Origin of the sequence: Mesorhizobium sp. M7A.F.Ca.US.011.01.1.1, from assembly GCF_003998295.1 — a bacterium.
GTDB lineage: Bacteria > Pseudomonadota > Alphaproteobacteria > Rhizobiales > Rhizobiaceae > Mesorhizobium.
In genome coordinates, this window is the sequence record NZ_RZRT01000006.1 from 1 (window position 1) to 55,091 (window position 55,091).

Annotated in this window: 60 protein-coding genes and 2 pseudogenes (1 of these 62 running past the window's edge); 29 read left to right on the forward strand and 33 right to left on the reverse strand. The window is 58.2% G+C overall.

Annotation, left to right across the window (positions count from 1 at the left end):
• Positions 1–136: 136 nt before the first annotated feature.
• Positions 137–1,195: a fasciclin domain-containing protein gene (locus tag EOA13_RS09925; protein WP_127291938.1), complete on the reverse strand. Its 1,059-nt coding sequence runs from the start codon at positions 1,193–1,195 to the stop codon at positions 137–139.
• A gap of 663 nt (positions 1,196–1,858) precedes the next feature.
• Between EOA13_RS09925 and xth the strand changes: the two genes are divergently transcribed.
• Positions 1,859–2,656 carry an exodeoxyribonuclease III gene (gene xth, locus EOA13_RS09930; RefSeq protein WP_023809627.1) on the forward strand — a complete coding sequence of 266 codons (798 nt, stop codon included), beginning with the start codon at positions 1,859–1,861 and terminating at the stop codon, positions 2,654–2,656.
• Positions 2,657–2,706: 50 nt separating this feature from the next.
• On the opposite strand, the gene ligD is transcribed toward xth, so the two are convergent.
• Both ligD and EOA13_RS09940 read right to left on the reverse strand, forming a co-directional pair.
• Entirely contained in the window at positions 2,707–4,479 is a 1,773-nt protein-coding gene (ligD, locus tag EOA13_RS09935; RefSeq protein WP_023809626.1) for a DNA ligase D, read from the reverse strand.
• A 424-nt stretch (positions 4,480–4,903) separates the two neighbouring features.
• Complete coding sequence (locus tag EOA13_RS09940; RefSeq protein WP_031212655.1) at positions 4,904–5,278, reverse strand: hypothetical protein; 375 nt, start codon at positions 5,276–5,278, stop codon at positions 4,904–4,906.
• Positions 5,279–5,470: 192 nt separating this feature from the next.
• Between EOA13_RS09940 and EOA13_RS09945 the strand changes: the two genes are divergently transcribed.
• Positions 5,471–6,913, forward strand: a complete 1,443-nt coding sequence (locus EOA13_RS09945; protein WP_031212654.1) for a LuxR C-terminal-related transcriptional regulator — start codon at positions 5,471–5,473, stop codon at positions 6,911–6,913.
• 561 nt (positions 6,914–7,474) lie between these two features.
• Positions 7,475–8,197: a Crp/Fnr family transcriptional regulator gene (locus tag EOA13_RS09950; RefSeq protein ID WP_127291940.1), complete on the forward strand. Its 723-nt coding sequence runs from the start codon at positions 7,475–7,477 to the stop codon at positions 8,195–8,197.
• Between the two features lie 322 nt (positions 8,198–8,519).
• Here the strand turns inward: EOA13_RS09950 and EOA13_RS09955 are convergent, their stop codons facing one another.
• A complete protein-coding gene (locus EOA13_RS09955; protein ID WP_023809622.1) occupies positions 8,520–8,807 on the reverse strand; it encodes a hypothetical protein in 288 nt (95 codons plus the stop codon).
• On the reverse strand, positions 8,804–8,989 hold the full coding sequence (locus EOA13_RS38605) for a hypothetical protein (protein WP_245273113.1): 186 nt from the start codon (positions 8,987–8,989) through the stop codon (positions 8,804–8,806). Before EOA13_RS38605 ends, EOA13_RS09955 begins: the two co-directional genes overlap by 4 nt.
• A gap of 167 nt (positions 8,990–9,156) precedes the next feature.
• Between EOA13_RS38605 and EOA13_RS09965 the strand changes: the two genes are divergently transcribed.
• A complete protein-coding gene (locus EOA13_RS09965) occupies positions 9,157–9,345 on the forward strand; it encodes a hypothetical protein (RefSeq protein WP_023809620.1) in 189 nt (62 codons plus the stop codon).
• On the opposite strand, the gene EOA13_RS09970 is transcribed toward EOA13_RS09965, so the two are convergent.
• Positions 9,342–10,061: an SOS response-associated peptidase gene (locus tag EOA13_RS09970; RefSeq protein WP_127291943.1), complete on the reverse strand. Its 720-nt coding sequence runs from the start codon at positions 10,059–10,061 to the stop codon at positions 9,342–9,344. The genes EOA13_RS09965 and EOA13_RS09970 overlap by 4 nt on opposite strands.
• A gap of 80 nt (positions 10,062–10,141) precedes the next feature.
• Between EOA13_RS09970 and EOA13_RS09975 the strand changes: the two genes are divergently transcribed.
• Together EOA13_RS09975 and EOA13_RS09980 are read left to right on the forward strand one after the other, a co-directional pair.
• A complete protein-coding gene (locus EOA13_RS09975) occupies positions 10,142–10,375 on the forward strand; it encodes a hypothetical protein (protein ID WP_023809618.1) in 234 nt (77 codons plus the stop codon).
• Between the two features lie 11 nt (positions 10,376–10,386).
• A complete protein-coding gene (locus EOA13_RS09980; RefSeq protein WP_127291946.1) occupies positions 10,387–10,632 on the forward strand; it encodes a hypothetical protein in 246 nt (81 codons plus the stop codon).
• Here the strand turns inward: EOA13_RS09980 and EOA13_RS09985 are convergent.
• Together EOA13_RS09985 and EOA13_RS09990 are read right to left on the reverse strand one after the other, a co-directional pair.
• Positions 10,629–10,856: a hypothetical protein gene (locus EOA13_RS09985; RefSeq protein WP_127291949.1), complete on the reverse strand. Its 228-nt coding sequence runs from the start codon at positions 10,854–10,856 to the stop codon at positions 10,629–10,631. The genes EOA13_RS09980 and EOA13_RS09985 overlap by 4 nt on opposite strands.
• Entirely contained in the window at positions 10,856–11,719 is an 864-nt protein-coding gene (locus EOA13_RS09990; protein ID WP_127291952.1) for an RNA ligase family protein, read from the reverse strand. The genes EOA13_RS09985 and EOA13_RS09990 overlap by 1 nt, the downstream gene beginning before the upstream one ends.
• Before the next feature lie 111 nt (positions 11,720–11,830).
• On the opposite strand from EOA13_RS09990, the gene EOA13_RS09995 reads away from it, so the two are divergent.
• Positions 11,831–12,019 (forward strand): DUF3606 domain-containing protein, encoded by a 189-nt coding sequence (locus EOA13_RS09995; protein WP_023809615.1) that lies wholly within the window; start codon positions 11,831–11,833, stop codon positions 12,017–12,019.
• Positions 12,020–12,508: 489 nt separating this feature from the next.
• Here the strand turns inward: EOA13_RS09995 and EOA13_RS10005 are convergent, their stop codons facing one another.
• Complete coding sequence (locus EOA13_RS10005) at positions 12,509–12,682, reverse strand: hypothetical protein (RefSeq protein WP_127291955.1); 174 nt, start codon at positions 12,680–12,682, stop codon at positions 12,509–12,511.
• 407 nt (positions 12,683–13,089) lie between these two features.
• Positions 13,090–13,389 carry a hypothetical protein gene (locus EOA13_RS10010; RefSeq protein ID WP_127291957.1) on the reverse strand — a complete coding sequence of 100 codons (300 nt, stop codon included), beginning with the start codon at positions 13,387–13,389 and terminating at the stop codon, positions 13,090–13,092.
• A gap of 1,457 nt (positions 13,390–14,846) precedes the next feature.
• Here EOA13_RS10010 and EOA13_RS10025 point away from each other — a divergent pair.
• Both EOA13_RS10025 and EOA13_RS10030 read left to right on the forward strand, forming a co-directional pair.
• The gene (locus EOA13_RS10025; RefSeq protein WP_023809610.1) at positions 14,847–15,077 is read left to right on the forward strand and encodes a hypothetical protein; all 231 of its coding nucleotides are present in this window, start codon (positions 14,847–14,849) and stop codon (positions 15,075–15,077) included.
• A complete protein-coding gene (locus EOA13_RS10030) occupies positions 15,077–15,319 on the forward strand; it encodes a DUF982 domain-containing protein (protein ID WP_023809609.1) in 243 nt (80 codons plus the stop codon). The genes EOA13_RS10025 and EOA13_RS10030 overlap by 1 nt, the downstream gene beginning before the upstream one ends.
• Before the next feature lie 460 nt (positions 15,320–15,779).
• On the opposite strand, the gene EOA13_RS10040 is transcribed toward EOA13_RS10030, so the two are convergent.
• Positions 15,780–16,526 carry a Crp/Fnr family transcriptional regulator gene (locus EOA13_RS10040; RefSeq protein WP_023809607.1) on the reverse strand — a complete coding sequence of 249 codons (747 nt, stop codon included), beginning with the start codon at positions 16,524–16,526 and terminating at the stop codon, positions 15,780–15,782.
• Positions 16,527–17,016: 490 nt separating this feature from the next.
• Between EOA13_RS10040 and EOA13_RS10045 the strand changes: the two genes are divergently transcribed.
• On the forward strand, positions 17,017–17,367 hold the full coding sequence (locus EOA13_RS10045) for a response regulator (protein WP_245273111.1): 351 nt from the start codon (positions 17,017–17,019) through the stop codon (positions 17,365–17,367).
• A 95-nt stretch (positions 17,368–17,462) separates the two neighbouring features.
• Here the strand turns inward: EOA13_RS10045 and EOA13_RS10050 are convergent, their stop codons facing one another.
• The 6 genes from EOA13_RS10050 to EOA13_RS10075 all read right to left on the reverse strand — a co-directional run bounded on the left by EOA13_RS10050 (position 17,463) and on the right by EOA13_RS10075 (position 23,087).
• Positions 17,463–17,762: a hypothetical protein gene (locus EOA13_RS10050; protein ID WP_127291960.1), complete on the reverse strand. Its 300-nt coding sequence runs from the start codon at positions 17,760–17,762 to the stop codon at positions 17,463–17,465.
• Between the two features lie 452 nt (positions 17,763–18,214).
• Positions 18,215–19,669 (reverse strand): phage terminase large subunit, encoded by a 1,455-nt coding sequence (gene terL, locus EOA13_RS10055; protein WP_127291963.1) that lies wholly within the window; start codon positions 19,667–19,669, stop codon positions 18,215–18,217.
• Positions 19,666–20,112, reverse strand: a complete 447-nt coding sequence (locus tag EOA13_RS10060; protein ID WP_127291965.1) for a DUF5681 domain-containing protein — start codon at positions 20,110–20,112, stop codon at positions 19,666–19,668. Before EOA13_RS10060 ends, terL begins: the two co-directional genes overlap by 4 nt.
• Positions 20,109–21,488: a DNA methyltransferase gene (locus EOA13_RS10065; protein WP_127291967.1), complete on the reverse strand. Its 1,380-nt coding sequence runs from the start codon at positions 21,486–21,488 to the stop codon at positions 20,109–20,111. Before EOA13_RS10065 ends, EOA13_RS10060 begins: the two co-directional genes overlap by 4 nt.
• Positions 21,489–21,789: 301 nt before the next feature.
• Complete coding sequence (locus EOA13_RS10070; protein ID WP_127291969.1) at positions 21,790–22,167, reverse strand: hypothetical protein; 378 nt, start codon at positions 22,165–22,167, stop codon at positions 21,790–21,792.
• On the reverse strand, positions 22,164–23,087 hold the full coding sequence (locus EOA13_RS10075; protein WP_127291972.1) for a hypothetical protein: 924 nt from the start codon (positions 23,085–23,087) through the stop codon (positions 22,164–22,166). The genes EOA13_RS10070 and EOA13_RS10075 overlap by 4 nt, the downstream gene beginning before the upstream one ends.
• Positions 23,088–23,525: 438 nt before the next feature.
• Here EOA13_RS10075 and EOA13_RS10080 point away from each other — a divergent pair, with 438 nt between their 5' ends.
• The gene (locus EOA13_RS10080; RefSeq protein WP_023809600.1) at positions 23,526–23,936 is read left to right on the forward strand and encodes a helix-turn-helix transcriptional regulator; all 411 of its coding nucleotides are present in this window, start codon (positions 23,526–23,528) and stop codon (positions 23,934–23,936) included.
• A gap of 487 nt (positions 23,937–24,423) precedes the next feature.
• Here EOA13_RS10080 and EOA13_RS10085 read toward each other — a convergent pair whose 3' ends face one another.
• From EOA13_RS10085 to EOA13_RS10120, 8 genes are all read right to left on the reverse strand, one after another.
• Complete coding sequence (locus EOA13_RS10085) at positions 24,424–25,116, reverse strand: ABC transporter permease subunit (RefSeq protein WP_023809599.1); 693 nt, start codon at positions 25,114–25,116, stop codon at positions 24,424–24,426.
• Between the two features lie 17 nt (positions 25,117–25,133).
• Complete coding sequence (locus tag EOA13_RS10090) at positions 25,134–25,850, reverse strand: amino acid ABC transporter permease (protein ID WP_023809598.1); 717 nt, start codon at positions 25,848–25,850, stop codon at positions 25,134–25,136.
• Positions 25,851–25,916: 66 nt separating this feature from the next.
• The gene (locus tag EOA13_RS10095; protein ID WP_023809597.1) at positions 25,917–26,744 is read right to left on the reverse strand and encodes a transporter substrate-binding domain-containing protein; all 828 of its coding nucleotides are present in this window, start codon (positions 26,742–26,744) and stop codon (positions 25,917–25,919) included.
• A 24-nt stretch (positions 26,745–26,768) separates the two neighbouring features.
• Positions 26,769–27,509: an amino acid ABC transporter ATP-binding protein gene (locus EOA13_RS10100; protein WP_023809596.1), complete on the reverse strand. Its 741-nt coding sequence runs from the start codon at positions 27,507–27,509 to the stop codon at positions 26,769–26,771.
• Positions 27,510–27,565: 56 nt separating this feature from the next.
• The gene (locus EOA13_RS10105; protein ID WP_023809595.1) at positions 27,566–28,129 is read right to left on the reverse strand and encodes a peroxidase-related enzyme; all 564 of its coding nucleotides are present in this window, start codon (positions 28,127–28,129) and stop codon (positions 27,566–27,568) included.
• Complete coding sequence (locus tag EOA13_RS10110; RefSeq protein ID WP_206535270.1) at positions 28,126–28,596, reverse strand: hypothetical protein; 471 nt, start codon at positions 28,594–28,596, stop codon at positions 28,126–28,128. Before EOA13_RS10110 ends, EOA13_RS10105 begins: the two co-directional genes overlap by 4 nt.
• Before the next feature lie 8 nt (positions 28,597–28,604).
• The gene (locus EOA13_RS10115; protein WP_127291975.1) at positions 28,605–30,074 is read right to left on the reverse strand and encodes an NAD(P)/FAD-dependent oxidoreductase; all 1,470 of its coding nucleotides are present in this window, start codon (positions 30,072–30,074) and stop codon (positions 28,605–28,607) included.
• Entirely contained in the window at positions 30,071–31,042 is a 972-nt protein-coding gene (locus EOA13_RS10120; RefSeq protein ID WP_127291977.1) for a LysR family transcriptional regulator, read from the reverse strand. The genes EOA13_RS10115 and EOA13_RS10120 overlap by 4 nt, the downstream gene beginning before the upstream one ends.
• A 232-nt stretch (positions 31,043–31,274) precedes the next feature.
• Here EOA13_RS10120 and EOA13_RS10125 point away from each other — a divergent pair, with 232 nt between their 5' ends.
• The gene (locus EOA13_RS10125) at positions 31,275–32,345 is read left to right on the forward strand and encodes an NAD/NADP octopine/nopaline dehydrogenase family protein (RefSeq protein ID WP_127291980.1); all 1,071 of its coding nucleotides are present in this window, start codon (positions 31,275–31,277) and stop codon (positions 32,343–32,345) included.
• A gap of 138 nt (positions 32,346–32,483) precedes the next feature.
• Here the strand turns inward: EOA13_RS10125 and EOA13_RS10130 are convergent, their stop codons facing one another.
• Complete coding sequence (locus tag EOA13_RS10130) at positions 32,484–33,176, reverse strand: flavin reductase family protein (protein ID WP_127291983.1); 693 nt, start codon at positions 33,174–33,176, stop codon at positions 32,484–32,486.
• Between the two features lie 39 nt (positions 33,177–33,215).
• Positions 33,216–33,896 (reverse strand): GntR family transcriptional regulator, encoded by a 681-nt coding sequence (locus tag EOA13_RS10135; protein WP_127291986.1) that lies wholly within the window; start codon positions 33,894–33,896, stop codon positions 33,216–33,218.
• Positions 33,897–34,066: 170 nt separating this feature from the next.
• Between EOA13_RS10135 and EOA13_RS10140 the strand changes: the two genes are divergently transcribed.
• From EOA13_RS10140 to EOA13_RS10165, 6 genes are all read left to right on the forward strand, one after another.
• Entirely contained in the window at positions 34,067–35,287 is a 1,221-nt protein-coding gene (locus EOA13_RS10140; protein ID WP_023809588.1) for an amidohydrolase family protein, read from the forward strand.
• A 122-nt stretch (positions 35,288–35,409) separates the two neighbouring features.
• On the forward strand, positions 35,410–36,987 hold the full coding sequence (locus EOA13_RS10145; protein ID WP_127291988.1) for a nickel ABC transporter substrate-binding protein: 1,578 nt from the start codon (positions 35,410–35,412) through the stop codon (positions 36,985–36,987).
• A 12-nt stretch (positions 36,988–36,999) separates the two neighbouring features.
• Entirely contained in the window at positions 37,000–37,935 is a 936-nt protein-coding gene (locus EOA13_RS10150; protein WP_023809586.1) for an ABC transporter permease, read from the forward strand.
• A complete protein-coding gene (locus EOA13_RS10155) occupies positions 37,926–38,834 on the forward strand; it encodes an ABC transporter permease (RefSeq protein WP_031212634.1) in 909 nt (302 codons plus the stop codon). The genes EOA13_RS10150 and EOA13_RS10155 overlap by 10 nt, the downstream gene beginning before the upstream one ends.
• Positions 38,827–39,822 carry an ABC transporter ATP-binding protein gene (locus EOA13_RS10160; RefSeq protein ID WP_127291991.1) on the forward strand — a complete coding sequence of 332 codons (996 nt, stop codon included), beginning with the start codon at positions 38,827–38,829 and terminating at the stop codon, positions 39,820–39,822. The genes EOA13_RS10155 and EOA13_RS10160 overlap by 8 nt, the downstream gene beginning before the upstream one ends.
• Complete coding sequence (locus tag EOA13_RS10165) at positions 39,819–40,835, forward strand: ABC transporter ATP-binding protein (RefSeq protein WP_127291993.1); 1,017 nt, start codon at positions 39,819–39,821, stop codon at positions 40,833–40,835. The genes EOA13_RS10160 and EOA13_RS10165 overlap by 4 nt, the downstream gene beginning before the upstream one ends.
• A 157-nt stretch (positions 40,836–40,992) precedes the next feature.
• On the opposite strand, the gene EOA13_RS10170 is transcribed toward EOA13_RS10165, so the two are convergent.
• The 3 genes from EOA13_RS10170 to EOA13_RS10180 all read right to left on the reverse strand — a co-directional run bounded on the left by EOA13_RS10170 (position 40,993) and on the right by EOA13_RS10180 (position 42,744).
• The gene (locus tag EOA13_RS10170; RefSeq protein ID WP_023809583.1) at positions 40,993–41,640 is read right to left on the reverse strand and encodes a hypothetical protein; all 648 of its coding nucleotides are present in this window, start codon (positions 41,638–41,640) and stop codon (positions 40,993–40,995) included.
• A 36-nt stretch (positions 41,641–41,676) separates the two neighbouring features.
• On the reverse strand, positions 41,677–42,345 hold the full coding sequence (locus EOA13_RS10175) for a HupE/UreJ family protein (protein WP_245490340.1): 669 nt from the start codon (positions 42,343–42,345) through the stop codon (positions 41,677–41,679).
• 114 nt (positions 42,346–42,459) lie between these two features.
• Positions 42,460–42,744, reverse strand: a complete 285-nt coding sequence (locus EOA13_RS10180) for a hypothetical protein (RefSeq protein ID WP_127291998.1) — start codon at positions 42,742–42,744, stop codon at positions 42,460–42,462.
• A 208-nt stretch (positions 42,745–42,952) separates the two neighbouring features.
• Here EOA13_RS10180 and EOA13_RS10185 point away from each other — a divergent pair, with 208 nt between their 5' ends.
• From EOA13_RS10185 to EOA13_RS38610, 7 genes and pseudogenes are all read left to right on the forward strand, one after another.
• Complete coding sequence (locus tag EOA13_RS10185; RefSeq protein ID WP_127292000.1) at positions 42,953–43,234, forward strand: metal-sensing transcriptional repressor; 282 nt, start codon at positions 42,953–42,955, stop codon at positions 43,232–43,234.
• An 8-nt stretch (positions 43,235–43,242) separates the two neighbouring features.
• Positions 43,243–44,571: a cation diffusion facilitator family transporter gene (locus EOA13_RS10190; protein ID WP_127292003.1), complete on the forward strand. Its 1,329-nt coding sequence runs from the start codon at positions 43,243–43,245 to the stop codon at positions 44,569–44,571.
• Between the two features lie 24 nt (positions 44,572–44,595).
• Positions 44,596–45,030, forward strand: a complete 435-nt coding sequence (locus EOA13_RS10195; RefSeq protein WP_127292005.1) for a YqaA family protein — start codon at positions 44,596–44,598, stop codon at positions 45,028–45,030.
• Positions 45,031–45,138: 108 nt separating this feature from the next.
• Positions 45,139–45,756, forward strand: a complete 618-nt coding sequence (locus EOA13_RS10200; protein WP_127292364.1) for a DUF1007 family protein — start codon at positions 45,139–45,141, stop codon at positions 45,754–45,756.
• A 32-nt stretch (positions 45,757–45,788) separates the two neighbouring features.
• Complete coding sequence (locus EOA13_RS10205; protein WP_023809575.1) at positions 45,789–46,502, forward strand: sulfite exporter TauE/SafE family protein; 714 nt, start codon at positions 45,789–45,791, stop codon at positions 46,500–46,502.
• A 129-nt stretch (positions 46,503–46,631) separates the two neighbouring features.
• A pseudogene (locus tag EOA13_RS10210) lies at positions 46,632–47,343 on the forward strand (CNNM domain-containing protein); the annotation flags it as partial.
• Positions 47,317–47,646, forward strand: a complete 330-nt coding sequence (locus EOA13_RS38610) for a hypothetical protein (protein WP_245490354.1) — start codon at positions 47,317–47,319, stop codon at positions 47,644–47,646. The pseudogene EOA13_RS10210 and the gene EOA13_RS38610, both read left to right, overlap by 27 nt.
• A gap of 552 nt (positions 47,647–48,198) precedes the next feature.
• Here EOA13_RS38610 and EOA13_RS10215 read toward each other — a convergent pair.
• Positions 48,199–48,378, reverse strand: a complete 180-nt coding sequence (locus EOA13_RS10215) for a tyrosine-type recombinase/integrase (RefSeq protein WP_245490341.1) — start codon at positions 48,376–48,378, stop codon at positions 48,199–48,201.
• 52 nt (positions 48,379–48,430) lie between these two features.
• On the opposite strand from EOA13_RS10215, the gene EOA13_RS37865 reads away from it, so the two are divergent.
• Both EOA13_RS37865 and EOA13_RS10220 read left to right on the forward strand, forming a co-directional pair.
• Positions 48,431–48,574, forward strand: a complete 144-nt coding sequence (locus EOA13_RS37865) for a hypothetical protein (RefSeq protein WP_164780041.1) — start codon at positions 48,431–48,433, stop codon at positions 48,572–48,574.
• A gap of 157 nt (positions 48,575–48,731) precedes the next feature.
• The gene (locus EOA13_RS10220) at positions 48,732–49,814 is read left to right on the forward strand and encodes a RelA/SpoT domain-containing protein (RefSeq protein ID WP_127292008.1); all 1,083 of its coding nucleotides are present in this window, start codon (positions 48,732–48,734) and stop codon (positions 49,812–49,814) included.
• Here the strand turns inward: EOA13_RS10220 and EOA13_RS10225 are convergent.
• Together EOA13_RS10225 and EOA13_RS10230 are read right to left on the reverse strand one after the other, a co-directional pair.
• Positions 49,811–50,033: pseudogene (locus EOA13_RS10225) on the reverse strand (hypothetical protein); the annotation flags it as partial. The gene EOA13_RS10220 and the pseudogene EOA13_RS10225 overlap by 4 nt on opposite strands.
• A 158-nt stretch (positions 50,034–50,191) precedes the next feature.
• Entirely contained in the window at positions 50,192–53,098 is a 2,907-nt protein-coding gene (locus EOA13_RS10230; RefSeq protein ID WP_127292011.1) for a trifunctional glycosyltransferase/class I SAM-dependent methyltransferase/polysaccharide deacetylase, read from the reverse strand.
• 904 nt (positions 53,099–54,002) lie between these two features.
• Here EOA13_RS10230 and EOA13_RS10235 point away from each other — a divergent pair.
• Entirely contained in the window at positions 54,003–54,677 is a 675-nt protein-coding gene (locus EOA13_RS10235) for a hypothetical protein (RefSeq protein WP_127292014.1), read from the forward strand.
• 7 nt (positions 54,678–54,684) lie between these two features.
• Positions 54,685–55,091: the 5' portion of an OmpA family protein gene (locus tag EOA13_RS10240; protein ID WP_127292017.1), read on the forward strand. Its footprint extends 2,272 nt past the window's final position; only the first 407 of its 2,679 coding nucleotides appear in the window; it begins with the start codon at positions 54,685–54,687; the stop codon falls past the right edge of the window.

Below are 55,091 nucleotides of genomic sequence, written 5' to 3' on the forward strand. Positions count from 1 at the left end.
CAAGGTCTCATCCGATACCGGAACATGAAGAATTAATTTGCGGGCGAACGGCATAGTCAGATTGTAGGCCGACGGGTGATTGCTTTCCAGCGTCTCAATCATCCAGCATTTATGAGTTCACGACCTAGGAAGGGCGTCACTTTACACCGACGACTGAAAAGATCAGGGACCCGTAGTGATCCGCCCACTCGCGAGCTGTTGCGATCAAGCTTCTATCGAACGTTCCCGATCTCCAAAGCTCGGGCCTGTTTTCAATTTCCACTACCCACCGGTGCATGATGTCACTTGCCATCTTGTATTCGGTCACTGTTGAAAGGTCGGCTTTAAGAACCACAGCACCAGGCTTTCCGATTTGCGTCGGCGGTGCCCACGCAATCAGAAAAGGCCCGTCGCCGTCGACAGCAACGCCGCTTGCAACTGCATCGCGGACTGCCTTTTGCGAAACAGCCAGTCCATAATCCTGAAGGGCTTCGTCGCAGGTCCTGGTTATGTTCGCCTTGGTTGCGGCCTTTGCATGCTCGGCGCTGTCCATCGGCCATACCGTTACCATTTGGGCCGCTGTAGGGACGACGAGCGACGACGACGGCAGGACGGCATTCACAAACGCCTCGCACAGCATCTTTTGCCGTTCCTGGTCGTAGATGGTAACTTTCGATTTGAATGCCAGAATCCCATAAGCCGCGAAATTAGTGGGTGGATATTCGTTCGGTCCGGCAAAGATCCTAGAGGCGTGAATTTCGTGAGAGGTGTCTGGAGCGCCGGGCGAAAGTACTTTGTCGACCGCGTAGACCAAGCCGTTCGTCTGTTTCACGTCGCTGGCAACGAGACTGGCAATGTCGCCAAATTGGTCCGTTACAGAAATATTGCTTCCTGCCGCCCGAAAAGTGAGAGAGCATCCCCCGATTGTGTCGACCGAGTAGGCTCCGTTGTTCGCGGCTATCTCAGCGAGGATCGCGTCGGTACTCAGATCTCCGGAAATCACATGACACTTTAGGATTTTGGAGAGTTCGTTTTTAGCTTCGGGCGCAAGAAGAACCTGCACTGCATCTTGCTGCAATCTTGCAAATGCGGCGTCTGTCGGCGCGAGAACAGTGAACGGGCCTTTACCCTCCAACGTCTCAACCAGCCCGGCCGCTTTCACAGCTGCTATAAGGGTGGTGTAGTCCTTGGAAAGAGCGGCATATCTGGATGATATTGTTGTCGGAAGTCGTCTGGGCGCGTGCTACCGCCGTCTCAACCGTCTGGGCGTTTCCGACCGCCACCTGACTTATCAGCATGCACACTGCAAAAATCAGTCGACGCTTCATGCCAAACTCCGCCCAGAGAGAGCGAATTTATCATAACCATCAGTTTTGATAAGTGACCTTGGCTATTTGCCCAAGGCGCAGTTCTTTGGACGTTTGGCCTTACGATTGCGCCACCAATGAAACTGCGGGAGGCGGTGACATCACTACTGCAATGGCGCGCCAAGGATTTTCAACGCGAGTTTAGGGGCCGCGAACGGCCCCGTCTGAGGATCATCATACCGTAAGCTGCCTGTTCGCTCTCTGCCAGACAGGACGTTCGGCACGCCGACTCTTGATGTCGGCTTCGAGGCGCATTTCAGACATTCAGTCAGTCGAGGGCCGCATCGCACCTGCCTGAGAGTTTCGCTCGAGTTCGGCCGGACTCATCCTATCGCTGTCATCTTGAACTTTCCCCACGCTCGGCGGTTAAAAGGAGCCGAGAGGATCAACGATGTCGAAATCTGATGGCAGAGGGTCCGACGGCATGCGGTCTTCCTGTGCAGCGTAGTGAGGGATCAACTGCTGAGCCATTCACCTTGATACCGCGTGAAGAGTTTTGGAGAGAGCTCCTGATGACCCGCATCGCAACATTCAACGTCAACGGTGTGAACGGCCGCCTGCCTGTGCTCATCAAGTGGCTGGGTCAGACCGACTATGACGTCGTGTGCCTTCAGGAATTGAAGACCTCGGATGAGAAATTCCCCGCCGAAGCCATCAGGGACGCCGGCTACGGCGCAATCTGGCACGGGCAAAAGTCCTACAACGGCGTAGCCATACTCGCTCGTGGAAAAGAGCCGTTGGAGCGCCGTCGTGGGCTCCCGGGCGATCCTGACGACACGCACAGCCGATATATTGAGGCTGAGGTGGATGGGATCGTCGTCGGCTGCCTCTACCTGCCCAACGGCAATCCCGCTCCTGGCCCGAAATTCGAGTATAAGCTGCGCTGGTTCGACCGCCTGATCAGCTACGGCAAGCTGCTGCTCAGGGAAGGCGTCCCAAGCATTCTCTGCGGCGACTACAATGTCGTGCCCACCCCGATCGATGCCGTGGTGCCGCAACGTTGGTTAGGCGATGCAGTCTACTTTCCGGAGAGCCGGCAAGCCTATGCCGAAATGCTTGATGGCGGCTGGACCGATGGCGTCCGCCGCATCCACCCGGAGAAAGGCGTCTACACCTATTGGAACTTCTCCTACCAGGGTCGCTATGATCGAAGTTCCGGCCTGAGGATGGATCATCTTCTGGTCAGCCCATCCCTTTCGGACAGGTTGTGTGACGCCGGCGTTGACGCTGACGTGCGCGGTTGGGAAAAGCCGAGTGATCATGCGCCAGCCTGGATAGAACTCGGCCGGTCCGGCAAAGACACGACGTGATCTCATTCGGGATGTCTCCGGCGAGCACTCTTCATTTCCGGCGTTTGCGCTCACGCAGCTTTTCTGAGGGCCGCCCTGAACGGACGGTCGATCGTGAAGGCATCTGGACGGATGGCTGCCTCAACCTGGCTCCAGGTCACCGGATGGGCGATTGGAAAACCGCGGCGCGCCCGTGGCGAGAAGGCGCCCACCGCAGTGCTGCCCCGACCATTGCGGAGGTAATCAATGAAGATGCGGCCTGTTCGAGCCGACGGCGAGGCCGAAAGTAGATAGCGGTCCGGATGCGCTTCAGCGAGCCGATTGGCGAAGGACCTGGCCAAGAGGCGGCCGCTGTCGTGCGTGATCTTGCTCTCCAGCGGGACCATCAGGTGAATGCCTTTGCCGCCAGTAACCTTCGGCCAGCTCTCCAGCCCTTCCGCTTCCAGGATGTCGCGGAGCGCCAGTGCGGCCTCGATGACTTGCTCCCACTCCACGCCCTCGCCGGGGTCAAGGTCCAGAACAATACGGTCGGCATGTTCGATATCGTCGACGGTGGCGTTCCAGGGATGCAGCTCTACCGCATCCATCTCGACCAGTCCCAGCAAACCGGCAAGGTCGTCCACCCACACGCGCACACCTTCGCCACCCTCGCGCTTCTGCAGCCGCAATTGATGCACTGCCGCCGGGATCTGCGGCAGTGCGCCTTTGTGATAGAAGGTCGCGCCATGAGCATGGCGGACCAGCTTCAGCGGTCTGTGGCCGAGATGAACCAGGGCATGATCCGCAACCCTCTCCCAGTAACGCGCAAGCTCGTCCTTGGAGGGCGAGACAGCGTCTGGCAGCAGTTGCAGGATGTTTTCACTGGGAACGCCATGTTTCCGGGTTGGCCCGCGTCGCTTTGATGGCGCTTGAGGCTTGGCCGGGATTGGCACGAGGTCTTCGCGCAAACCCTTGAACACCGCCTCGCGCAGCACCCCGCGATCGGTGACGCCGCTGAACTGGACCTCGGCCAGCACGTGTGGTTTCACCCAAGTCGCTTTCGGCTTCACAATCGGCTCTGACAAAGGCGACTTGCTGATGATCAGCGGGTCAAGCCGCTCTCGCACAAGTTTCGCAGCGCTCAAGGTGTACCCGCTGCGAGCCTTCCCGGCATAGAGCAGTCGGTTGCCCTCGCGGCGCCCGATATAAAGCGATGCAATGCGGCGCGGGTGAGCACCGAGTTTCTCTACGAAAGCCACGATAGGGAAGGTGTCGCTCTTGATGCACTTTACCTTCAACCAACTGGTCTGAACCCCCGAGCCGTAGGTCGCATCGACGCGCTTGGATACGATCCCCTCCAACCCCATCCGGCAGGCATGTTGAAACACATCCTTGCCGCTTACCTCCAGATGTTCGGCATAGGTCAGTGTCGGCGCGGTGTTCTCCAGTAGCCTCTCCAGGGCTGCCTTGCGCTTCACCAATGGCAGTTGCCGAAGATCGCGACCGTTAAGGTGCAGCAGGTCGAACGCATAAAAGATGAGTCTCGCGGAATCTGGATTGCCCAACTCTCTTTCCAGGGCTTGGTAATCCGGAAGGCCGGTGTCGCCGAGAACGACAGCCTCCCCATCGATGATCGCGGTCCTCACCGGCAAGCCCGCCGCTGCTTCAACTATCCGGCGGTATCGATGCGACCAGTCGTAGCCACGGCGCGTGAAGGCCCGTGCTTTGCCACGCTGCATGATCAGCTCAGTGCGGTAGCCATCGTACTTGATCTCGTGAATCCATTCGCTGCCCTCGGGCGCCGTTGCGACCAGAGTCGGCGACTGAAACTCGACGAAAGAGAGCCCGTTTGCTGCCTTACTCATGCACCCTCCGAACCGCGACTCAAGGCTCAGTGCACCAATAGGTTCCAGGTTTTAGCGAAATAGCATGTTCGACTGCTTGCACCGGCAATCCTGGGCCAGCCGGCTGCAAGGGAGATCAACGACAGGAGAAATCGCACTTTCTTCGTCGGTCAGCGGGCCTAGCGGGTCTTCGTTGCAGGAAAATTGGGCTATCACTCGCCTACTAAGGGCCAACTGAGGCTAGCTCGGCTTTTGGGCCGGGAGCGGATCGGCAGCTTGCGGAGCCACGCAGCCGAAGAGCGGTCATTCCATGAAGTTGTTTACAGCCCCAGGAGGAGTGTCACTCCTCCCGGAATAACAACCTGCCATTCGTCAACGCCATCCTTCCAACCTGGGGAGAACCGCCGGAAATCAGGCTATCAGATTGCACACCGTCGCGTTGGAGTCATTCATCGCGCCAGTATGGGTGGGAACAGCTGAATTGGCGCGAGCCAACCAGACGGCGTTTGGTCCTCGATATCGTTCTTTGGACCTGCGGATCATTCGCGGTCATGTCGGGTACGACAGTGTAACCCTGATCGACAAGCTGCAGTTTCAGCTCCGCCAGGTGGCGCCTGAATCCGTTTTCAATGTAGCTGCGCGGATACCGCCATCCGTTCCTGCATGCTCGCACGAGAATGTCGGAATACAGTTCAGCGCTGGCAGCTTTCACCGTTTCTTCCGAAGTCAGTTTGCTGTCGGTTTGGGTACCTTCGGACAAGCATGGCCCCGCCGACACCAAAAGCACCAGTAGTACGGTCAAGACAGGCAACTTTGTCATGGAGCCCTCCGTGTTCTAAATCGACCAGGCCTGCCAAGCAACCTAACCTGCCCACCTGCAGAGACTAGGATGCTGACCCGTCGCATGGAATCGTGCAAATGCAGTGTTTTCGATATCGCATCTGTAGTATTTTCATCCTGATGTAAGGCCATCGGGTTCTGGCCACAGGTCGGCAGCAAGGAAAATGGAACGATGCTTCGCCCCGTAGGCAATCCTCTCGCCGGCTTATCGGATCGGGAGTTGATGGTCGCGGCAAAGTTTGCGGAGGGAATGACTTATCGCGAAATTGGCGAAACACTCTTCATAGCGCCTACCACCGTTCGGACCCATCTTTCGGCCATTTATCGGAAGCTCGATGTTCGCAGTAAAGTGGCGCTTGCTGGGTTACTTGCCGATCACCGCCAGCAGGACCGCAGCCATGCACCACCCGGAAGTCTTTCGACCGACGAGCCGGGTCCGCCGGTCCTCGCAGTTCTCCCGTTCGACAATCTAAGCGGAGAAGAACGCTGGACTCGTATCGCTGATGGTTTGTCGGCGGACCTCATAGTTGATCTCTCTCGCTACCGGGACCTTGCGGTGATCGCCCGCCAAACAATGCTTTCCTACAAGGGACGGCGTGTTGACGTGCGAGCTCTCGGACGAGAGTTGAATGCCGACTATGTGATCGAGGGAAGTTTTCAAGTGGACGGGCAGCGGGTGCGCATCCGCGTCCAACTCGTCGACGCCCACACAGGGGTCGATGTCTGGACGATGCGTTACGATCGTTCCGCGAACAACCTGTTTGCGATGCTGGACAGCGTGACCGAAAACGTCATCAATGTCCTTGCAACTTGCCACGGTCAGCTCGCCAATCTGCGACGCGATGCTGCTCGTCGGAAGGCTCCAGCAAGTTTGCAGGCCTATGACTGCTATCTGCTTGGGCTTGAGCAGAAGCACCTTTTCACCCGTGAGTCGAACAAGGAGGCGATACGGCTACTGGCGCGTGCGATCGAACTCGACCCGGGTCTAGCAAGAGCTTGGACCGCGCTGGCACTTGCGCATGCTGTGGAAGCCATCAACGGGTTTACCGACAACCTTTCCGGCTCGATCGAGAGCTGGAGCAAATGTGTCAAGCAAGCGCTGGCGCTCGATCCGGCCGACATTTACGCCCGCATAATGCTTGCCGATCTTCGGGCATTGCAGGGCGATGTCGAAGCTGCTGTCGAAGAACATGACCGAGTGTCGGTGGCTGCTCCAAATGACGCGGACTCACTTGCCTTTCTTGCGGGTAGCCTTGCTCTTGTTGGTAGCGACCCGAAGCGTGGCTACGAACTGGCCAAGCGAGCGGTCCGGCTAAATCCTTATGTTCCTTGGTATTATGGAATGCTTGCGCGATGCAGCTACGTTCTAGGCTTTTACCGTGAATCCCTGGTCGCGCTACGTCAATCTGCGCCAGATTCGCCCGCCACACTTCTGTTTGTGGCAATGGCTCATGCGATGCTCAATGAAACGCCTCAGGTCGCCAGGATCAATTCGCGACTGAAGGACGAGTTCCCGAATTTCACGGCTGAGGTGTTCATCAGAACCTATCCGGTTACCAATCCTGTCGCCACTGCTGCAATCAGAGAAGGCGCCCGTCGTGCGGGTTTGGCATAGCTTCTTCACTCCTGGTCACCTCAGAGGCGCATTGCTCCTCGGCAGCATTGGGGCCGGAAGCTGAATGGCAGCTTCAGTTCTGCAACTCCAAACAGCCGACGCTCAACGATGATCTACATCAGCTTGTAAGAGCCAAGCAACTCACCACTTGACGCGCAAGCCGAGCGAGCCGGTCAGTACATGACTGTCACCGAAGTCTTTGAGGCCCGTCCGGGCGATGGCTTCGCCGAAAGCCGAGAACCTGTCGTCGGCCCAGTTGATCGTGCCGCCAAAACCGAGGCCGCCCCAGAGTTGCTTCCTTCCCGGTGCACATCAAGCCGGCTCGTTGGCCGCTATCGCAAATTGTTGGATTCGTACGAAGCAGAGTTCTGTACGATTCCAACCCTTTAAATTTGTACACCCTGTTTTGTAATTCCGCGGCTGAGGGGACGCCGTGCATCAGTTTGCATTTCACTGTCAATCGCGCGCCAGAGGGCGTAAGTTCGCCAAATCGTCTGCACGTGTTTACGGGCGCGGACGGCAAGGAGATTGGAAAGCTCTTGCCCCAAGTGGGATTGAGCTATGACCAATCCACAGAACGATTCCTATAAAAACGAATTGCTGCGTCGGCTTAACCCTGGTGACCTGGCGCTTTTGCAGCCACATCTTGAGCCGTGTGCCCTCAAGCTGAAGATGACCTTAGAGAAAGCCGATTCAGAGATCGAGACGGTTTACTTCCTGGAGGACGGCATCGCTTCTGTGGTCGCGACGGCTTCAGGCAAGGAGGCCGAGGTTGGACTTGTCGGTTTTGAGGGAATGACCGGTGCCGCGCTCGTGATGGGCGCTGACTATGCCCCGCATGAATGTTACGTTCAGTCGCCCGGTAGCGCTTTCCGGATCGGAACCGAGCCCTTCAAGGATGCTCTTGCGAACAGCCCAACATTGCGCCTGTTCCTGTTACGCTATGTCCACTACTTCCACATTCAGACCAGCTATACGGCCCTGATCAACGCCAAATCAAACCTTGAAGAGCGTTTGGCGCGTTGGCTTCTGATGTGTGACGATCGGATCCACGGCGAACGCCTTGCGATCACCCATGAGTTTCTCGCCGTCATGCTTGGAGCAAGACGGCCAGGAGTTACCGTTGGGCTTCAAATGCTGGAAGGACGCGGGCTCATCTATTCTCGGCGGGGCGAAGTGCGTATTAGGGACCGCAGCGGCCTTGCGGCCTGCTCAAATGGCACCTACGGCAAGCCGGAGGCCGAATACGTCCGGCTCGTTAAAGCCATCGCATGCCGGACGTAAACCACTAAATAGCCATGACGAAGCTATCCGACCAGCACGGCGGCTAGCCTGCCGACGAGTCGCCGTAACACGCCTTATCCTCGAAGCCTCACGTAAGCTCTTGGAGAAAATTGCCAAGCACAATGACTCTACCCAACCGTAGGGAATGGCCGACGGACGCACACACAGGCCTTGGCTTCCGGGACCACACCTTAACTGCGCCTGGAAGAATGGCCATGTGTGTGTTAGGCGGCGGACCTGATGTCTGCTTGGCCAGCGCCGCACAGCCCAACAACTCCAAATGCTGCCGGTATGCTCCCATGCCCTGCCGCGCGGCTACCTGTTACTCACCATCGAAAGTCGGCTCCCATTCGCGATTGCGCTTCCGTTGCTGACCCTCGTAATCGGGAATACATGTGAAGAACACCGGTCGATGGTCGCGACCCGCAGCCTTGCAATCCGAGCAGCCAAAAAGCCCGACCAGGTCCCAGTGCATCGATCCGTGATCTGGCCCGAGGCGATCTATCAGCGCATGGATGTCGAGCTTGATGGACTTGCAGCACATAGCATGCCCGCAATTTACATAGAGGCATTCGCGCGCGGCCAACGTATCGGCGAGGGTCTTCGTCATCCTTTGAAGCGCTCGGTATGCCAGGTGATCTTGCCGTCGATCTTCATCGGTTTGTGGATCAGCAGACGCTTCGGCAAGTGCTCTGGATGCACCTCCAGCAGCGTGATCTTGATCTGAGGTTGGCACCGGCTGCAATTGAACTTCAGCGTCTGCGGATCGACGCCGCCGCCGTAGACCATCATCAGGTCGGCCGATCGGCAGTAGCGGACATTGCCGCAGCTGCATTCCGCTTTCACAAGCATGTTGTGCCGGGTCGCTTTGCCCAGCGTGTCGATCGGTTCGTGTGCCATGAGAACAGAAAAGGAACATTTTCCTTGCCCGTCAAGTCTGACTGTGGAATCTTTCTGCCATGAGCGACGAACCAGCGAGACTAGCCGAAGGCATGACGCCGGCACAGCGCGACCACGTGAAGGTGCTTGGCCACACATGTGAGCGTAACGGTTGTGGCAAGGTCGCCGGCTGGGGCTTTGCCCGGCCGCGCAGGGAATCACATTGGTTCTGCTATGAGCACCGCGGCGACGGCGATCAGTATCTCTAGACGTCGAACAAATCGGTCGGCCCCAAACCGATCTCGTCGATGATGTCGGGCGTGTTGTTGCTTGGTTTCCCGACCTTGCTGTCGATCGGCCACATCTTCATGAGGTCGGATGGATAGGGCTTCATGAGGTCGCGAGGATCTGTTTCCGGCCCGAGCCAGCGCATGTAATCGGCCGGCGCCAGAATAACCGGCATGCGATCATGGATCGTCGCCATCAACGTATTTGGCTCGCAGGTGGCGACAGCGAAGGTCCGGATCAACTCGCCGGTCGCCTTGTCGGCATATTCTTCCCAGATTCCAGCCATGGCAAAAGGATCGTCATCCTTCATGGCGATAGCGTAAGCCTGTTTTTTCTTGCCCGAAGGGTCGAGCTTTTGCCATTCGAAATAGCCGTCGACAGGCACCAGGCAGCGGCGCGCGGCATATGCCTTTCGGAACATGCCATTGCTGGCAATGGTCTCGTAGCGCGCATTGACAGGCGGCGGACGGCCGCCGCCATCGCGCGCCCAGCCGGGAACAAGTCCCCACTTCGCAGAAACGAAACCGGCCATGCTCGTGGAAAGCTCTTCGCGGATAATGATTGGATAGGTCAGGCTGGGCGCACCGTTCCAGATCGGGAACCCGTTGCCCAAGCGCTCGATGTCGCCGGGGTGCGCGAACTCGAAGCGCCGCACCATGTCCGGGATTGTCGATTTTACGAAAACGCGTCCACACATTTTAGGGTCGTCTCATTGACAAGGATCGAGGCCTGCCCAAAATGGGAACAGAGTGAGAACGAGTCAAGGCTGTCGTAGTGATGCCTAAGAAGCAAAAGGACGTGATGCTGCCAGGGGTATCGGGCGTCACAATCGATATCGACGACCGCGACAATCCCAAGGTCTGCCTGGTCGGGCTGTTGACTGATGAGGGGAAGCGATCCTTCACATTAAACGAAAACGGTGCGCGGATGATGGTGAAGGCGATGCACTCGTTTCTCGATCTTCTCGACGGAACTACGTCCGAGACGATGCCCAAAGGCCCCGCCAACTGAGAATGCAGCGCATGATCAATCCACCCAGGAGACAGGACGAATATCAGGACCGGGCAATTGACTGCCAGGAGGCAATGGAGCCCGGATTTCAGGCGATTGTCGATTGCATGATTGAGGCGGGATGGACGCGGGGCGAGGTTCTGAGGTCGCTGAAGCGGCTCATTGCCGCCGACAACATGACGCAGAAAGAGAACGCCAGGACGGAAACGCAGCTCGCGATTGCGCGGGCCATGTTGCGCGCCGGCAAGCCGCTCTAACGCTCGCTGGCGCCGGCCTCATCAACTTCCGCTTCCATCTGATCACTGACAGGCTTGACCTTGCCGGCGTCGGCCAAAGGAAGGTCATCAAAACCCTGCAGCCAAGCGTCGGCCTGTTCTTCCCAATACTCCGGCACTGAGCGCTCCTTACCGTCCTTGCGCGCTTGGGCGCCATACATCCAGGCATAGGTGATGCGCTCCTGATCTTTCTTGGCGACCGCCATTATTCTTCCTCCCGGTAATCGAGCAGCTTCGCGTGGCGTAGTTGCTCCTCACCTTTCAGGAACTTCACGCGGCCGACAAGACCCGGCTTCAGCCATTCCGCCTTGTCTCTCTTCAGGCCTTTCGGCACAGGGCCGCCCACCTTGCCCTGCACGCGGTCCCAGAGGCGCTTGCGTTTGTCGAACTTAAAATTGACGTTGGCGGTGCCGAGATAGCGGCCGTTGTCAGCCATAAGAACCCTTGCCGCCTGGCCCGGATCACGCTGAACGCCGATGATGTCCATCTCCTTTTCATCGTAGCACTTGATTTTGCGCCAGTTCATCGTCGGGCCGCTGCGATAGAGACTGTCCCGGCGCTTCGAGACGATGCCTTCTTGTCCAGTCTGGTCGGCAAGGTAGTAAACCGCGTCGCCCGTGCCGGGCACCGCCTCGCTGAATTGGATGCGGCCGCCGGCCTCGATCATTCCCTGCAGGATCTCGCGCCGATCCTCGAGCGGCATGCTGCGGAGGTCGTGGCCGTTTAGGTGCAGCAAATCGAAGGCGACGAGATAATAGTCCTGATAGGTCTCGCGGCTGCTGACCGCCGACTGCAGCGCATGGAAATCGGAGCGTCCAGCCTCATCAACCACGATGGCTTCACCCTCAATGATGAAGTCGTCGGCTTCAATCGCGGCGGCTTGGCCGGCAAGGATCTGGTAGCGTGCAGTCCAGTCGTACCCTCTCCTCGTCAGCACTCGGATGCCGTCTTCGTCCTTGATGATCTGCGTGCGATAGCCGTCGAACTTTATCTCGTGAATCCAGTCGTCACCCTCTGGCGGGTTATCGACAAGCTCCGGCTCCATCGGCTTGATGAACTTCAAACGCATCAACTGACCCACACCCGCGATTCAATCAGCTTTAGCTAAAATAGTTCCAAGAAGGATGAACAATGCGACCCGGTGCGCGTTGCGGATCAACAACCTCTAGGAGCAACACCAATGGCCGACGACAAGAGCAAGCGTGATTTCCGCGACCGCGACCGGGTATCAGGCGACGAAGAATATGAGGTCGGTTATCTCGCCAGCAAGTTTCAGCTTACGATCCCCGAGGTGCGTGAACTTATCAAAAAGCACGGCAACGACCGTGAGACGCTAGAACGAGAAGCAAAAGCGCTGGGCAGTAGATGACCAAGCTATCCGACCTTGGACCACCCATCCCCGGCAGGCAGCACGGCGGCGAGCCAGCCGACGAGCGGGAGAATTTCTACACCTGCCCCACGTGCGGCCAGCAGGTCGACATGCGCGACCTACGCCAAGTCGCTTGGCATGAATTGCCAGGGCACCAGCCCTTGGAACCGGCTCTTTCCACCGGCAGTAGCAGACGTCGGCAGTAGTCGGCACGATCAAGCAGCCGAAGGATCGAGTGAGTGACCGTGCCGACCATGCTGGGCACGAGGGTGGGCCTAATGACCAGGCCCCATATGATACTAGACAATGGCGTCGCTACAATTACGCCTGATGGCCTATGCCGGATAAAGCGGAAGTCGCATGCTCTTGCCGCTGTGCAATTACATGGAACTGGCCTCCAAGTGGCACATTAACCCTACGAGCGGTCGATTCCCAAGGATGTAGCCGCTTAACAGGTCCGCCGCCGGCGCCCCAATAGGCGGCGGACTTCTAATGACGTTCCTTCAAAAACCGAGCTTCCCGAAGTAGCGAATTCCAGTCGGTGCCGATAAGCCTGATCAGACCGCGCGCGTCCGGCTCTGAAATGCCGACTTCTTCAGACAGACGTCGGGCAAGCAGTTGCTGATTGTCTTTGTCCACACGTCCATCGCCATCCTTTTTCATCGGCTCCTCCGTTGGGAGGCCAACTTACGGCATGACCTTTCGTTTCACCGAATAAGAAAAAAGCCCGCCGCCCCATTCACGGCAGCGGCAGGCCGTCCCAGGGATAACGGGACTCGCTGGGGTGTTGGTTTTCCCCTGCTGTCGCGGGCGATGCAAAACAGGTGCCACTAGGGTGAACCAACATGGCACAGCTTGCAGGCGGCGATAACATATATGTCGACTAACTAATGTAATGGAACGGCCGTTGGACAAGCAGAGAACCAACTGGCACAGCTTGGACCTTCGCTGCGAAATGCAAGACTATAGTCCTGCTATCAACCCGCCGTGCCGGCCTAGCACGACGGGTTTTTCCAATGCGGCGACATCCTGAGAATCGACCGCTATGCATCAACCTGGGACAGGTCAGGTCAGCAGCCTTCCGTGGTCTTCTTCACCTGGCCAGGAGCAGCCGAGTTAGCATCGGTATCCTGTTGACCTGGCGCGGCCTGCTTGGCGCTACCAGTTTGTTGACCCGGAGCGCAGTCCTTGGCGGAGTTCGAGTTCGTTCCACTCGTGGTGGTCGAATCCGTCCCCTGATCGGTCGTAGTGCTCGGCATTGTCTTGGTTGTCGAGCTCGACGATCCGCCTGTGGTCGTGGTGGTCGATTGCGCAAAGGCGAGGCCAGTTGACAGTGCCATAATGGCTGAAGCGAAAAGAACCTGTTTCATGATCAACTCCATCTCGGAACGTCCCTTCGGTACCGAACTTCGCTGCGAAACGACGGTTCCCAGAAAAATGACTAATCAAGGCGCCCGCCCCGCTTGCGGAGCGATGAGGGGAGGCCAAGCGCGTCGCTGTCATAGAACGAGCGTCCTGAACATCGTCGAGTGAATGGGCTAAACAGCGCGGATCCACACAATTGCGCCGCTGCTATCGGTCTTTCGGGGGAGAGTTCACAGTGCACTGCCTGCGGATTATGGTGGATCTCTCACGCGAAGAAGCGAAGCTTGCCTAAAATTCTAAGCTCGGAGGCACCTCGCGTGTCCTGAATAGCCCGTACCTCGGTGCCGTAGTGGCGCTATGCCCGATGCGTTTTGGTGGGCAGCTCAAATTTCTGCAGAGTCGAGTAAACGACTATCATAGTTAATTGTGGCTGCCGGTGACCCTATGTAATCAGAAGCTCAATGTAGCTTTCCCAGGGAGGACGGTATGTTATATCCAGGTCGGTTTTTGGAGCCGAGCGATATTATGGTGCTTGCCCATGTTTGTCGGACGGTCTGCAAAGAGCGCGGTGTACGTGTTGCTTCGCAGGACGGTGAGCGCATAGCTGCACACGTACTCAGACTGTTTATGAACGGCTTGACTGGTGAGAATGAACTCCTCGATGTTGAGCGGAATTGGGCTCGACGGAGTGGCCTGTCTTTCCAGGAGTTTCCCGTCAACGACGCAGAAATGAGAGATGCCGCCTGATTCAGTTGATTGTTGCAGCCGAAGGCGCCCCACCTGCGATAGGTCGGGTGATCGGGAGCAAACCTTGCCTTTGAGAGTTGGTAGAGCCGTTTCAACGGGCGACTAATCGAATGCTTCTTTCCGCGAATAATGCGATCTCGACGGCCGTTTTGGCTGGCAGAGGCGTCAATGCGGAAGTGTTTGGTGTGGTCGACCTCTCCACTAAAACTGAGGCCAAAATCGGTCCCATCACCTTGGGTATGGCCATTCAGTTGGTGGCCAACGCTTCGGTGCTTGGATACGATGTTCGCGGAGCCATGATCTTCTATGGCGAACCGGGCACCCCGAGTCTAGGGCAAGAGAGTGCGAACGCTTGTGGGCGCAGTTTGGCGGCGCGCTTTGCGACCGTAACCCGACGATCTTTCGGATTACACATCTCGAAGGGGAGCATTCTCCGTCCGGGTAAATGTTTGGCAGATCACCGGCACGACCCTCAATCCGACCAGTGGCCCAGGCTCTCACAGGGCCGAACAAACCGCTAGGAGATACGAAATGCCGACCCTCCGCACGTGTGCTGGCACGATCAAGAGCGCCCAGCAATGCCCTCAAGCGCAAGGCGCAGATCTAAGGGATTGGCGCCCTTCAGAACCTGCTTTGTACGTTTCCGGCCCTTGCCTTTTTCGGAAAGTGCACCACAGAATGGGTCATTGAGGTTCTGTCTCTCTGGGAGGATGGGATGGACATTCAAGCACCTGTTTGGCCTGCGCAGCTAGCGGCCAAGGAGCTGGTTCGCGAGGCCCTGTTGGGCTATCTACCGGGCGACATAATTTCCGTGAAGGCGACCATTGCATTGGTGCGCGAGCGCGGCCGTGACCTTCGTGAAACCGACTGCCAACTAGTCGAAATGATCGTCAATACAGCCTCCATTTGGCAGCTATTCGTCGCGTTCGACGTGCGCGAACCCTGATGCCCCATCGTTGGTTCAACCCGCCTGTCTACGTCAAAACCGACCGACCGGGATTCCGCCTTGGGATCAGCCGTATCGGCACTGCCGCCGAGGAACTATTGAAGTGGTCCAACCGTGGCCCAAAGTGGCGGTCGGCGGCGGAGGCATGTCTGTCTGCGATGGATGGCAAAATGCCGATTGGTGACTTCCGGCTACTGTTCGAGGCTGCGGCCGACCAAGAGGAGATGCTGCTGCCGGATTAACAACGTTATGCGGGTCTGGTAGCTATGGCGGCGGCGAATTGACCAGCGCCTTTAAGGCTTCGGGTTCGCCCTTAGCACGGCCCGCTCAGCCTCTCCACCATGTCAGGTGGCGCCCGCAGAACGGTGACTTTGCGGAATTTCGACGCTATCAGGCGCTCCTAGGCAGTCGTACTTAGAGGTTACCTGGGGCGGCCCTTCGCTTCAGGTCGACAAGATTCAGAACGCTGACGAGATCGCGGGAATACTCCTCGTCAAGATACTCCGCCGGAGCGCCCCACGCGTCTGCTGGCTGCCCAGTGAACACGTCAAACACCGTCCAGGTTTCGTCGGGCTCCTTCCTGAGGTCGTATCTTTGAGAAGTCATGCCGTCGCTATTTTATGTCTGCGGTCGGGTTCGTCAAGCTGTGACCGGCGGATCGCGAAGGGCTTGGCTGAACGGATTATGAGCGAGCCAGCAGGCTCAGAAATCGGCACCTGTTTGCGCAGCCCTTTGGTGCAGATAGGTAGAGTCAAAATCTGCAGCGCGGACGAGCCCTGCCCAGTCGGTCGCATGAAAACGCGAGCCAACGGTGGATATCAGACCGTCGCGTCTAAGTTCCTGAAGCACCCGGTTCACGTGCACGGTGGAAAGCCCAAGTGCGTCGCCAAGTGCAGCCTGCGTGATCGGAAGGTGGGCCACACGATCCTCAATGCGGCCCACGGAGTGCAGGCGGACTATCAGTTCGCAAAGAAGGTGAGCCATACGAGCATAGGCGTCGCGTCTCCCGACGTTGGTGACCCACTCTCGATAAATCGCCGCATCGATCACCGTCGAGCGCCAAAACACTCTCGTTATCGAAGGGTGCTGGTCGCAAATATCGTGAAGAGCGTCATGCCGCATGAAGCCCACCCGCGTCGGCATGAAAGGTGTGAAAGTGGAATCCATGACCGACAAATGCAAACCATGCAGGTCGGGAATGTCGCCCGGAACAAAAAAGGAGGAAATCTGACGCTTGCCGTCGCCGGTTAGTTTGGTCGAGCCTATCAAGCCGTCCAGAACGACGAAGGAAAGGGTCGGTTTGTCGCCCTCGCGCAGAATGTCTTCGTTGGCATGATATTCCTTCTCCTGAATCGAGATGTTCCCCAAGAGCGCAATATCTGACGGTGCGAGTTCCGAGATGGTCTGGAGCTTGCGGATTAAAATGTTCGAAGAGGGAGCCTGTGCCATCAAGAACCTGTTTGGGGTTGGCCCTAACTTGCTGGGGGCGCTAATGTTCTCGAGGGCGGCATGGTTGGTGACCTTAGATTGTGCTTGATGCCTTTGGCCTCCCGCATCAGGGAGGACCAATTCGCTCCTAGAAGCGATATCAACTCCAGGGCTTGCGCCTCTGTGATGTCTGTCTCTCCGATAAGCCTTGGGACAAGGCGACGCTCGAGTCAGACCTCAAATCGTGCTCCCCTATGACCTACCACTCAGAACCCTCCAAACTATAACATATGTTTATAAGTTCCTATCTAAATGACTGTTTTGCGTGAGGCTCCTCCCTTTCGGCTGCGCCCTCCGAGTCCCAGCCCGCTTTCGCCGCATTAACATATGTTATTGTCTAAGGAGCATTTTCGGGCCTGCGGCCGTTGAATTGCCGAGGAATACTCAGGGAGGCATACCTTTCAATGCCGTCGGTTTCCGTACTGGTTGTGGAGATGAAAGCATCATTCTCTTGGACATCGAAAGCTCCCTCCGGGAGGCCGGGTTTGAGGTGATTCCCGTCTCAAAGGGCCTTGAAGCCATTGCAATTTTTGATCGTGAGCCGGAGCGAGTTGCGGCTCTGCTCACAGATATCAGGCTTGGAGACGGCCGAACCGGGTGGGATGTGGCCAGACACCTCCGAACCGTCAATCCCACTATGCCAGTGATATACATGAGCGGCGATGGCGCGGACGACTGGCCGTCGCTTGGAGTGCCCAACAGCCTGATGATCACCAAGCCGTTTGTTATGCCGCAGATCATTATCGGGCTGGCAACTCTCCTCAATCAAGAGAGCGTGAAGCAGCTACCTGCCTCAGAATAGCTGCGAGGTGGTAGCTGGTTAGTCATAGGGTCTTCGCGCAGCCGCGTCGGTCAGGCGTATCGGTACGGCCGTAGCTTTCATGGCCAACTCGAAGTCTATGCCAGGCTGTTCAGCAAATCCGAGCCAGGTCGGGCGCCCTGATAGTAGGCCAGCCGACCGACACTGCGATGCATTGCCAAGGCCTCCCGAAATGTGCGGCACATTCGAACGGCAAGCCAAAGATCGCCTTCGTCCATGTGGCCTTCTTGAAAGTGACGGATCACCGCCGGAGCGATGTGCTCTGCTTCTTCGCTCGTATGGTCGAAATTTCGCTCGGAACAAAGCCGCTCGAAGACCCGTTTGCAGGTCTGCAAATCATCGGGGGAAAGGTTTGGGTGATCGAGTCGGTTCAACATCAAGCGCCTCAAAACGCAACGTGCAAGAACGTTCCCTCAGAACCGATTTAGAGATTGCAAGGGGCGCGAGTCAATGAATGGTTAAGGACGTACATTTCGGGTTTTGTCTCGGTTTGAAATACAGAAAATCGACGGCGGCGTTGCGGGCGTCTCAAAACCCCGAACGCTTCGAAGGTCGTAACTGATGGTGTGGGCGCCCGAAAACAATGGCAACGAACCCTCCGGGTGCAGATCGCGGCGGCTGTCCTGACCGTAGCCTTTCGCGCTCTGCTACAAGCTGCGATCATTGAGCCGACAACCTCAGTATCTCGGATCGTCTAGCGGCATCGGCGTGCTACATCGTCCGTTCGCTTTAATGTCCGCTCCTCGGATGCGGCCGGGTTCTGCTCAACGTCGTTATGTGGGCGCAAAGCTGACATTTCGCGAAAGCGCCCAGATTTTGGAGCAGGACTTCAAAATTTGCCGATATAGAACCTTCCCGTAGGCTTGTCGTCTTTCATCCAGATCAGCGCCTGCGTCATGGAATCGACTTGGTCGTCGTGCCTGCCATGCGGAAATGCGAGCACCTCAAGCAGGAAGTCATCTCTCCAATGTGCGTCTTTCGGAAGATTGACGTTGCCGTTTTCGATCATCGCGGCAACGCGTGACAGCCGACTTTCCTTGTCGGTTCTGGCTTTTACCGGCGTCGTGCTGATGTCTTGGCTTTCCAAGTCGGCGATGAGGCTTGAGCCAGAGCCGGCATCTTCAATGAGGATGATGTCAGGGTCGTGCTCCAAAAGGGAGTTTTTGACGGACTTGATGAGGTCTGGATAAGCTGCCCTGACGCGCACAAGATCAAGGAGATAATAGTTGTTGTCATCCTTGGCCCATGTCGTTCCGACGGAGTAATCGCTGGAGGGGTCGCCCTTAAGGGCGGTGTCCCAGCTTTGAACGATGGTCATCGACCGACGGTCGAACTGATGCGGATCGTAGTCGCGAAACCACACCCTCTTGACCATGTTGCCGTCCGGTGGGGCAGGGGATTGTTGGTACTGCGCGGAAAAGTTGAGCGATCCTAATAGGCGCTTTAGACCGTCCAGTTCCGCGTGTCCCAGACGCGCGGGGTGGAGCAAGTCGCCAAACTTGCGATCGTGCCAGCGATTTACACTTGTCTGGACGCGTTCGTCCTGCTCGGCAATCGCCGACAGGTTCAAATGCTCCCAGCCGCCAGTCTCCAGAAGCACGCCTGCCAGGTCGTCGACATGCAATCTTTGCATGACAAGGACGACGGCACCGGCAGCGGGATTGTCGAAGCGCGACATCAATGTCGTGCGAACCCAGTCGGCGCACCTATTGCGAGCCGATTCCGAATGCGCTTCATCTGCCTTCAAGGGGTCATCGATAATGATGATGTCGCCACCGCGGCCGGTTAGCTGACCACCGGTCGAGGTCGCCAGGCGCCCACCGCCGAGCGTGGTCTGCAGCTCATTTTCAGTGTTCTTGCGCGGGCTAACCTTGAAGGTCGGAAACATCGACCGGTACCAGGCGGTGTTGACGACTGTTCGAAAGTCGTTGGCGTGCTTGACCGCAAGAGGTTGAGCATAAGAGACGCAGATCATTTTCTTCGACGGATCGCGGCCAAGAATCCATGCCGGGAACGCGACCGAGCTGGTGACCGACTTCAACGATCGCGGTGGCATCGTAATGATCAAGCGCTTGCACTTGCCCGCTGAGACGCGCTCGAGCTGATGCGCAATCGCTCGGATGTGCCAGTTGGGCAAATACTTGGCACCTGGATCGACAGCGGAGAAAGCCAGCGCCACGAAGGTCGCCAAGTCATCGCGGGCCGCGCCCAACAGCAGCTGAAGGGCAGTCGGTGCAACGGGCGAGGAGGATGGTCGGCCCGGTAGGGGGAGTGGAGCGTTCATTCCTCGTCTCCCTCGTCGCCGGTCTTGGAACGGGTCTCGGTATCATTCTCTGGCGAGTCCTTGTGGTCGAGATAATCCCGCATCATGTCGACCATTGTTTGCGGATCGAACACGTCGACCTCTGCATCGGGTTGCCGGCTTTCCTCAAGTTCGGCACAACGGGATGCGAGCTGAAGAGCATGGGCCGCCGACCGGAAATCGCCTGAAAGCGCATTGTTGCGCATTTTGAGGAGGATGGCCTCGAGTGCCGTCACCGTCGTCGTCCTGCCATTCTGCTGGATTTGGATCGGCCCAAAGAGCGTCTCACGTACAATAGTGTTCATGTTTTTTTTGCCTTTCGGTCGCCCTTTCGGATTGCCTGACATTCCTTTCTGGAACCGGGTTTCAGTTGGAGGCTTGCCGTAGCCTATCGAGTAGTCGGCAGGTTTCTTTCTCCGTGTCACAGCAGGCCTCCCACAGTTTCAGGCGCCGGGGTCGCGGACGCTGTTTTGGCGCGTGCGTCGGAAGATTCGAGGCTTCCACGCTGCTCGCACAGTTCCTCGAACGTCTCGCCCGTGGTGGCGAGCGTTGCCTGCTTGCCCGTATGCCTTTCGAAGCGGCGGATGATCAGATCGCAATAGTGAGGATCGATCTCGATAAGGCGTGCATGGCGCCCTGTCTTGTGCGACGCGAGTAGCGTGGTCCCCGAGCCGCCAAATGGGTCCAGCACGACGTCGCCGCGGCGGCTGACGTCCAGCAGTGCGTCGGCAACCAGAGCGACAGGTTTGACGGTCGGATGGGCTTCGAGCTCTTCCATCCGCGTCGTGCCAAAGCTGTTGGCGCCGCGGTAGGTCCAGACATTGCTGCGGTGACGTCCGTGTTTGCCGAGTTCGACGTTGTTGCGATGCGGCTCTTTCCCGTTTTTGAACACCAGCACCAGCTCGTGCTGAGAGCGGTAGAGGCTGCCCATGCCGGCATTAGTCTTATTCCAGACGCACAGATTGAGCAGATCGCCGAACGTCTGTTTACCCGCCAATGTGGTCTCTGCGATATGACGCCAATCCATGCACACGAAGCCGATAGCGCCCGGCTTGCTCGACCCAGCAATCAGTGAGAACGACTGTTCCAGGAACGTTGCGAACTCATCGTCGGACATCTCGCCGGATGCCATTGCAAATTCCCGGTGGCTTGTCTTGCCAAGACCACTGACGTGTCCGCCGATCGGAACATTGTAGGGCGGGTCTGTAAAACAGACGGATGCCTTCTCGCCCTGCATCAGCATATCGAAATGCTCTGCCGAAAGCGCGTTGCCGCAAAGCAGTCGATGATCGCCAAGTAGGAATAGATCGCCAGGCCGTGTTACTGCTGGCCCCGCCGATTGCTCCAGATGTTCCGCTTCGTCCCCTTCGGCTTCATCATCCTGATTGTCCGGCGAGAACTCGCTGATGATCAGATCGACCTCTGGGATGTCGAAGCCGGTGAGGCTCACATCGAAGTCGAGATCGACCAGCGCCTGCAACTCGATGGCCAGGATCTGCTTGTCCCAGCCGGCCTTCTCGGCGATCCGATTATCGGCGAGGATGTAAGCGCGCTTCTGCGCCTCACTGAGATGGTTGATCGAGAGGGTTGGAACGTTCTTCCATCCCAGCAGGCGCGCTGCTGAGAGTCGGCCATGGCCGGCAAGGACGTTGTTCTTCTCGTCGACCAGGACCGGATTGGTGAAGCCGAATTTTTCGATGCTGTCGGCAATTTGTCGGATTTGTTTCTTGGAATGGGTGCGAGCGTTGTTGCGGTAAGGGGTGAGTGCGTGGATCGAAACTGTGGTGATGTTGGTGGCCATGAGATCCTCTGAATGCCAGCCCAGGAACGACCGACATCGGTATGTTCCTGAGAATTACCCAGAGAATAGCGACCATTGACTTGGCGCAAAATACCAAATCTTCGGATCCATCGAACGAAACTTGAACTAAATGCATTTTTCTTTGTGTTATCACGACTTGAGATTGCAACAAAATATTTTGTCGCTCGGCAAAAGTGATGCCGAAGGCCGACAAAATATTTTGTTGGCCTATATCTAGGCCGAACCAATACATGCTTTTTCAGCGACCTCAGCGTCGCAAGCTGATTCGCAAAATGCTGAGCTAAAGGGCCTCCTGTTTGAGCCGCAGAGCCAATGCCTTGGCCTCTTCCGGCGTCAGTTGATTGAGAGCCACACGAAGCGCTTCACACAGTTCGTCGAGAATTGGGTCATTGTCTTCTGATCCGGTATGGCGATGGGCGCGTTGCTGGAAGAACAGGCTGAGCCAAAGGTCGAGCGCGCTGCCTTGCCATTTGCCCGTCTTGCGAGCTTGCCCCGACATTGCGATGGCAAGGCCGGCTAGAGCGTCCATTCCTCCGGCGACCTCGTACCCGTTGAGGAAATGGGCGAAGCGGCCGGATTGATCCCACTTAAGGGGCGCGGGCATGGTTGAGAAGTCGCCCTCCAGGGCCAGCCGTTCCCATTTGAGCAGCCTTGTCATTCGGCAGCCTCCGCCATCAGGCTGAGCCTTGGGCGGATCAACGAAACAAAGCGATTAGCCGCATGGCAGAGCCAGTCGAGCTGCTGGCCTTCGTCTGCGAAGTCTGACCTTGGCCTAAACACGCCCAACTCCGCATGAAATGGCCTGTCCGATTTCAGCCGCGCGACCAAATCAAGGCCGGTTTCTCCGCGCAATTCTGCAATGTCGTTGTGGAATTCATCAAAGAGAGCCTGACCATCCTCTTCGCGGAAGGTCAGGAACAGGCCGACTTCGGCTCTGCTGCCAGTCGACCGAAAGGCCGTCAGCCATCCTAGCGGGTCGGGCAGGGGAACTCTCACCCAATTGTCGCCGCCGTGGCGTGGTGCCAGTTGGTCTGCGTGGTCGAACTGTACCTCATCAATGAACCGCTGCCAGAATGCACGGTTGATGCCCCGCCGGTTTACTCGGTCGGGATCGACAACATTCTCCATGGTGTCAGCGGGCGGGGCGCTGATAGGTTCTGGCGTTTCCAAATAGAGCGGCATACCGGCGAGGTCGACCAAAACTCTCTGCTGCAGGACTTCGGTCCGCAGCGGCACCGTAGGCATAACGATAATATTTCCAGAAGTCGTTTGCCAAATCTGGATTTCAAGTAGCGCGAGTTGGGCTAGTCCGCCGCCCTGCGCGTTGAGGTGCTCGGCAATCGCGTGAGTGTCCGATCGGATGCCGTCACCGGCAATGATGAGCTGAAAATCTCCGAGTCTTAGCGATCGTGTTACCGCATCGACGAACGGAGCTTCTTCCAGGTCTGGCCACCGAAGCTTCGCCGCGGCGAAGATCGGGTTGGGATCAACCAAGGTCAGCTTGCGCCTCAAGGTCGAGGATAGATCGCCAAAACTCCAGTGTCGTAGCAAAGCGGCATATTCGAGGATCTGCGCCAACACTTCTCGTCGTGCTTGGGGATTTCGCCAAAGCTTGCACTCGATGACGACCAGCCGGCCACTTCTGCTAACGCCCAGGAGGTCCGCAAATACTGTCCCGCCCGCGCGAGGCAGAGGGAGTTCGCAGCATAGGGGAACGATATCTCCAAGGCCGTGATCGCGGTCGGCGACGATGAGTTCGGGATGTCGAAATAGAAGATCGCGAAGCCAGCGCTCGTCATAAGCCGGCGCTGAGACGCTGGTGGGAGACTCTCCGACGCTCGGTGCATTGCGCACCAGAGGGTGTCGACGCAGCGGCGTGGCAATGTCTTGCAGGGATGATAGGAGCAATGCACTCATTCGGGTATGACGCTCTTTCTGAAAGGATGTGCCGGCTTCACACTGGACGCGGTCACCGCTGGTTCGGTGATGTTTCTGACGTGACTTGAAGTAAACTTCATGATGATGACCAATGCTGAAGCTGACTTCGTTGTCAACGAGAAATGCCGAAGTCACGCTTCAAGTATGAGCGACTCTTTAAAGCAGGCTATAGGTGCGCGAGTTCAGGCTGCGCGGCGCGGGGCGAAGCTGAGCCAGGAAGTGTTGGCTGACCGTGTTGGGCGCACCCCTGAGAGCATTTCCAATATCGAACGCGGCAAACAGCTACCCAGCATTGAGACGCTTGCCGAGTTAGCGCGCATCCTCAAGATGCCATTGATGGACTTTTTTGATGGTCTGGAAAAGACACGCCCGCTTTCGCGCGAGCGGGCGGAACTTGAGGCCGAGCTCCTCGAGACGGCGCGCCAACTGACACCTCGGCTTATCAAAGTTGCGGTGGAGCAGGTCAAGGCGCTGAGGCAGTTGGGCTGACGTTGACAACGGGCCTGGTGCCAGCGCCCGATGTTCTACACGGGATTTTGGGTAGCAAGGGTTGGGGGAATCTTTGGCGCGTGGCTGCGGTTGGCGTTGACACCCAATTTATCGGCGCTGTCGATGTCATTAGCGTCACGCGCAAGATCGTAAGGGCGACGCTGATCGCAATCATACTTTAGACTGCGGGCGGGCTCGTTGTCGTCCAAAGCCCGGCGCCCGCTAAGGGGAAGCCCTCCAGACGGGGGAGAACCCACCTCAACAAATATGTGTCATCTGCAGCTGCCGATAGAGAATGCAAGTCGGCATGCAAGCTCAGTCTATTTGCCCACGCTCCAGGCGGCATGGGGTCGACCGGCAGGCACTCAAAATTATCGATACATACATCGGCTACTTGGGCTTCTCCTCGGGCTTTTCATGGCCAACAGAATTGCCTCCAAGGTACGGCTCGATATCCGAAGCTTGACGATTCTATCCCACATCCACCTCATGTCCGCACCCTCAGCGCCTGCTCCAGCCTGTCGGCAATCTGTGTGACGATATAGGCAATCACCATATAGATCACGACGGCAATCACGAAGGCTTCGAGGTAGTAGTAGTTCAGCGCGGCGGTCAACTGGGACTGGGCGAAGATATCGACAACCTCGATGGCGAATCCGAGAGAAAGGGCCTTCATGATGACCATCATCGAAGTCGTCAGGTCAGGAATTGCCGTGAGGGCCACCTGGGGAAATAGGATACGTCGGAACAGTTGGCCGCCCGTATAGCCCAGCGAATGGGCTGCGTCCGACTGACCGGTGTCGAATGCATTCAGGGCTCCCTTGATAATCTCCGATTGGAACGCGGCGACACAGCCGGTAATCGCAACTACAAGGATGACCCAATTGGGGGTTTCGTGGGCGTTGAAGTTGATACCAAGCAATGAGAACAGGAACTGGAATGCGGGCGGCAGACCGAAATAGGCGAGGAAAATAACGATGACCATCGGAACGCCCTTGAAGACGATCTTGTAAGTCATGATGAGCTCTCGCAGCACCGGTACCCGTCTGTATTCGATAAGTGCGAATATGCTGCCGACTATCGTCGACAGGACGAAAATCATGAGCGCCATTCCAATCGTCACGGGTACGGCACTCAGAATTTCCTGCGTGTCCTGGAGCAAAATATCGGTATCAAACATGGTTGAATACCCTTACGTCAGACGCTCGCGAGGAGCTGGTTCTTGATCGGGGTTGTTGGCGTCGCCTCAGGCGCTTGCATCGGTGATCGAAGCTCGAAGAAGCGCACGATGAGCCATGCGACCAGGCACATCAGCGAATAGATGACCGCCAGGACGAGATAGGTTTCGAACTGGAATTGGTTGTAGTCTCGCTCCATGATCAGATGCGCAGTCGCCATGACGTCGGCCGCCCCGATGTACATGACCAGCGCAACGTTATGGATCAGGTAGATGACGGAGTTCCCATAGCCCGGCAAAGCGAAGTGCACCGCTTGCGGGCCGACGACGCGAGTAATTTTCTGTCGGAACGTATATCCAAGGCTGTCGGCCGCATCGTGCTGGCCGCGATCGACGGCCAGGTATGCAGGCCGCATGACTTCCGACAGATAGCCGCCGTGGTAGAGGCTCAACCCCACCATGGCAGCCATCGTCGCCGAAATAAAATCTTTGGCGCCGAACAGGATCACCAACAGCGGAAGCCCATAAAACGCGACGAACAACTGCAGTACGACAGGAACGCTCCGGGCATAGGACACGTAGAGGTCCACCAGGTGACTGATGACTGGCACCCTGCGGACCCGGAGGGTTGTCGCGATGAGAGCCAGGCAGAACCCGGAAATGAGGGCTGTAAACGTGATGGCGAGCGTCAGCGGCAGTGCCGAGAGCAACTCGGGAATCATAGCAGATACATCCACTTTGAACGCTCCTTCTTGCAATTCAGCCTTGCCGCTGACTAGCGAATATGGTCGCCGACGGCCGTGCTATTTCATGTACTGGACGATGCCCTCGCCGAACCACTTCTGCGAGAGCTTTTCGATCGTGCCGTCGTCTTTCAATTCCTTGAGAACCTTGTTCACATCGTCGGCCAGAACCTTGTTCTCGTCAGATCGGTGGATCAGCATGTAGGTGTTGTTGCTGAACACTGGCTCGGACGCCACGATATCGAGTTTCTTTTGCTCGATGACGGTCTGCTCACCGAGATTCGACGGCAGGACGAGAGCGTCGAACTTGCCGTTCTGAACTTCGTCCAGCCGGTTCGGGTAGGGGATACCGGCACTCGATGCCGTGACATCGAGCTTGTATTCCGGGTTTTCTTTCTGCCAATTCATGATGAACTTGTAGGTTCCACCGCCGGCCGTGGTCGGAACGATCCTCTTGCCGACCAGGTCTTTCATTTCCTTAATGCCGCTGTCTTTCTTGCTGTAAATCTTCATCAGGCTGGCGCCCATGGGATTTTCCGGAATGAGGAACTGCTTGGAGCGTTCGGGCGACTTGTAGTAGCCACCGACCGCGATGTCGTACTTGCCCGTGGCGAGGCCGGTTTCCTGGGCAATGTCGGAGACGCCTTCCATTTCGAACTTATACTGCGGCAGCTTTGCGTTGATCGCCTTCAGAAGATCGGGCTCATAGCCTTGCGGCTCGACGCCGATCGCGCCCCATGCCAGCGGCTTGGATTCGGCAGAGGTGGCGATCTTGATCGTCCGAACGGTCTGGCCATGGCTGATCCCCGCTGTTGCAAGGGCAATTGCGATGCCGCCAGCGATGGCCAGGGCATAGCGGCGAGAAAAACTGGATGTGATTGCAGACATTTCTTAGGTTCCCTTCTTGTTGAGCTATTGAAAAGCGAGTTCCGACTGCAGGAATTGGGCAAGTCGCGGGCTGGAAGGTGCATCGAAGATTTCAGCCGGGCTGCCATCGGCGGCAACCACGCCACGATCCATGAAGACAATCCGGTTGGAGATGTTCTTTGCGAATTGCATCTCGTGGGTCACAAGCAGCGAAGTGATCCCTGACGAGGTGACATCCTTGATCACCTTTAGAACTTCACCGACGAGCTCGGGATCCAGCGATGACGTAGGCTCATCGAAGAGTATCACGTCGGGGCGAACCGCCAGGGCGCGCGCGATGCCGGTGCGCTGGAGCTGGCCGCCCGACAGTTGGGAGGGATAGCTATCTCGCTTCGGGGTGAGGCCGACCCGCTCGAGCTCCCGCAAGGCGATCTCCCGCGCCTCATCTGCGGACTTGCGCTGCACGATCACCAGGGGATCCATCACGTTCTGCAGGACCGTCATGTTCTTGAAGACGTTGAATTGCTGAAAGACCATCGCCGTTCGCAACCGGATCGCCTGGACAGCGGTCTTGTCGGCACGCTGGTAATCCATCCGAATCTGATCGAACGCGATGGTTCCTGAGGACGGCTTGGCAAGGTAGTTGATGCATTTCAGCAACGTGGTCTTGCCGGTGCCGCTGGGGCCGATGATCGACACCACGTCACCCCGCTTTACCGAGAGATTGACGCCGTTCAGAACCTGCGTGCTTCCGTAGGACAGCTTTATATCTTTGAGTTCAAGCATTCTGGTTGGTGCCCTTCACAGTGTGGGACGGAGTGCCTTGACCGCATGCGACATCATCACCCGCTCTCCGCATGGCCGAGAACGTGCATCAGCCGGTTTGCCCAGCCGAAGATCGATATGGCGTGGATCAGATCGATGATCTCGCGGTCATCCATGCCAACTGATCGAAGCGCGGCGATGTCGTCTGCCGTCGCTTCCGACGGCGCCGCCGACAGGCGGCGGGCAAAGCTGTAGATTGCCGCATCGCGTTGGCCGAGCGCTTCAGGTTTGTCGAGATAAAGTGCGGTGACCACTTGGTCGCTCTTGGTCAACTCCGCATGCCGGCGGGCGTGGACAACGGCACAGAATTTGCAGCCATTGACGATCGAGGCCCCCAATGCGCCAAGTTCGCGGTCGGGACGGGCGAGCCCGCCTTCGACATACATGATTGCGTTGAACAGAACCGTGCGGGCAAGATAGCTCTCTGGGTCATGCGCAAGGGTGCGCACATATTCCGAAACTTTCTTGGCCGAAGGCGTAACCTTCATCGCTTCAAGCTGTTCCGGCGTGGCTTCGGATAGCTTGACCGGCGCGATGTATGGCTGCCAGTTCAGCGGCTTCAGGCGCACCGAGGAAATCATGCCGACCTCATCAATCGCAAGCCGGTCGCTACCCGCGTCTGGAAGTTGACGAAGGCAATCAGTTCGGAGAGCGCGACGATCTGAGGATTGCTCAATCCGGCCTGGGCGAGCAGGGCGATGTCGCTCGCCTCGGCCTTTTTTGGCGTCACCGTGACCAGGTCGGCGTGCCGGGCGATAGTCGCCAATGGTTCTTCCAGAGCCGTCTCGCCCTGGGCTACAGCCAGAAGCTGCTCTGTAGGATCAAGCTGATCCAGCTGAACATCATATTCGGCCACCAGGACCGGATCGGCATTCAGGGCGGCCATGCGACGGGCAAGAGCAACACGCAAATTCGGCGCCAGCCCCTGATCGTTTGCCGGGTGCAGCACCGAGAGGCGACATTCCTCGGCCCCTCGCACGAATTCGGGCCGAAACCGCCGTGCAGCGAAAAGGGCATCGTCCGGTGAAAGACCCGCTGCCTTGTCCATTGCGTCAATCACAGCGCGGCCTCCTTGTGCAACAAGGGTGTTGAATCGACCCACTCGTCGCCCAGAAGTTCGGGCGTGTCGTAGGCGATCAGATTGGCGAAGTGGGTTTCGACATCCTCGGCAAACAGCGATGCGGCAATGCCGCGCACAAGACGGTCGGCACCGGCGCTGACGGCCGGGATGTCGCCGGAGACCTTGCCGTGCGTCAGCATGGCGGCGTCGTTGAAGCAGTGGATATGTGCAAGCATCGGGCAGGAGCCGGGGACGCGTTCGCGAAACTCGAAGGCAGGACCGAGATCCGGCGCGTCCGACATGCCTGCACGACCCGGCCCCATATCCGGCCTATATCGGCCATCCGACCAGGTGCGGATATGTGGGGCGATCGCCGCGAATTCCGGGCGGCCGTTGAAGTCATTTGAAAAACCGGTTGCCGCGATCAGGAAGTCGTAGCGCATCAGCCCTTGTGTGGTTTCGATCAGCAGGCCCTCCGGATCTTCCCTTACCGCAACGATGCCGCAGTCGAGAAAGAACCGGGCATTCGCGTGGCGAGACACGCGAAGCGTGGATGAACGCGGCGGCGGCGTCTGGGTGGAGGCGGTGTAGTCGAAGAACTCCCACTTCCAGGCATCGGGCAATTCATGCATGCCGAGTACGACACCCGGGCTGCCGATGCCGGTCAGCTTGTTGATGCGCGGCATCTCCTTGCGCCGGATCAACATGTCGACAGAACCGGCGCCCGCCTCGAGTGCGGTCGCAGCATTGTCCATGGAAGAGGCACCGGCGCCGATAACTGCCACACGCTTGCCTTTCAGCGCATCGAAATCGATGTCGTCGGCAGAATGGGCCCAATAGGCGCGATCGATCCCGTTGAGGAAATCGGGTACGGCAATACCGCCCAGACCGGAGCGACCGGTGGCCAGAACCAGACGACGGGTGAGAACCCGGCCGGATTCCGCGCCTTCGATATCGATCGCAATCAGATCACCAACGGGTTCGACGGCGGTCATGCGCACGCTGTTGCGCAATGGCAGAGCCAGGACCTTGCGGTACCAGACCAGGTAATCCATCCACTGGCCCTTGGGGATTTTGTCCAGCGACCGCCAGGCCTCAACGCCCCATTGCGCCGTGAACCAGGCGCGGAACGTCAATTGCGGCAGGCCGAGCGACGGACCGTGCAGGGTTTTCGGCGACCGGAGCGTTTGCATGCGGGCAAACGTTACCCACGGCCCTTCGAGCCCTGCCGGAGCCGCGTCATAGGCGACGACATTGGTTATCCCCGTCAGCACCAGCTTTGCCGTGGCAGCAAGTCCACACATGCCGGCGCCGATCACCACGACGTCACGGACAGGGACACCATCGTGCGAACGTGCCGGGACCCATGGCCTGGCAGGCAGTTCGAGGAAGTCGAGATCCTGCGCCAGCTGTGCCTCGAGCGCGGCAAGACTTGTCAAAATTGGCGCGGTGGGGGAATGCTTCATATCCCCGTTCCGTGATTTGTGGCGGATGCAGGATCGGTCACCAGTTGGCCGGCCAAGGCCGGATCGAGTTTCTTGAAGCCGACTATCGATCGTTCAGCCACCGCTTCGACCGCCTCCATCAACGCCTGTGCGACTGGACGAAGGGGACGTTTTTCGGCAGCCACAACCCCCCAATAAAAGAGAACGGTCGCGTCAATCGGGCGGATGGCGACCCCTGGCAAGGCCACGCCATAGGCGGTGAGGGGATCAATGACAGCGGCAACGCCGGTCCGGCGCACAAGCTGCAACGCGCCATAGGCAGTATTCGTCCGGATCACTGGCCCGGTGTCGATACCCCTGGCGGCCAATGCCTTGGAGACGTGCAGTTGGAAACGCAGCGGGTTGAGCAAGGTAGCGACGCGACGGCCGGCAAAGGCCGAAAGCGGTATGACGTCGAGTTCTGCCAGCGGATCGTCCTCCCGCACAGCAGCAACATCGGGCGCCGAATAGAGCCGCAGGACATCCAGGCCGGGTGTATCGAGCGGCAGGCTTGAAAAGCCGATCTCGGCACGACCGCTGCGCACTTCCTGGGCCACGATGGAGGGAAGAAACTGTCCGAGATGTGTCTCGTGCGGAAGCTCGATACCCTTGAGCTCGGCCATGGCCGTCGGGATCAGGCCAGTGCCGATCGCGGAGGTTGTGACAATCTGCAGGATCCGACCCCGGCCGGCGGCGATCATCTTGGCCCGCGCCGCGAGTTCGGTGAAGGACATCAGCAGTCGCCGCGCTTCTTCTTCAAATGCGACACCCTCTTCAGATAGCTGCACCCGTCGACCGACCCGGTGCAGCAATTCGAAGCCAAGTTCGCCCTCAAGATCCTGAATGGTGCGTGTCACCGCAGGTTGGGAACGCCCGAGCATGTCAGCCGCCTTGGTAATGCTGCCGCTGGCAGCCACCGCAAGGAAGGTCTGAAGGTCCCGAGTTTCCATATTCTCCCTACATGTGAAATACGTATGATTGACATCGTCTCATTCATATTTGATATATGTCAAGCGGAAACTAATGTTCTCAGCGGCGCTTGCCGGCTCAGAGCCGGAGCCCTTGATCGAAACGGCTGGGGGCAACCGAGGTGACTCCAATTCGAAACCTCGTGATGAAAAAACTTGTAGGCCGGGACTACAAGGATTCTCGAACCATAAAGCCTGCAACAGGAGGAATGTTATGCGCGTGAGTATTCTGGGCGCCGGAGCAATTGCCTATGGCCTTGCGGCCTATTTGGCACAATCGGGACACTCGCCAACACTTTGGTCACCGTCGGGACACCGCACCAGAACGTTGGCTACTGGCGAATTGTTGAAGGCGACGGGGGATATCGAGGCGACGGTGCCGGTGCGCATTGCCAAGGATTGCAGAGATGCTATCGAGCACGCGGACGTGGTGGTGATCGCGCTTCCGGCTTACGGCCACAAGATGGTGATGGACGCCGCCGTCCCTCATCTGGCAGATGGAATTCCGGTCATCATCAGTTCGCATAGTTCGTTCGGGGCTCTGTATCTCTGGAAGCGGTTGGCCGAGCGCAAGGTCAGGTTGCCGATCGTCGTTTGGGGCACAACGCTACTGACTGGCCGCCAGCTCGGATCAACCGAAGTCAATGTCACTTCCATTCGCCAGAAGCTTGATGTTGCGACGCTGCCTTTCGATGCGCTCGACCAAGGGTACGAGCTTTGCACGGCCTTGTTCGGCAATCGTTTCGTCAAGCGGGATGGTCTGCTGGCGATTGCGCTCAGCAACCTCAATCCGCAGAACCATCTGGGAATTGCCCTTCTCAATCTCACACGCATGGAAAAGGCCGAGCAGTGGAGCCAAGGGGGAAATGTCACTCCTGCCGTTGGTCGCTTGATCGAGGCTCTGGATGCCGAACGGTTGGCCATCGCTGCCCATTTCGGTATCGCGGTTCGTACGGTCCAGGAACATTTTTCATTGTCGTTTCATGTGCCCATGAGCACTGTTTCGGACATGAACCAGGAGATGGATCGTCTAGGCCGCGGCGGGTTTGGCCCGACAACCATCCAGAGCCGCTATATTCTCGAGGATGTTCCGTTCGGCCTGCTACCGACTGCCGTTCTGGGGAAGATCAGCGGAAATCCGGCGACACTCCATGAATCCGGAATTTCCATCTTGTCGGCGGCTTATGGCCGGGATCTCAAGGGAGATAATGATATTCTTCCTGCGCTCGGCATCGAGGAAATGACAAAGGCGGATCTTGAAACCCTTTGCCGCAAAGGGTTATAACAGCTTCCAGTGCGCTGTAGCCCAGCTGCAGTGAATATTCTCCCAGCCCGGCATCGGCAGGGTCCTTGGCCGCAGGCAGCGTCTCTGCACGATCAGGAAGGATGATTGAAGCGACGAGCGCGTTGCGCGATCAGGGCGCTATCCATCGGTGTTGGGTGGCATAGGCCTCATTGCCAACCATTGCTCATGCGACATCGTTGGCAGGTCAAACTGGTGGCGGGTGGTCGAATAACCGTGTCCACCCATTCTGCCGACGGCGTCTAGCGCGAGTTGATCGATATAGAAACGCTCCTGGTCAACAAGATCCTCACGAATGTGCATCCGCATAACTTGACCAAGGACAATCTCGCGCGACTTACCCAGGCCAAGCGTCAAATGTCGGCGGCATTCGAAGGCTATAGGCGCTTCGAAAATGTAGGGGCATTGGACCGTCTCACCGGGCACAGGCGTCAGTCCGGCCTCGGCCAGTTCGTCAATGTGGGAAGGAAATGGGACGGCACAGACGTTCATGGCGTCAACCAGCGCATGGTCCACGATGTTGACTGTGAATTCCTCAGTCAGTCGGATGTTGAGCGTCGTATCTTTGAAGGACATGTCATTATGGTTCTCCACACCCAGGGCTAGGATTGGAGGATCGGCCGAGAGGCAATTGAAGAAGCTGTAGGGCGCAGCATTGACAGTCCCGTCGGGGTGTCGTGTGGTCACCAGAGCGATTGGCCGAGGCACCACTGCCCCGATCAGCAGCTTGTAGCGTTCGCGTGCCGAGATGCGGGCGAAGTCGATGCTCACGCGGCTCCGCTGCCCCACCGGCTCGGGCTGGGGGTTGAGCATTATATCCTCCTGAATTTTGCCAAGCTGCTTGAGAGTTGGTCACCCTACCTGAGCGTATGTACTCAGGATGGAGCGAACGTCGGGCTCAGTTTGATCGCTGATTTGCGCCCGAGCCTCGAGTGCCTCGAGATGGTGTTCCATCGCATGCATGGCGCGCTCGGGATTGTGTTGGCGCAGCGCCTGAATGATTTCGACGTGTTCGTCGACGCCGCACTGATCGGAGTGCGGACGGCTGTACAAGGCTAGGATCAGCGAACAGCGCGATACAATCTCGCTGACATAACGGGTCAGCGGCTTCGATCCCGTGAGTTCGGCCAGCAGAATGTGGAATTCGCCCGCCAGCCGTATCGATAATGGTCCGCTCGTGTTTACTGCGTCCCTTTCAAGTTTGACGTGGCCCTCAAGTGCCGCAAATTGAGCGGGTGTGATCTTTCGCGAAAGCCGGTCCACTACCTCGCGCTCCAGGCAGCGTCGTAGGGAAAATATATCTAACGCTTCCTCGAGCGTCGGTTCGGCGACGCAGGCTCCGCGATTATTCCTCACCTCCACCAGGCCTTCGGCACTCAGTCGGACAAGCGCGTTTCGTACGCTGGTCCGGCTAACGCCGAACTGCTCGCCGATGGCGTCTTCGGGCAATTTCATACCGGGGCGAAGCGCCTGCTCAATGATGGCGCGACGCAGCGACAAGTAGACGTTTTCGGCTCGACTCGATTTGGTCATCGCATCCCCCTAAGCTCCCGCAACTTATCGATCAAGATATATTTTTGTCAATATGGGATACGATTTATCTTGAAATAGGTATACAATTATGCGGTAGTTACGTACACGGACCTGCAGGCGGCCGTCGCCGTGCCGGAGACGATAGGCTGCCTCTGGGAGGAGCGCACCGCATGACAACCAATTTGTTGATTAGAAATGTGCGCCCGATGGCTGGCGCCAATGTGGATATTCTTATTGAGAATGGCCGCATTACCCGCGTCGAGCCGGAGCTTTCACCTTTGGGCGGGCTGGTGGAGGACGGCGGAGGTCGCATCGTCGTTCCGGGCTTGGTCGAAGCGCACACCCACCTCGACAAATCGATGATCGGAATGGCGTGGTATCGCAATGAAGTCGGCCCTCGCTTGATAGACAAGATCGAGACCGAGCGTGAAGCCAAGATCCGCTTGGGTATCGATCCGGTCCGCCAGTCGCGTCGACAGGCGCTTGCCTCAGTGGCGCAAGGCACCACCCATATCCGTAGCCACGTCGATATCGACACCGTGCACGGCCTTGCCGGTGTAGAGGGCGTCATGCGCACTCGTGACGAGCTACGAGACCTCGTCGATATTGAGATCGTCGCCTTTCCTCAAGGCGGTATGATGATCCGGCCTGGCACTGTCGAACTTATGCGACGGGCGTTGGAAATGGGCGCCGAGGTGGTCGGCGGGCTGGACCCTGCTGGGGTTGATCGCGATCCCAAAGGGCACCTCGATGCAATTTTCGACCTCGCTCAACGCTTTGGCCGGCCCATAGATATACATTTGCACGAAGCGGGAGAGCTTGGCGCCTTTTCGCTCGAACTCATCATCGAACGCACCCGTGCACTCGGCATGCAGGGAAGGGTGGCAGTCAGCCATGCCTTCTGTCTCGGCATGCACGATGCCGATTATGTCGGCCGACTAATCGACGAGTTGGCGGAGCTTTCGATCCATATTCTTACCACCGGGCCGGCATCGCAGCCGTCGCCTCCGGTCGCCAAATTGCGATCTGCTGGAGTGGTCGTCGGCGCCGGAAATGACGGCATCCGTGACATCTGGGGACCTTACGGCAGTGGTGACATGCTGGAACGCGCGATGTTTGTCGGCTTGCGCAACAATTTTCGCCGCGACGATGAACTCGAATGGGCCCTCGACGTCTGCACGCGCGGCGGTGCCGGAGTTCTTGCGCTGGAAAGGTACGGCCTGATGCCCGGCTGCTGGGGGGACATGGTTTTGGTGGAAGGCGAGACACTCGCCGATGCCGTCGTGTCCCACCGGCCGCGCGCGTTGGTCGTCAAGCGCGGCAAGGTCGTCGCGCGAGGCGGGGTTGCGGTGCAGACCTCACCTGCGCAAATGAGCACAAAAACTTATTAGAAGGGATACGATGTCTAAATTAAATTGTATACAATAATGTGATATGTCTATACAAAAAAGGCCCCAGTGCCTTTCGAGGCAACCTAGGCCCCAGGGAACAATAAGCAACGAGAGGAGCAATCATGTCATTCAACAGGCGTACATTTCTGCAGATCGGATCAGGGGCGTTAGGACTCGCAATAACCGATGCTACCTTCACCAAATTTGCCTTTGCCGAGGGGGCGGCGGGCACATTGCGAGTGGCGATCGCCAAACCCGCGGGCAATCTTGATCCGCAGAGCCACTACGCGATCTGGGCCATTCAGGACCTGATGTTCGAGCCGCTGGTGCGGTACGGCAAGGGCGGCCAGATCGAGCCTTGCCTTGCGACCGACTGGAAGATCGAAGAGGGGGGCAAGACGTTGCATCTTACGTTGCGCCAGGGGGTAACGTTCCAGGACGGCGCAGTGTTCGATGCAGCTAGCTGCAAGTGGAATCTGGAGCGTTGGCTAGGACTCGATCAGTTCAGCTGGATGAACTGCTCCAAGTATTTTCAATCGTTGGAAGTGATCGATGAGCACCAGATAGCCGTTCATTTCAAAGAACCGCCGCTGGCGCTCATGCAGGAGCTTTCCTACACACGGCCGCCGAGGTTCCTTAGCCCCAAATCGGTCGATGCGAATGGCAAATTTGTCGAACCCGTCGGCACCGGTCCTTGGCGTCAACTTAGCGCTGACGATACACAAAGTGTTTTCGAGCGCTACGACGGCTACTGGGGCGACAAGCCGACTTATCAGCGTCTCGAAGCCAAGGTCATCCCTGATCCGCGCGCGCGGGTTGCCGCCCTGCGCGCTGGCGAGATCGATCTCGTCGGCGGGTTTTGGATCGCGCCGCTTACCCCCGTTGAGGCAAAGCAGCTCGAGGCCGCAGGGCTCAACGTGGTCATCGATCCCGGCAACGTCACACTGGTGATGGCTTTCAATCCCGATCGCACCGAAGCGCTCAAGGATCCGCAAGTGCGCAAGGCCGTCAGCATAGGGATCGATCGCGCGGCGATTTCCCAGGCGCTCTACCAAGGCTTTGCCCGACCGGCGGGCAACCTGTTCTCCGATGCATTGCCATTTGCTGGCACCCAGCATGATGCCCCAGTTCGCGACGTTGCGGCCGCATCAGCGCTCCTGGAGAAGGCGGGTTGGACGGGTGGTCCCGTGCGTTCCAAGGACGGCACGCCACTGACGCTTGAGATTGTCGTCAGTCCCGACGCCGTTCCCGGCTCTCGCGTCGTGGCCGAAGTCATACAATCCGAGATGAAGGAAATCGGCATCAATTTGATCGTCCGCTCTGTCGACCACGCTTCTAAGCACACCGACATGCTCGAACGGAAATACGATCTCGGCTTCTTCCTGACCTACGGGGCTCCTTACGATCCGTTCGGCACGGTGGTGGCCTTGTGCCTCTCGACCTTCAAAAACGATGTCGAGGGCAAGCTGTTCACCGATCCGGCCAACCTGGACCCGCTGATCAACGCTGCGACAGCGGCAACCGGGGATCAGATCGCGCCATCGATCCAAAAGGTTTACGACTGGCTGCGTGACAACGACGCGATAGCGCCGTTGGTTTACGTTCCCAGCATCTGGGCGCACTCCAAGCGGGTCCAGGGCTTCACCAGCCCGGTCACCGAATACGATATGCCATACGAAAATATCGTGCTGGCCGAGTAGAGGGAGGGCGCGTTGATCCACTTCATCAGCAAGAGGCTGAGGCACTCCCTCGTACTGCTGTTCATGGCGTCTCTGGTTTGCTTTACCCTGGTTGTTTCGGCTCCGGGAAATGTCGCTGTTCTCATCGCTGAACTCAGAGGAGCAGTTGCAACCCCGGGTTACGTCGAAAAGGTTGCCGAAGAGATCGGACTGCATAAGCCCCTGCTGATGCGCTACGCGGGTTGGCTCGGCGATGCAGTCCGAGGAGATTTTGGCATCTCCTACAGAACGGGCCAGGAAGTCAGTGCGGACTTGCCAAAGCGCATGTTGGTCACCGGTACCCTGATCGTTGGCAGCGCCGTGGTTGCGACCCTGCTCGGCCTGGCTCTCGGATTCCTGGGTGCCTTCTGGCCCTACAGACTGCCGGACCGCGTTTCGCGCGGTTTGGCTCTTCTCGGCGCATCGACACCGACATTCTTCGTCGGGGCGCTGATGATCTATGGTTTCTCTGTCACCTTTCAGCTCTTTCCATCCTTCGGCTTCGGCGGTCCGGAAAGTTGGGTGCTGCCATGGGTCACTGTCGCGGTGCTGCCCGCCGCCGTGCTCAGCCGTGTCGTTCGTGTGGGACTGGAAGAGGCCATGGCCAGCCCCTTCGTGTTGACGGCCAAAAGCAAAGGTCTGGGACGGACCGCCATCCTGTTCCGGGACGCGCTGCCAAACATCATACCTGTGTTCATCAACGCACTGGGAACCCAGGTCGGCCTGATGACCGCAACTGCTATCATCGTTGAACCGCTGTTCGCCTGGCAGGGCGTGGGCGACTACTTTCTCCAAGGCGTGAAGTTCCGGGACTTCATGGTCGTGCAGGCCTGCCTGTTGATCTTCCTCGCCTTCTTCATCGTGGTGAATCTGATCGTCGATCTCGCAGTTCTGATGACCGATCCACGTGTCCGGCGCCAATGGAGCTGACCATGAATAGATTAAAGCCTGCATTCGCCCGGTTGAACAAGTTGCCCCGCGTGGCCTTGATCGTGATCGGCCTCTTCCTCGCCCTGGGCAGCTTCGCGCCATGGCTCGCTCCACAAGATCCCAGCGCACAGAACTTACTGGAGACCGGCCTGGGACCAACTGCCGCACATTGGCTCGGCACCGACCATCTCGGGCGCGATACGCTCAGCCGCCTGATCATTGCGGCGAATACGTCGTTGGTCAGCGTTGGCTCGGTCCTCATCATTGCAATGACGGTCGGTGTCGCCATGGGGACCATCGCTGGCTACCACCGCGGTTGGGTAGACGACCTGCTGATGCGCATCGTCGACGTCGGACTGTCCATCCCAAGCCTGATCACTGCCCTTGCCGTGATCGGGATCGTCGGGCCGGGCTACTGGACCATGGTACTGGCTCTGTCATTGGCATGGTGGCCGATGAGCGGTCGTATCAGCCGGGCCGTGGCGGTCAGCATCATGAGCAAGCCGCATATCGAAGCCCTGCGTGTGCTGGGCGCCAGCCCATGGCGCATTTACTTCGGCCATTTGCTCCCCGGCACCATCGGCGCGGTCATGGTCTATGCGACGGCGGATGCCGGGACAGCCGCTTTGGCTGTCGCAACACTCAGCTTCCTTGGTCTGGGCATTCAGCCGCCCACGCCGGAATGGGGACAGATGCTTGTTGATGCTTTGCCGTATCTCGAGTCGGATCCGCGACAGGTTATCCTGCCCGGCCTGGCCCTGACCGCTGCGGTGATCGGCTTCAACATCCTCGGCGAATCCATAGCACTTAATCGCATTCCCAAGCCGCTTTCGAGGCGGACGCTTGCCTTGCGCAGAATTGAGGTCGCCGGCTGGGCCAAGGAGAATTCGGATGCATGACGAACCCCTTTTGAACGTCAGCAATCTGACGGTCGATCTCCTGACCGCGAAGGCCGCGGTACGCCCCGTCGATGGCGTCAGCTACACCGTCCGGCAAGGAGAATGCCTTGCCATCGTCGGGGAAAGCGGCAGCGGCAAGACTGTAATGAACTTCGCGCCGCTCGGTCTGATGCCGACCGGCGTGACGACGAACTTGTCGGGATCGGTGCGCTTCGATGGGCGTGAATTGATCGGCCTGCCGGAATCCGAGATCCGTAAGGTACGAGGCAAGTCGATCGGATTCATTTTCCAGGATCCGATGAGCGCGCTGAACCCCGTCCGCCGTGTTGGAAGGCAGATCGCCGAGATGGCGGAGCTCCATCTCAAGATGACCCCACGCGCTGCGGAGGAGCGGGCGTTGGAACTCATCAAGCTGGTCGGCATCTCGGATCCAGCAGCGCGACTTCGTCAATTCCCCCACGAACTGTCGGGTGGTCTCAGGCAACGCATCGTAATTGCCATTGCGCTGGCCGGCGAGCCAAAACTTCTGATCGCGGACGAGCCTACGACCGCTCTCGATGTGACGGTCCAGGCTCAAATCCTGCGCCTGCTCAAGGACCTGCAGCGGCGGCTCAACATGGCCATGGTGCTGATTACCCACGATATGGGGGTAGTCGCCGGAGCGGCCGACAACATCGTTGTCATGTATGCGGCTCGGGCCGCCGAACGAGGTCCCGTGGACAAGGTCCTCGTTACCCCACGCCATCCGTACACGAGAGGGCTGATCAACGCGATCCCACGGCGGGAAGACCCGATCGGTTCGGAGTTTCGCGGTCTTCCCGGGATACCGCCAACGCTGGGCGCGCCATTCAAAGGCTGTGCCTTTGCCCCGCGCTGCGAGCTCGCAATTCCCGCATGCACCGCAAGCCGCCCTCCACTTGCGCGGTCGGTCGACAGCGCTGTTGTCGTGGCCTGCGCGGTTGTCAACCAAAGGAAGGCAGCAGCATGACGCACGGTCCTGTTCTGAAAGTCGAAAACCTGCAGACGCGCTTCAAAAGCGTTCAGCGAGGCAAGTTCATCCATGCCGTCGACGACGTCTCGATCGAGCTCTATCCGGGCGAGATCGTCGGTCTGGTAGGCGAGTCCGGTTGCGGAAAGTCGACGCTGGGCCGCACCATTGTGGGTCTCGAAAAGGCAAGCGCGGGACGAGTCCTGCTTGATGGAGTGGACCTCACCACACTCTCCGGTGCAGCACTGCGCGAAAGCCGCAGGGCGCTCCAATACGTGTTTCAGGATCCATATTCGTCCCTGAACGACAGACAGACGGTCGGTGAGACGATCGATGAAGCGTTGCTGATCAGCGGGTTGAAATCACAATCCGACCGCAACCATCGTACCAAGGCGCTCCTGGATCAGGTCGGACTGGCGGACGCTTTGAAGGATCGGCACACGCGGGAACTGTCCGGAGGGCAGCGCCAGCGCGTTGCGATTGCCCGATCCCTCGCCGTGAATCCAAGAGTGCTGATCTGCGATGAACCAGTTAGCGCACTGGATTTGTCCATCCGAGCCCAAGTGATGAACCTTTTCCTGCACCTGCAGAAAGATTTTGGGGTGGCGTGCCTGTTCATTGCCCACGACCTTGCGTTGGTCAGGCAGGCTGCATCGCGCGTCTACGTGATGTACCTCGGCAAGATCGTGGAGCACGGGCCATCGCAGGAACTCTACGATCACCCAGGCCATCCCTATTCGCAGATGTTGCTGGCCTCGACACCGGAGGTGGATCCGATCGCCGAAAAGCAGCGCAGGGTTCCGGTCATGATCGGGGAGGTGCCGAGCCCTACGAATCCACCATCCGGCTGCAGGTTCCGGACTCGCTGCCCCTTGGTGGTCGAAGAATGCAAACAACAGATGCCACCGGCCTTGAAGCTATCTCCTGGGCACAGTTCGGCTTGCGTGTTTGCCAAGGATCTCCATCGCGGCAAACGTTCGGCGCTGATTTCGCCAACAGCCAATGCGGCATGACACGTTGACACAGCCTAGCGGCGCACCAATTCACCACGCCGCCGCCTACCTCGACACGAATGCTCACGGGACGGTGGTGCGCCAAACAGTGAGGTCGTGGCAATGAACAGCGCGTCACTCCGGCGCCAAACGGCGCCGGATAAAATTGACGTATCGTTCACATCATCCGTTTGATGTCGGTGTAGGCACCGTTCGTCTTCAGCGTCACGGTGACGTCGGCATCGGTGCGGTTACGCCAGAACCAACCGTGATTGCCGTCAAACGCTGCCTCAAGTACGCCCTCGTCCTCTGCAGCCCCGCGGCCCTTCTCGTATGAAATGTTTTCGCCGCCGCCGTCACCATGGGTGTCGAAGTTCACCGCCGCGCCATTGGCCGTCCAAGAGTATTGTGCCTGTGCGCCCTTGGCCATGACGAGCTTGATCTCAGCTCCTTCGCCGGGCTTCAGGGTGACCGACATTTCGTCTGTCCGGAGTTCCTGGGCAGAGGCGGAACCCATCACCAGTTCAGCGAAGACGCGCTCCAGAAGACTCGACTGCTGATCTCGGGCTGGCACGGCGATCGGAGTGCCGTTTTGCAGTTCGCGAAGGCGGTCCTGCTCGGCCTCTTCGGCCAGTTGTGTCTTGATCTCGCCCATCTCGGTGAGCTCGAGCGCTCGCCCAACGCCGGTGGGATCGATGGCGTATTCGGCCGGCAGCACGATGGTCACAAGGATGGCAGCTGCCGCGAGAATTGCGATGACGGTAGAGCGAAGGAGTTGCATGGATGTCGGCAGCTCGGCGCGGGTCGGGATGTCGGTATTGTACATAGGAGAATTCCTTTTTTGGGATCTTTACTTGGAGGCTCAGGAGACGACCCAGCCGGTGAGCTGATAGCCGATCAGCACAAACCCGGCGGTCATCATGATGGTGTTGGCGGTGTATGCGTGGCGCCAGAAACTGTCGGTCCGGCGCCAGTAGCCCATGACAATAAGGATGGCAGCGAGCGCCAAAAGCTGGCCAATCTCAACGCCGACGTTGAAGGCAAGAAGATTTGGCACTAGCCCGTCGGGCGAGATGTTGTATTCGATGATCTTCGTCGACAGGCCGAAGCCGTGGAAAAAGCCGAAGATCAGCGTCGCGATCCTGGTGTTCGGCTGGAAACCGAGCCACCTCTGGAAAGCGCCCATATTGTCGAGCGCCTTGTAGACGACCGACAGGCCGATGATCGCGTCGATGATGTAGCTGTTGATGCCCACCTTGAAATAGACGCCAAGCAGCATGGTCGTGGAATGGCCGAGCGCGAACAGGCTCACATAGATGCCAATGTGCTTCATCCGGTAGAGGAAGAAGATCACGCCGAACAGGAACAGGATGTGGTCGTATCCCGTCACCATGTGCTTGGCGCCGAGATAGATGAAGGGCAGCAGATTGATGCCCGTGATCTCCTGGATATAGCCCTTGTCGCCTTCGGCAACGGCATGGGCGAGGGCAACCGCCCCAAGCAATGGAAGGGTCAGGAGAGCAATGAGCATAGGAAGGGCCAACCGCCAGCGCGCGCAAGGCGTGCGTGGCGGACCCTCGTAGAAGGATCCTTGCATGAGAATTCCAATCGTCGTCGTTGAGGATGGCCGCGCGTGCGGCCGCGATCATGCGATGACGATCTGCCTGGGAGGGCGCTCAAGCCGGAAACGGATTTTGAGGTCGGCAAACGAAGGCGGGTAAACCAGCCAGCTCCGGCCTATCGGCGGTGCTGGCTGCGCGAAGCCCGGAAGCGTGCTCGCCGTCTCATGGGTGTGGTCGGCCGGATTGTGGCCGTGGGTATGACCAAAGCTCTGCTCATCGGCTTCGCCATCGTCATGGCTGTGGCCGTGTTTTTCGATCTGTGCTGCCAGCTCTGCGTGACGCGCTGCCTCGGCGGCAGCGAGCGCCATCGGGCTATGCGAGGCCGAACCACCCATTGGGGAGACCAGCACGCCGAGAGTCATCGCGAAAGCGACGATGAGACGAAAGGCTATGCTATGGATCCAATTCGGCATGCTTAACGATTATTCTCTAAAATCCTAACGAATGGTTGCGTGCACCAGAATCGAGGCCACTTTGAGGCTTGGAATATCCTCTCTGGGGGGATAGCATCAAGGTATGAATGAGCGTCCCCACGTCCACGAAACCCATCCTGCCATCATCAAGCGGCTGAAGCGCGCCGACGGCCATCTGCGCGGGATCGTCGAGATGATCGAGGCCGGTCGACCGTGCCTCGACATCGCCCAGCAACTTCATGCCGTGGAGAGGGCCATCGCCCAGGCCAAGAAGACGCTGATCCAAGACCACCTCAACCACTGCCTTGAGGACGTCGTCGGACCGCTGGCGCTCGAGCAGCGCCGCTCGATCGACGAGTTCAAGGATATCACCAAATACCTGTGAGAAGCGCCATGATGGACAAAGTTCGCGATTGGTTCGGATTCGGCCCGATGACGCACGGCATGGGCGGCCACGGACATGATCACGGCGAGGGCGGCCATGGTCACACCCATGGCGTCATCGACCCGACGATCGCCACGACGACGCGCGGCATCTGGGCGATCAAATGGTCATTCGTCGTTCTGGCCATCACGGCGGCGCTTCAGCTCGTGGTCGTGTTCCTCTCCGGCAGCGTGGCACTGCTGGCCGACACGATCCACAATGTCGGCGACGCGGTCACCGCTATCCCATTGTGGGTCGCCTTCATGCTGGCCCGTCGCAAACCGAGCGAGACGTTCACCTACGGGCTGGGCCGCGTCGAGGATCTGGCCGGCATTCTGATTGTCCTCATCATCCTGTTCAGCGCCATCGTTGCCGGCTACGAGGCGATCGACAGGTTGATCAATCCGCAGCCGATCGCATTTCTTGGCTGGGTCGCCATAGCCGGCATCATAGGTTTCTTAGGCAACGAGGCCGTCGCTGTGTTCCGTATCCGTGTCGGCCGCGAGATCAACAGCGCGGCGCTGATCGCGGATGGTTACCATGCCCGCACCGACGGCTTTACCAGTCTGGCGGTCGTGCTTGGCGCTATTGGCGTGTGGCTAGACTTTCCGCTTGCCGATCCGATCATCGGACTGTTGATCACGCTGGCGATCTTCGCCATCGTATGGCAGTCGTCGAAAGCCGTGTTGACCCGCATGCTCGACGGCGTCGAGCCTGGCATCGTCGATGAAATCCATCATGCCGCCAAGCATGTATCCGGCATCGAGCGTGTCCAAAGCGTGCAGGCGCGCTGGATCGGCCACCGCCTGCATGCCGACGTGGCCATCAGTGTTCCGGAGATGGCGACGGCCAACGACGTGCTGGGTGTAACTGAAGCCCTCAAACAGGAGCTGTTCGCCCACTTGCCGGCGTTGGCCGAAGCCAACGTTCGCTTGGTGAGCCCGGCCGTCACTGGCGCGGAAACCTCTCATGCTCACCATCATGCGCCGGAGCCCTTCAAGGTCGCCTGTGATCTGGCTGAAGGGACATTGGAAATCGTCGATACACCGGCTGGCGAGCGGATGCGTCTGACGATCGACCGGCATGCCGACGATTTGACGGCGACGGTGATCATCGACCGGCCAGAGGGGCCGGAGACGTTGCACCTCGATCCTGTCGCCGACAATCATCATCGCCTTGAGAGCACAGTCACCCCTGCCGAGCCGCATGAATTCGAGGCAAGACTGGTCCTGAAGGCCAAGGATCGCGAACAGGTGCTACCGTTCAAGATGGTCGAACCCGAAGGTCACCATCATTAGGTCGACAGACAGATACACTGTTCAATGACCGATCTCGCAGCCTACGCTGGTCTTTTCCTGGCAGCCTTCATCGCCGCGACGATCTTGCCGATGCAATCGGAAGCGGTGCTGATCGGGCTCTTGCTTGCGGATTATTCGCCCTGGTTGCTAGTCGGAGTCGCGAGCGTCGGCAACGTGCTTGGGTCGGTGATTAACTGGTTGCTCGGCCGAGGCATTGAGCGCTTTCGGGACCGGCGGTGGTTTCCGGCGAACCAAACGCAACTAAACCGCGCACAAGTGTGGTATCGCCGTTACGGGAAGTGGTCGCTTCTGCTGAGTTGGCTGCCAATTGTCGGTGATCCGCTGACCGTCGTCGCGGGCGTCCTGCGCGAGCCTTTTCGGGTTTTCCTCTTGCTGGTCACTGCGGCCAAGGTCGGCCGTTATCTTGTTCTTGCCGCCATGACGCTGAGCGTGATTTGATCTTGAGGGCCCACCTTAACCGCATGTCCCATTTCGGCCTGCTTGCAATGCCAGACGTGCTGCCTGACCGGAAACGATGAAGTGCGAGTGAAAATGCGACTGACGGGCATGGTATCAGGCGTCGCGCTGTTGCTCGCTTCCGCCGCGGCGGCGAGTGCCCATCCCCATGTCTTTGCCGAAGCGAAGCTGGACATGACCGTCGGTCAAGACCGCACGGTCAAATCACTTCGGCATCTCTGGCGTTTCGACGACCTCTTTTCCAGCACTGTGCTGATGGAATTCGACAAGAATTCCGACCTTGTTCTTGATACAAAAGAACTCGATGAGGTTGCTCTCACCGTCCATGCGTCGCTGGCCGGGTACAACTACTTTCAGATGGTGACCTTGAACGGCAAGGACGTGACGATGGCGCCGCCACCGAAGTTCAGCGTCAGCTTTGAGAATGATCAGCTCGTTGTCCAGTTCGAAACGCAGCCGAAGGACCCGTTGGCTCTTGCTGGAAAAGTCAGCATCGGCGTCTATGACCCGACCTTCTACACGGCGATCGATTTTACCGACGACGACAAGATTGCTGTGGCTGGCCTGCCTGTAGGCTGCTCACGCGCGGTCGTCCGTCCAGATCCGGACACGGCCATCGCACAGAACCAGAAAAGCCTGACAGACGCGTTCTTCAGTGACCCAACAGGGACCGATCTCGGCAAGATTTTCGCGACACGCCTCGATTGACCTGCGGCTGACCCGGAGCCGGTTCGATGGCCATGTTCCAGACGCTGGTCGACTTCCAACGCACGATCTACCTGGCGCTGGCCGAGCAGATCAAACTGCTTTCGGCCGGCGGCGATTGGCTGGCCTTCACGGCCTTTCTGCCGATGGGCGTGTTATTCGGTGCAGCGCATGCGCTGACGCCGGGTCACAGCAAAGCCCTACTGGCCACGTATTTGGCCGGTTCGGACGCAAAGGTTTCGCGCGGTCTTCGGGTATCACTGACACTTTCCTTCACGCATGTGACGATTGCCGTGCTGATCGCGGCGCTCTCGCTACCGTTGGTGTCTATTGCCCTGGGCAGTGTTGGCCGCGCGCCGCTACTAGAAGACGTCAGTCGCGGGCTGCTTGGACTCATAGGCGTCTGGATGCTCTGGCGCGCATTGAGCCACGGCCATCACCACAAGCATGAGGGCGAGGCCGTCGGCGTCATGGCCGGCTTGATCCCATGCCCGCTGACGCTTTTCGTGATGACCTTCGCAATATCCAGAGGCGTTCCGCTCGCCGGTATCCTGTTTGCAATCACCATGATGGCCGGCGTGGCGCTGACGCTGTCTTGCGTTGCGGTGTTGTCGATCCTGTTTCGGGAGCGCCTAGTGCATTTCTTCGACAGCCGGCCACGCCTGTTCGATGCCATTTCGCGGACGATCGAAGGCGCTGCCGGAATTGTTCTAGCCGGCGTAGCGGTCTGGCAAATCACTTCTTCCTAACGCTGTCCAAAGCCAGAGTCCCCGCGTCGGGGCAGCAGCTCCGCGTGATAATTCTGAGCCCAATGCGGTTGCGCAATAGCGCCAAATACGCTTCACAGATCCCGCCAGTCAGATCCAGCAGAGGATATCATGCCGGCGGACGATGGTAGTCTACGCGACATTCTTGGAATTCTGTTGGTTCTAGTACTCGTTGGCGCAAATGGCTTCTTTGTCGCTGCGGAATTTGCGTTGGTGGCGGTCAGGCGGAGCCGAGTCGACGAACTTGCTACCGCTGGACGCTTGAATGCCGGGCTGCTTCAAAGAGCCTTGGCGAATCTCGATGCCAATCTTGCCGCGACCCAGCTGGGTATCACCATTTCGTCGCTGGCGCTTGGCTGGGTTGGCGAACCTGCACTCGCCCATCTGATCGAGCCACTGCTGGTCGGAGCGATGGGGTCTCTTGCCACCGCCGGATCCCATATAATCGCCGTAGCAATTGCTTTTATTATCATCACTGCTCTCCACATCGTTCTGGGCGAGTTGGCGCCGAAAAGCCTGGCGCTTCAGCGTAGCGAGGGCACGGCACTCTGGGTGGTGCGGCCGCTAGGCCTGTTCCTGTTCCTGCTCAGGCCGGCGATCCTCGCTTTGAACGGTCTTGGCAATCTGGTGTTGCGTCTCTGAGGATTGCGGCTAGGGACGGGCGAGGAGTCCCTGCATTCGCTTAGAGCTGAAGCTGCTTGTCGCGGCGAGCCAGGAGGCAGGGCTGCTTCACCAGACCCAGCAGGAGCTCGTCGAGCGCGTCTTCAACATTGGCGATCGGCGCATCGCCGATATCATGACGCCGCGGCGCGATATCGACTGGATCGGCGTGTCGTCCGCAAACAGCCCGGAAGGTAAAGACCTGTTTCGCAAGGCACAGCTCACCTCGAACCTGCAACTCAATTGGGCCGACGGGATGCAGGGCGCTGGCCCACCGTCTGAGCAGGTCGTTTGCAATGCGTTGCTAGCCCCACAGGGTCTTTGGCGGTGGCGGATCACCCTCAGGATTATCCAAATCGTCTGGGTCGGGAAAGAGATTTTGCTCGCGCAGGTTCGAAGTCAGCACATCAAGTTGGTTCTGCGCTTCGATGTGAGCCAGCCGCTGTTTGGCCCATTCGATCAATAGCCGCGGCCGGGAACGGGTATCTGATAGCGAGCACAAGTCTTCGCCAGCCCTCGTCCGATATGTCGAACCGCTCAGCAAGCGTGACGATAGGGGTCGACCAAACGAGGTCATACAATTCTTGGCGGGTGAAGGTGTGCGGCATTTTTGGCTTGGGGACGGATTCGGTGGGTGAGACAACCCAGTCGCTAGGCCGCTCAAAGTCAAGCAAGCGATGCGCATTTCCCGCGCCTGACGCACGTGGCGTTTCCCTGTTGGACTACTTTCATTTCCCTGTTAGGGCGAATAGGGAATTCCTGGACAACGCGTTGAAACTACTGTGAGATTTCAGGCCGAAATTGGCTCGGCCGCTCAAAATCGCCAGAAATTCGCTGTTTTTCGGGCTCTAATAGGGAAAATCAGACAGAGACTGGTTCGCCAATGACTGCCTGCACCACCATAACCATTGATTCTATTGATCAAAATATGCGTCGGCCAAAACGTTTTGGGCCCATTGTGGGCCCCAAAAAAAGGGCCGCTGATATGGCCACCCTGCGCATGGTCGGTTGATTTCACTTACTTGACGACGCGCAGGGCCGCATATTCGTCCGTCACCGTCATGGAAGAATGCCCCATCGCCTCCATGATAGCGCGCGCTTGGATGTTGCATTCGGCGAGATACGTGCCGAAGGTACGGCGTAGCCCGTGCAGAGTGTAGCCCTCCGGAATGCCGGCCTGCTTGTGCCAATGTGCCATCACGGTGGTGCTTTTAATGCCCACTGCGATGGAGAAAAGGGAAATTCCTGCTATGAAGCTTGCAATTGTCCTGAGGTATATTTCAGGAGGCAACTGCTATGTTGTCGGCGTCGCCCTTAAAGCACTGAAAAAGATCTATAAGCTGGCTGAGCGTGGCGGCATGTACGTCCGCGTCATGTCCGGGGGCGCGATCTAGCCAGATACGGCCGAGACGGTATCTCGCTCGCGGAGATCCGATGTCGCGCGCTATGGTACTTCGCTTACCCAAACGGATATGACTCTTGGGATCTGATTCCCCTGCGATAGTCCCGCCAGTCCAGAATGAGGCGGGCTACCATGACTTCTTGGCTCCAATGACTGAGTACCCGCGCCTTGCCTACAGCATGAAAGCCGTTCGCAAGGCAGGCGACCGGCTGGCAAAACCTATTCAGTTCGGACGAGACATTACTGTCGGCCAGTATGTGGACGCACTCGAAATCTTCTCAATCGCCAATAGCTGGCGCGACTCGCACTTTCTGCCGATGCGCAGCGTTCGGTTCTCTGTCCGTCATCACATAAGAGCCCTGCGACTGGAGGGCGACATGGCATCCCGGCCGAAGCGCATGGCATCCATTCGTCGGAAGCTTCGAGAGTCCACCACCAATTTGGACACCATGAACGACATCGGCGGTTGCCGAGCGATCATGGCCGATATCAAAGGTGTTCGCTCGCTTCTCGCATCGATGCGAGACAAGTTCCCCCATGAGATACACTCTAGGGAGTTTAACTATATCGATGAGCCGAAGCCGGACGGGTATCGAAGTCACCATATTGTTTTCAAATACCGATCCAGAGATGCCGACACCGAGGCTTTCGACGGACGACGCATCGAGTTGCAAGTTCGTACCAAGCTTCAGCACTCATGGGCAACTGCGGTTGAGGCTGTCGGGCTATTCCGGGGCCAGGATTTGAAGCACGGAGAGGGCGACCAAGATTGGCTTCGCCTTTTCCAGCTTATGTCGGCGGAATTCGCGCACGTGGAGCAGTGCCCCGTTCATGTAAGTGTTCCGGATCACAATGGCCGGGTTCGAGAATTGCGGGATCTCAACAAGCGTATAGGTGCGATCGGCATACTAGAAAAAATAAAAAATACTGCCCGCTGCCCAGAAAATTTCGTACATCAAGCGGAAAAAACTCGATACTATTTGCTTCAATATGGGAAAGATCATAAACTGACCGTCGAGACGTTCAGGGCACTTACATTAGGCGCACGAAAATTGAAAGAGATCGAGCAAAAAATCGAGCTAAGGGGCAGTGAGATAAAGGCTGTCTTGGTCGAGGTGGACAAGAAAGAAAAGCTCGTTGAAATGTATCCAAATTACTTCGGAGGCGTTTATTTATTTGCTCGTAATCTGAAGTCCATCTGCTCGGGAAAAGCGGCTATCGAATACAGTTAGCCTGCACTGGGTCGGCTTAAGCGGCGTCGCTTCCGTATGAAGTAACCCGAGGCGAGGCGTTTGCCGACGATACCATCAAGGCTGCGACCGGCCGCGCATCGTCGTTCATGCCAGGGGCTGCGCGTGAAATTGGGCGGAAGTCGTATTCGGAGAGGTAGCGGTGCAGATGCTTTCTGCGCAGGGCTGATAGGTGCCACGCATGCCACGCTTGAATATGCTGAGGCGCCGGGTATTTTGGCAGTGTTTACTCAGCCGCCGGGGCAGGCCATTCCGATCTCGGGTGATATGGGGCGATCGCAGCAGTCTGGCGAGTGCGGAGCGTTTCGTCGATCTTGCGCATCGTGAGCGGGACCGATGACCGTGACAAAGTTCACCGTTTAATCGAGCATGGCCTCGACGGTGGCGGCAAAGTCGTCGAGCGAGCGATCCCCGCGAATCTCGATTCGTGGAAGGTCGATGGGATCGCAATTAAGGTCCGCCGGCCCGTGTCTGCTGCCGAAGCCGATCCGATAGCCGGACTCCTTGGCCAGTCTGCCGAGCCGTCGGTCGGTGACAGAGAAGGGTGCCGCGAACGCCGAGGTTGGCCGACCGGTCCAACGTTCGATGAACATACGAGAGCGCAGCAGTTCGGCGGCCAAGTCAGAGCTCGACAGACCATCGATCGCGCGATGCGTCGCGAGATGGCTTCCGAAGAACGCACCTTCGGCGGCGAGCCGCCGCACCGTCCCGGCATCCATAAGCTGCGTCGGCGGACCGTTTTCGGCATCCCACTGCGCGCTTTCACCCACTAGGTCAGTCACCAGGAACACTTCCGCGGTCAGGTCGTTCGCGCGCAAGGTTGGCCAGGCTTGGTCGGCAAAATTCTGGAAGCCGTCATCGAAGGTGATGAGCACTGGGCGGCCAGCGAAAGGCTGACGGTTGGCGATGGACCGTTCCAGTTGCTCGGACGTGGTCGCGTGAAAGCCATTGGCGCGCAGCCATGCCATCTGGCTGGCGAATGCGGCGGGCGTTAGCCGAAAACGGGCGAGAGCGGCCGGGCCATCATCGGCGACGCTGTGATACATGAGGACAGGGATACGTGGCCGCCGCTCGCTGCGCGCGACGTCGCGGCGCAAGGCCCGCGCCCCGCCCCAGACGATATTTCGGGCGACCCCGAGTCCGATAGGCGCGCGGATCGACGCATGATCAATCCTCGGTTCCGTCACTACATCGTCCGGTGACAGGCGGCGGAAGCGGTCTATGCGATAGAGCTCGGTCTGGATCGACTGCTCGAGGACGAGACCTTCGGTCGCTGCGAGCGTCTCTGAGATCGCTTGTGCCCCGAATGTGTTCCAGTCGAAGCCCGTCCTTTCAACATTGTCACGCAGCACGAATGCGTGGGCGCTGATGAAACTGCCGCCAGGCGCCAACGCCTCAGCGAATTTCCTGGCAATGCGCCGCAACTCGGCGAGATCATCCAGATAGTAGAGCACTTCCGAACAGAAGATCAGATCCATCTCACCCGGCAGCGTGTCGGCGGAGAAATCCATTACGCTGAATTCAACGTTCGGCTGATCGCTGCATCGCGCGCGGGCTCGTCCGACGGCTATGGCGGAGATGTCGGTTGCGGTCAAATGGTCCACTCGCGGCGCCAACTGGCGCGTGAAGTGGCCCTCCGCGCAGGCGAGCTCAAGTGCCCGTCCGATGGGACCCGCAGGCAGAATCTCGAGTTGCCGCTCATATTTTTCCTGCTCATAGGACGAACCGTAGTTCCAGGGGTCCTCGGTCGCGAAATAGCCATTCCAGAACGACGTGCGATTCTCGTCGTGCCTGACCCGTGCACGGCGCGGCGCGGCAGAAGGCTCAGCAGGTTCGGCGCTCGACCGAACCAACTCCCGCGCTTGCGCAGCCAATCTCGCGAGTTTGCCGAAATGGCTGTCCGGATCAGGCTCGCGTTCGGCTGTGCCTGACAATGCCCAGGCTGGAAGCGTGTTCGGAGTGTTGGCGCCAGCCTCCTTTTGCGGTGCGAAATTCCGGATCAGTTCAATCCAATGATCCCTTGTCACTGTCCCGAGCACGCCGAATTGTACGACGGCCTCGATGTGGCCATCCATCATCAGGTAGGCATAGATTTGGTCGATTCCTTCCGGCAGTTCGGTCGAGGTCGGATTTCGCGCGTCGACGCGGATTCCAAGTGTTCGCGCCAGCCTGCGTGGTGTGCCAAGATCGTCGGCGTCGAGAACCATTTGCTCAAGCTGATACTGGATGCGGCGAGCCGCTGCGGGATTGTCCCAGACCTTGCCGAGTTCGGTAATCAACTCGGTGATGGCGCGGCCGAACCTTCCCCACCTGGCAGCCAGTTGCGCCGGCACAGACAGGCTTCCCACCGCAAGGCCGTTGACGGCTACCTTGGCGATCTCATTCGCCCACTTGCGTCCGGCCGGAAGCGCGCGCAGGGACTGCGGGTTGATCGAGCCCGAGCCGCCGCCGCAATCCGACGCGGCGTTCCACAATGCGAACCACGCGAGTGCTTCGGAAGCGGTGCGGCCATCCGCCGAGTTCGCTCCGTTGGCGTGGATAGTCACCGGGTGTTTGACTCTGGAGTCGGCAGAGAAGCCACGGGCGATCACGGTTTCCGCGTCGGCCAGCATCTGAGATGAATTGCGGGTGAGCGAGTTGGAGCTAGCCCGGTAAAAGGCGAGCGGCTCGTCGACCATTACCCAATTTCTGCCGAGACGGGCGAGGCGCTGCCACAGATCCCAGTCCTCGCATGTGCGCAGCGACACATCGAAACCGCCCAACCCGACGATTGTCTCCCGGTCGACCAGCAGCGCGTGGGTGGCGATGGCACACCGGCGGGCAAATGTTTCAAAGGGCTGGATCGCAACCTCTGACGAGATGCTCAACCGGATAAGTTCGCCATCGGGCATCACGCGCTGAGAACCGCAATAGGCGGCCACTGAATCCGGCGCGGCCTCCAGTGCGGCTAGCATTTTCGCGAGGAAGCTGGCGTCTACCCAATCTTTCGCATCCAGAAACATGAGCCAGTGGCCGCGCGCCGTCGAAATCCCTTTATTGCGCGCGCCGGCGGGGCCATGCGCGCAAGAACTCAACGCCCGAAATCGGGCATCTTGCTCCACATAATCGGCAATGATCGCGGGGGTGCGGTCCGTGGAGGCGTCGTCGACGATGATCGCCTCCCAATCCTCGATTTCCTGATCGAGGAGGCAATCGAGTGCGCGCGCCAGCGTCACCTCTGCGTTGTGCGCAGGAACCACGATTGAAACCAATGGATTATGCGCCATGCCGTCTTACCCACGCCTGGTTCGAAGGTACAAGAGCCCCAAGACATAGCCGGCGATTTCCCGCCAAAGGAAACGGTCATCGAGGATGCTGCGTCCAAACAGTCTCCCGTGAACTCTTCCGAGCCGTCGCGCCGCCATTCGGCTGCAGTGCGAGCTTGCTCCTGTCATGCTAGCGACATTAGAAGCCTGGCGCAGCATTTCATCCGTACCGCCGAGATCGGGCGCCGGCTGTCGCAGATGCACGTCAAAACCAAGCATGCCGCATACTCATGTCGATCCCTGAAATCGGCACCATGACCACAAGCTGCGGTCCCTGGCACTTGGCTATGGCAAACTGCCGTCCTTTGCAATCGACGACGCAACAATGCAAGCCCACTGAAGCTTTGGTTGAATGACTGCCAGCTATTGGGACCTATTGCTCTCTCCTGTCGACCGAAACACCTCGATTCCGGGCTGCATTCTTGATCGGCGATTCCTCGTGTGAAAAGAAGATTCTCCTTCTACTGTTGAGCTCGCGCCGGAAGCTGATGGTGGCAGTATATAGCGGAGCGAGAGGCAATATGCTGCCCGCTGGAAAAGTTATTTTAGCAATTTCTAATGAAAACTCATTACTTACATCTGTCTAAATAGATATACATAATGCCATTGTATCACTCGGCCTCATAGTAGATTTCGCTCGATAACCAATTAGATTAAACGGCTATGGTTGCTATCACAGAGAGAGGCGAGAGCAACACCTAGCGGTACTGGTGCTTTTTCGGCCAGTCCAAGAGGTGTAAAAAGAGCACGCAAATTGGCTTGCGCCAAGAAGATTCCGGCTTGCAGGTCGCGGATTTTGCTGGCATCTTCACCTGTTTATGGGTCTCTGCACTGTGGCAGGTGGTTCACATAGAGGGGTATAAGGATGGCCAAGGAATCTTCGAGTACTTCGAGTGCCGTTTCCTCCGCAAACAAGGCGGACGCAAATTTGCTTGGTAATGCAGACGGAAGCGGGCTGAACTTCATGGCGGCCCAGGTTCGCGAAAACGGGGGCGCCGGCGACGCCGTAGGTGTCGACAAGATACGCGATCTGCTGTTCGGCAACCAGATGCAGGACTATGACCGCCGTTTTTCCAAGCTTGAAGAACGGGTGTTGCAGCGCTTCAAGGATGTCGAATCCGAAGCCAAGCGCAATCTTGAGATGTACGAGTCAAATGCAAAGAAGCAGATCGATTCGCTCGCGGCGCAATTGCGGAACGAAAAAGACTCACGAGCCGATGCCGACAAGGAGATTGACCGGAATCTTCGCGAGCAAAACCAGGCACTTGAAAAGCAGGTGCGTGCGTTGTCGGATCAATTGAGCGCGCTTGAGCGGGACGTTTCGGACCGGATAAATCGAAACGATCATTTGTTGCGTGAGGAAATTAAGCAGAAGAATGAAGGCGTTCAGATGCTGATAGAGAAAATGTTTGCCGATCTCAGCAACGTTAAGACCGACCGAAATCTTTTGGCTGGCCTGTTTGTAGAGGTTGCGAAATGTCTGAATCAGGATCCCGTCGGCAGCAAGGGCAACTCGGATCGTAGCTGGAAAGTGAGTTGATGGGACCTTGACGTCAACCGTCGACCCAATCAGTCTTCCACAAAGAACAGCCTCGAACGATACAGAAATTGATCGCGAGGCTCTGGCTCGTCTTTTGGTCGAAATTGCCCGGAACGTTGATCCGGACTATCGTGCGCGTTTCGACGGAGTCCCAACCGCCGATCCTCGCATGGAAACGCTGCGCCAGTTGCTGGTCAGCCGCGAAATTTCGGAGCTTTCACGAGTTACGCATCTGCTGGACGAACCCGAGCAGCTTGCGGCAGCAGTGGGCGACATTCTTCCCAGTGCGGCCGCGCGAGCGCCTCATGCGCAGCTCGGCGAGGCGCTTGCGCCAGCTGTCGAAAGGGCTGTGCAACGGTCAATCCAGAAGAGCCCGCGCACGCTGACGGATATATTATACCCGGTGTTTCTGCC

Coding starts and splice junctions, on each gene's coding strand:
- xth (WP_023809627.1), top strand. CDS start 1,859: ATGACCCGCATCGCAACATTCAACGTCAACGGTGTGAACGGCCGCCTG.
- ligD (WP_023809626.1), bottom strand. CDS start 4,479: ATGAGTAAGGCAGCAAACGGGCTCTCTTTCGTCGAGTTTCAGTCGCCG.
- EOA13_RS09940 (WP_031212655.1), bottom strand. CDS start 5,278: ATGACAAAGTTGCCTGTCTTGACCGTACTACTGGTGCTTTTGGTGTCG.
- EOA13_RS09945 (WP_031212654.1), top strand. CDS start 5,471: ATGCTTCGCCCCGTAGGCAATCCTCTCGCCGGCTTATCGGATCGGGAG.
- EOA13_RS09950 (WP_127291940.1), top strand. CDS start 7,475: ATGACCAATCCACAGAACGATTCCTATAAAAACGAATTGCTGCGTCGG.
- EOA13_RS09955 (WP_023809622.1), bottom strand. CDS start 8,807: ATGACGAAGACCCTCGCCGATACGTTGGCCGCGCGCGAATGCCTCTAT.
- EOA13_RS38605 (WP_245273113.1), bottom strand. CDS start 8,989: ATGATGGTCTACGGCGGCGGCGTCGATCCGCAGACGCTGAAGTTCAAT.
- EOA13_RS09965 (WP_023809620.1), top strand. CDS start 9,157: ATGAGCGACGAACCAGCGAGACTAGCCGAAGGCATGACGCCGGCACAG.
- EOA13_RS09970 (WP_127291943.1), bottom strand. CDS start 10,061: ATGTGTGGACGCGTTTTCGTAAAATCGACAATCCCGGACATGGTGCGG.
- EOA13_RS09975 (WP_023809618.1), top strand. CDS start 10,142: ATGCCTAAGAAGCAAAAGGACGTGATGCTGCCAGGGGTATCGGGCGTC.
- EOA13_RS09980 (WP_127291946.1), top strand. CDS start 10,387: ATGATCAATCCACCCAGGAGACAGGACGAATATCAGGACCGGGCAATT.
- EOA13_RS09985 (WP_127291949.1), bottom strand. CDS start 10,856: ATGGCGGTCGCCAAGAAAGATCAGGAGCGCATCACCTATGCCTGGATG.
- EOA13_RS09990 (WP_127291952.1), bottom strand. CDS start 11,719: ATGCGTTTGAAGTTCATCAAGCCGATGGAGCCGGAGCTTGTCGATAAC.
- EOA13_RS09995 (WP_023809615.1), top strand. CDS start 11,831: ATGGCCGACGACAAGAGCAAGCGTGATTTCCGCGACCGCGACCGGGTA.
- EOA13_RS10005 (WP_127291955.1), bottom strand. CDS start 12,682: ATGAAAAAGGATGGCGATGGACGTGTGGACAAAGACAATCAGCAACTG.
- EOA13_RS10010 (WP_127291957.1), bottom strand. CDS start 13,389: ATGAAACAGGTTCTTTTCGCTTCAGCCATTATGGCACTGTCAACTGGC.
- EOA13_RS10025 (WP_023809610.1), top strand. CDS start 14,847: ATGGACATTCAAGCACCTGTTTGGCCTGCGCAGCTAGCGGCCAAGGAG.
- EOA13_RS10030 (WP_023809609.1), top strand. CDS start 15,077: ATGCCCCATCGTTGGTTCAACCCGCCTGTCTACGTCAAAACCGACCGA.
- EOA13_RS10040 (WP_023809607.1), bottom strand. CDS start 16,526: ATGGCACAGGCTCCCTCTTCGAACATTTTAATCCGCAAGCTCCAGACC.
- EOA13_RS10050 (WP_127291960.1), bottom strand. CDS start 17,762: ATGTTGAACCGACTCGATCACCCAAACCTTTCCCCCGATGATTTGCAG.
- terL (WP_127291963.1), bottom strand. CDS start 19,669: ATGAACGCTCCACTCCCCCTACCGGGCCGACCATCCTCCTCGCCCGTT.
- EOA13_RS10065 (WP_127291967.1), bottom strand. CDS start 21,488: ATGGCCACCAACATCACCACAGTTTCGATCCACGCACTCACCCCTTAC.
- EOA13_RS10070 (WP_127291969.1), bottom strand. CDS start 22,167: ATGACAAGGCTGCTCAAATGGGAACGGCTGGCCCTGGAGGGCGACTTC.
- EOA13_RS10080 (WP_023809600.1), top strand. CDS start 23,526: ATGATGATGACCAATGCTGAAGCTGACTTCGTTGTCAACGAGAAATGC.
- EOA13_RS10085 (WP_023809599.1), bottom strand. CDS start 25,116: ATGTTTGATACCGATATTTTGCTCCAGGACACGCAGGAAATTCTGAGT.
- EOA13_RS10095 (WP_023809597.1), bottom strand. CDS start 26,744: ATGTCTGCAATCACATCCAGTTTTTCTCGCCGCTATGCCCTGGCCATC.
- EOA13_RS10100 (WP_023809596.1), bottom strand. CDS start 27,509: ATGCTTGAACTCAAAGATATAAAGCTGTCCTACGGAAGCACGCAGGTT.
- EOA13_RS10105 (WP_023809595.1), bottom strand. CDS start 28,129: ATGATTTCCTCGGTGCGCCTGAAGCCGCTGAACTGGCAGCCATACATC.
- EOA13_RS10110 (WP_206535270.1), bottom strand. CDS start 28,596: ATGGACAAGGCAGCGGGTCTTTCACCGGACGATGCCCTTTTCGCTGCA.
- EOA13_RS10115 (WP_127291975.1), bottom strand. CDS start 30,074: ATGAAGCATTCCCCCACCGCGCCAATTTTGACAAGTCTTGCCGCGCTC.
- EOA13_RS10120 (WP_127291977.1), bottom strand. CDS start 31,042: ATGGAAACTCGGGACCTTCAGACCTTCCTTGCGGTGGCTGCCAGCGGC.
- EOA13_RS10125 (WP_127291980.1), top strand. CDS start 31,275: ATGCGCGTGAGTATTCTGGGCGCCGGAGCAATTGCCTATGGCCTTGCG.
- EOA13_RS10130 (WP_127291983.1), bottom strand. CDS start 33,176: ATGCTCAACCCCCAGCCCGAGCCGGTGGGGCAGCGGAGCCGCGTGAGC.
- EOA13_RS10135 (WP_127291986.1), bottom strand. CDS start 33,896: ATGACCAAATCGAGTCGAGCCGAAAACGTCTACTTGTCGCTGCGTCGC.
- EOA13_RS10140 (WP_023809588.1), top strand. CDS start 34,067: ATGACAACCAATTTGTTGATTAGAAATGTGCGCCCGATGGCTGGCGCC.
- EOA13_RS10145 (WP_127291988.1), top strand. CDS start 35,410: ATGTCATTCAACAGGCGTACATTTCTGCAGATCGGATCAGGGGCGTTA.
- EOA13_RS10155 (WP_031212634.1), top strand. CDS start 37,926: ATGGAGCTGACCATGAATAGATTAAAGCCTGCATTCGCCCGGTTGAAC.
- EOA13_RS10160 (WP_127291991.1), top strand. CDS start 38,827: ATGCATGACGAACCCCTTTTGAACGTCAGCAATCTGACGGTCGATCTC.
- EOA13_RS10165 (WP_127291993.1), top strand. CDS start 39,819: ATGACGCACGGTCCTGTTCTGAAAGTCGAAAACCTGCAGACGCGCTTC.
- EOA13_RS10170 (WP_023809583.1), bottom strand. CDS start 41,640: ATGTACAATACCGACATCCCGACCCGCGCCGAGCTGCCGACATCCATG.
- EOA13_RS10175 (WP_245490340.1), bottom strand. CDS start 42,345: ATGCTCATTGCTCTCCTGACCCTTCCATTGCTTGGGGCGGTTGCCCTC.
- EOA13_RS10180 (WP_127291998.1), bottom strand. CDS start 42,744: ATGGCGCTCGCTGCCGCCGAGGCAGCGCGTCACGCAGAGCTGGCAGCA.
- EOA13_RS10185 (WP_127292000.1), top strand. CDS start 42,953: ATGAATGAGCGTCCCCACGTCCACGAAACCCATCCTGCCATCATCAAG.
- EOA13_RS10190 (WP_127292003.1), top strand. CDS start 43,243: ATGATGGACAAAGTTCGCGATTGGTTCGGATTCGGCCCGATGACGCAC.
- EOA13_RS10195 (WP_127292005.1), top strand. CDS start 44,596: ATGACCGATCTCGCAGCCTACGCTGGTCTTTTCCTGGCAGCCTTCATC.
- EOA13_RS10200 (WP_127292364.1), top strand. CDS start 45,139: ATGGTATCAGGCGTCGCGCTGTTGCTCGCTTCCGCCGCGGCGGCGAGT.
- EOA13_RS10205 (WP_023809575.1), top strand. CDS start 45,789: ATGTTCCAGACGCTGGTCGACTTCCAACGCACGATCTACCTGGCGCTG.
- EOA13_RS38610 (WP_245490354.1), top strand. CDS start 47,317: ATGACGCCGCGGCGCGATATCGACTGGATCGGCGTGTCGTCCGCAAAC.
- EOA13_RS10215 (WP_245490341.1), bottom strand. CDS start 48,378: ATGGCACATTGGCACAAGCAGGCCGGCATTCCGGAGGGCTACACTCTG.
- EOA13_RS37865 (WP_164780041.1), top strand. CDS start 48,431: ATGAAGCTTGCAATTGTCCTGAGGTATATTTCAGGAGGCAACTGCTAT.
- EOA13_RS10220 (WP_127292008.1), top strand. CDS start 48,732: ATGACTGAGTACCCGCGCCTTGCCTACAGCATGAAAGCCGTTCGCAAG.
- EOA13_RS10230 (WP_127292011.1), bottom strand. CDS start 53,098: ATGGCGCATAATCCATTGGTTTCAATCGTGGTTCCTGCGCACAACGCA.
- EOA13_RS10235 (WP_127292014.1), top strand. CDS start 54,003: ATGGCCAAGGAATCTTCGAGTACTTCGAGTGCCGTTTCCTCCGCAAAC.